Annotated in this window: 45 protein-coding genes (2 of these 45 only partly in view); 33 read left to right on the forward strand and 12 right to left on the reverse strand. The window is 50.4% G+C overall.

All coding sequences use genetic code 11. The features are described from left to right. A protein-coding gene (locus tag BP71_RS16355; RefSeq protein ID WP_496381039.1) for a BTB/POZ domain-containing protein crosses the window boundary here: on the reverse strand, window positions 1-672 show its start. 1,404 nt of this gene lie to the left of the window's left edge; 672 of the gene's 2,076 nt are visible here — the first part of the coding sequence; it begins with the start codon at window positions 670-672; its stop codon lies off the left edge, out of view. Between the two features lie 74 nt (window positions 673-746). After that, entirely contained in the window at window positions 747-1,493 is a 747-nt protein-coding gene (gene fabG, locus BP71_RS16360) for a 3-oxoacyl-[acyl-carrier-protein] reductase (protein WP_496381041.1), read from the reverse strand. Between the two features lie 150 nt (window positions 1,494-1,643). On the opposite strand from fabG, the gene yiaA reads away from it, so the two are divergent. Both yiaA and BP71_RS16370 read left to right on the forward strand, forming a co-directional pair. After that, a complete protein-coding gene (gene yiaA / locus BP71_RS16365) occupies window positions 1,644-2,078 on the forward strand; it encodes an inner membrane protein YiaA (protein ID WP_496381042.1) in 435 nt (144 codons plus the stop codon). Window positions 2,079-2,123: 45 nt separating this feature from the next. After that, a complete protein-coding gene (locus BP71_RS16370) occupies window positions 2,124-2,837 on the forward strand; it encodes an SDR family oxidoreductase (RefSeq protein WP_496381044.1) in 714 nt (237 codons plus the stop codon). 38 nt (window positions 2,838-2,875) lie between these two features. Here the strand turns inward: BP71_RS16370 and BP71_RS16375 are convergent, their stop codons facing one another. From BP71_RS16375 to BP71_RS16385, 3 genes are read right to left on the reverse strand one after another with little or no spacing between them, the layout of a single operon-like run. Next, window positions 2,876-3,946: a hypothetical protein gene (locus tag BP71_RS16375; RefSeq protein ID WP_496381046.1), complete on the reverse strand. Its 1,071-nt coding sequence runs from the start codon at window positions 3,944-3,946 to the stop codon at window positions 2,876-2,878. Continuing rightward, window positions 3,943-4,617 (reverse strand): ABC transporter ATP-binding protein, encoded by a 675-nt coding sequence (locus BP71_RS16380; RefSeq protein WP_496381048.1) that lies wholly within the window; start codon window positions 4,615-4,617, stop codon window positions 3,943-3,945. Before BP71_RS16380 ends, BP71_RS16375 begins: the two co-directional genes overlap by 4 nt. Further along, on the reverse strand, window positions 4,601-5,491 hold the full coding sequence (locus BP71_RS16385) for a hypothetical protein (protein ID WP_496381050.1): 891 nt from the start codon (window positions 5,489-5,491) through the stop codon (window positions 4,601-4,603). The genes BP71_RS16380 and BP71_RS16385 overlap by 17 nt, the downstream gene beginning before the upstream one ends. A gap of 308 nt (window positions 5,492-5,799) precedes the next feature. On the opposite strand from BP71_RS16385, the gene BP71_RS16390 reads away from it, so the two are divergent. The 3 genes from BP71_RS16390 (at window position 5,800) to BP71_RS16400 (ending at window position 10,056) form a co-directional block, all read left to right on the forward strand. Then, window positions 5,800-6,837 (forward strand): isoaspartyl peptidase/L-asparaginase family protein, encoded by a 1,038-nt coding sequence (locus tag BP71_RS16390; RefSeq protein ID WP_496381052.1) that lies wholly within the window; start codon window positions 5,800-5,802, stop codon window positions 6,835-6,837. 51 nt (window positions 6,838-6,888) lie between these two features. Beyond that, a complete protein-coding gene (locus BP71_RS16395) occupies window positions 6,889-8,316 on the forward strand; it encodes an alpha-L-fucosidase (RefSeq protein ID WP_496381054.1) in 1,428 nt (475 codons plus the stop codon). A gap of 276 nt (window positions 8,317-8,592) precedes the next feature. Further along, on the forward strand, window positions 8,593-10,056 hold the full coding sequence (locus tag BP71_RS16400; protein ID WP_496381056.1) for an alpha-L-fucosidase: 1,464 nt from the start codon (window positions 8,593-8,595) through the stop codon (window positions 10,054-10,056). 53 nt (window positions 10,057-10,109) lie between these two features. Here the strand turns inward: BP71_RS16400 and BP71_RS16405 are convergent, their stop codons facing one another. Next, window positions 10,110-11,186, reverse strand: a complete 1,077-nt coding sequence (locus BP71_RS16405) for a glycoside hydrolase family 76 protein (RefSeq protein WP_496381058.1) — start codon at window positions 11,184-11,186, stop codon at window positions 10,110-10,112. Window positions 11,187-11,443: 257 nt separating this feature from the next. Here BP71_RS16405 and BP71_RS16410 point away from each other — a divergent pair, with 257 nt between their 5' ends. Then, window positions 11,444-12,400, forward strand: coding sequence for a sugar phosphate isomerase/epimerase family protein (locus BP71_RS16410; protein WP_496381060.1), 957 nt, complete (start codon window positions 11,444-11,446; stop codon window positions 12,398-12,400). Between the two features lie 104 nt (window positions 12,401-12,504). Here BP71_RS16410 and BP71_RS16415 read toward each other — a convergent pair whose 3' ends face one another. Further along, window positions 12,505-13,674, reverse strand: a complete 1,170-nt coding sequence (locus BP71_RS16415) for a LacI family DNA-binding transcriptional regulator (RefSeq protein ID WP_496381062.1) — start codon at window positions 13,672-13,674, stop codon at window positions 12,505-12,507. Between the two features lie 338 nt (window positions 13,675-14,012). On the opposite strand from BP71_RS16415, the gene BP71_RS16420 reads away from it, so the two are divergent. The 7 genes from BP71_RS16420 to BP71_RS16450 all read left to right on the forward strand — a co-directional run bounded on the left by BP71_RS16420 (window position 14,013) and on the right by BP71_RS16450 (window position 26,916). Then, complete coding sequence (locus BP71_RS16420) at window positions 14,013-17,036, forward strand: SusC/RagA family TonB-linked outer membrane protein (protein WP_496381064.1); 3,024 nt, start codon at window positions 14,013-14,015, stop codon at window positions 17,034-17,036. Window positions 17,037-17,078: 42 nt separating this feature from the next. Further along, window positions 17,079-18,572 (forward strand): RagB/SusD family nutrient uptake outer membrane protein, encoded by a 1,494-nt coding sequence (locus BP71_RS16425; RefSeq protein ID WP_496381066.1) that lies wholly within the window; start codon window positions 17,079-17,081, stop codon window positions 18,570-18,572. Between the two features lie 36 nt (window positions 18,573-18,608). Beyond that, window positions 18,609-19,544 carry a hypothetical protein gene (locus tag BP71_RS16430; protein WP_496381068.1) on the forward strand — a complete coding sequence of 312 codons (936 nt, stop codon included), beginning with the start codon at window positions 18,609-18,611 and terminating at the stop codon, window positions 19,542-19,544. A gap of 140 nt (window positions 19,545-19,684) precedes the next feature. Next, window positions 19,685-21,487, forward strand: coding sequence for an FAD-dependent oxidoreductase (locus BP71_RS16435; protein ID WP_496381851.1), 1,803 nt, complete (start codon window positions 19,685-19,687; stop codon window positions 21,485-21,487). 39 nt (window positions 21,488-21,526) lie between these two features. Continuing rightward, window positions 21,527-22,510 (forward strand): FAD:protein FMN transferase, encoded by a 984-nt coding sequence (locus BP71_RS16440; protein ID WP_496381070.1) that lies wholly within the window; start codon window positions 21,527-21,529, stop codon window positions 22,508-22,510. Further along, entirely contained in the window at window positions 22,507-25,089 is a 2,583-nt protein-coding gene (locus BP71_RS16445; RefSeq protein ID WP_496381072.1) for a glycoside hydrolase family protein, read from the forward strand. Before BP71_RS16440 ends, BP71_RS16445 begins: the two co-directional genes overlap by 4 nt. Before the next feature lie 102 nt (window positions 25,090-25,191). After that, window positions 25,192-26,916 (forward strand): sodium:solute symporter family protein, encoded by a 1,725-nt coding sequence (locus tag BP71_RS16450; RefSeq protein ID WP_496381074.1) that lies wholly within the window; start codon window positions 25,192-25,194, stop codon window positions 26,914-26,916. A gap of 72 nt (window positions 26,917-26,988) precedes the next feature. Here BP71_RS16450 and BP71_RS16455 read toward each other — a convergent pair whose 3' ends face one another. Next, window positions 26,989-27,225 carry a DUF8507 family protein gene (locus BP71_RS16455; RefSeq protein WP_496381076.1) on the reverse strand — a complete coding sequence of 79 codons (237 nt, stop codon included), beginning with the start codon at window positions 27,223-27,225 and terminating at the stop codon, window positions 26,989-26,991. Window positions 27,226-27,303: 78 nt separating this feature from the next. On the opposite strand from BP71_RS16455, the gene BP71_RS16460 reads away from it, so the two are divergent. From BP71_RS16460 to cobA, 9 genes are all read left to right on the forward strand, one after another. After that, window positions 27,304-29,379: a glycoside hydrolase family 2 protein gene (locus BP71_RS16460; protein ID WP_496381078.1), complete on the forward strand. Its 2,076-nt coding sequence runs from the start codon at window positions 27,304-27,306 to the stop codon at window positions 29,377-29,379. Window positions 29,380-29,432: 53 nt separating this feature from the next. Further along, window positions 29,433-31,712: an FAD-dependent oxidoreductase gene (locus tag BP71_RS16465; protein ID WP_496381080.1), complete on the forward strand. Its 2,280-nt coding sequence runs from the start codon at window positions 29,433-29,435 to the stop codon at window positions 31,710-31,712. A gap of 127 nt (window positions 31,713-31,839) precedes the next feature. Next, entirely contained in the window at window positions 31,840-33,018 is a 1,179-nt protein-coding gene (locus tag BP71_RS16470; RefSeq protein WP_496381082.1) for a TSUP family transporter, read from the forward strand. A gap of 80 nt (window positions 33,019-33,098) precedes the next feature. Continuing rightward, the gene (locus BP71_RS16475) at window positions 33,099-34,286 is read left to right on the forward strand and encodes a trans-sulfuration enzyme family protein (protein WP_496381084.1); all 1,188 of its coding nucleotides are present in this window, start codon (window positions 33,099-33,101) and stop codon (window positions 34,284-34,286) included. A 38-nt stretch (window positions 34,287-34,324) separates the two neighbouring features. After that, on the forward strand, window positions 34,325-35,026 hold the full coding sequence (locus BP71_RS16480) for a phosphoadenylyl-sulfate reductase (protein ID WP_496381086.1): 702 nt from the start codon (window positions 34,325-34,327) through the stop codon (window positions 35,024-35,026). A gap of 95 nt (window positions 35,027-35,121) precedes the next feature. Next, window positions 35,122-36,075, forward strand: a complete 954-nt coding sequence (cysD, locus tag BP71_RS16485; protein WP_496381088.1) for a sulfate adenylyltransferase subunit CysD — start codon at window positions 35,122-35,124, stop codon at window positions 36,073-36,075. Between the two features lie 114 nt (window positions 36,076-36,189). Then, on the forward strand, window positions 36,190-37,434 hold the full coding sequence (locus BP71_RS16490) for a sulfate adenylyltransferase subunit 1 (RefSeq protein ID WP_496381090.1): 1,245 nt from the start codon (window positions 36,190-36,192) through the stop codon (window positions 37,432-37,434). Between the two features lie 186 nt (window positions 37,435-37,620). Next, window positions 37,621-39,849: a ferredoxin-like domain-containing protein gene (locus BP71_RS16495; protein ID WP_496381092.1), complete on the forward strand. Its 2,229-nt coding sequence runs from the start codon at window positions 37,621-37,623 to the stop codon at window positions 39,847-39,849. A 115-nt stretch (window positions 39,850-39,964) separates the two neighbouring features. Continuing rightward, window positions 39,965-40,738: a uroporphyrinogen-III C-methyltransferase gene (cobA, locus tag BP71_RS16500; protein ID WP_496381094.1), complete on the forward strand. Its 774-nt coding sequence runs from the start codon at window positions 39,965-39,967 to the stop codon at window positions 40,736-40,738. Here the strand turns inward: cobA and BP71_RS16505 are convergent. After that, window positions 40,735-41,076, reverse strand: a complete 342-nt coding sequence (locus BP71_RS16505) for a hypothetical protein (RefSeq protein WP_496381095.1) — start codon at window positions 41,074-41,076, stop codon at window positions 40,735-40,737. The two genes, cobA and BP71_RS16505, sit on opposite strands and share 4 nt — an antisense overlap. A gap of 209 nt (window positions 41,077-41,285) precedes the next feature. On the opposite strand from BP71_RS16505, the gene BP71_RS16510 reads away from it, so the two are divergent. The 10 genes from BP71_RS16510 to BP71_RS16555 all read left to right on the forward strand — a co-directional run bounded on the left by BP71_RS16510 (window position 41,286) and on the right by BP71_RS16555 (window position 54,640). Beyond that, window positions 41,286-42,200 carry a lysophospholipid acyltransferase family protein gene (locus BP71_RS16510; RefSeq protein ID WP_496381097.1) on the forward strand — a complete coding sequence of 305 codons (915 nt, stop codon included), beginning with the start codon at window positions 41,286-41,288 and terminating at the stop codon, window positions 42,198-42,200. After that, on the forward strand, window positions 42,193-43,182 hold the full coding sequence (locus tag BP71_RS16515) for a glycosyltransferase family 9 protein (protein ID WP_496381099.1): 990 nt from the start codon (window positions 42,193-42,195) through the stop codon (window positions 43,180-43,182). Before BP71_RS16510 ends, BP71_RS16515 begins: the two co-directional genes overlap by 8 nt. A 43-nt stretch (window positions 43,183-43,225) precedes the next feature. Next, window positions 43,226-44,119: a carbon-nitrogen hydrolase gene (locus BP71_RS16520; RefSeq protein WP_496381101.1), complete on the forward strand. Its 894-nt coding sequence runs from the start codon at window positions 43,226-43,228 to the stop codon at window positions 44,117-44,119. Window positions 44,120-44,902: 783 nt separating this feature from the next. Beyond that, complete coding sequence (locus BP71_RS16525) at window positions 44,903-48,058, forward strand: SusC/RagA family TonB-linked outer membrane protein (protein WP_496381103.1); 3,156 nt, start codon at window positions 44,903-44,905, stop codon at window positions 48,056-48,058. A 38-nt stretch (window positions 48,059-48,096) separates the two neighbouring features. Further along, window positions 48,097-49,575, forward strand: coding sequence for a SusD/RagB family nutrient-binding outer membrane lipoprotein (locus BP71_RS16530; protein ID WP_496381105.1), 1,479 nt, complete (start codon window positions 48,097-48,099; stop codon window positions 49,573-49,575). A 29-nt stretch (window positions 49,576-49,604) separates the two neighbouring features. Continuing rightward, complete coding sequence (locus BP71_RS16535; protein WP_496381107.1) at window positions 49,605-50,180, forward strand: hypothetical protein; 576 nt, start codon at window positions 49,605-49,607, stop codon at window positions 50,178-50,180. Window positions 50,181-50,300: 120 nt separating this feature from the next. Then, the gene (locus tag BP71_RS16540) at window positions 50,301-51,488 is read left to right on the forward strand and encodes a pyridoxal phosphate-dependent aminotransferase (RefSeq protein WP_496381109.1); all 1,188 of its coding nucleotides are present in this window, start codon (window positions 50,301-50,303) and stop codon (window positions 51,486-51,488) included. A gap of 237 nt (window positions 51,489-51,725) precedes the next feature. After that, on the forward strand, window positions 51,726-52,826 hold the full coding sequence (locus BP71_RS16545; RefSeq protein ID WP_496381111.1) for an AEC family transporter: 1,101 nt from the start codon (window positions 51,726-51,728) through the stop codon (window positions 52,824-52,826). An 11-nt stretch (window positions 52,827-52,837) separates the two neighbouring features. After that, window positions 52,838-53,428 carry a Hint domain-containing protein gene (locus tag BP71_RS16550; RefSeq protein ID WP_496381113.1) on the forward strand — a complete coding sequence of 197 codons (591 nt, stop codon included), beginning with the start codon at window positions 52,838-52,840 and terminating at the stop codon, window positions 53,426-53,428. Between the two features lie 153 nt (window positions 53,429-53,581). Further along, window positions 53,582-54,640, forward strand: coding sequence for an agmatine deiminase family protein (locus tag BP71_RS16555; protein WP_496381115.1), 1,059 nt, complete (start codon window positions 53,582-53,584; stop codon window positions 54,638-54,640). 91 nt (window positions 54,641-54,731) lie between these two features. Here BP71_RS16555 and BP71_RS16560 read toward each other — a convergent pair whose 3' ends face one another. Together BP71_RS16560 and BP71_RS16565 are read right to left on the reverse strand one after the other, a co-directional pair. Continuing rightward, window positions 54,732-55,154: a hypothetical protein gene (locus BP71_RS16560; protein ID WP_496381117.1), complete on the reverse strand. Its 423-nt coding sequence runs from the start codon at window positions 55,152-55,154 to the stop codon at window positions 54,732-54,734. Window positions 55,155-55,213: 59 nt separating this feature from the next. Next, on the reverse strand, window positions 55,214-56,020 hold the full coding sequence (locus BP71_RS16565; RefSeq protein ID WP_496381119.1) for a glycoside hydrolase family 25 protein: 807 nt from the start codon (window positions 56,018-56,020) through the stop codon (window positions 55,214-55,216). A 169-nt stretch (window positions 56,021-56,189) separates the two neighbouring features. Here BP71_RS16565 and BP71_RS16570 point away from each other — a divergent pair, with 169 nt between their 5' ends. Beyond that, a complete protein-coding gene (locus BP71_RS16570) occupies window positions 56,190-56,558 on the forward strand; it encodes a T9SS type A sorting domain-containing protein (RefSeq protein WP_496381121.1) in 369 nt (122 codons plus the stop codon). A gap of 75 nt (window positions 56,559-56,633) precedes the next feature. Here BP71_RS16570 and leuS read toward each other — a convergent pair whose 3' ends face one another. Next, a protein-coding gene (leuS, locus tag BP71_RS16575; protein ID WP_496381123.1) for a leucine--tRNA ligase crosses the window boundary here: on the reverse strand, window positions 56,634-57,671 show its final stretch. 1,806 nt of this gene lie beyond the right edge of the window; only the last 1,038 of its 2,844 coding nucleotides appear in the window; its start codon lies off the right edge, out of view; the stop codon is at window positions 56,634-56,636.

The following is a 57,671-nucleotide window of genomic DNA, read 5'->3' on the forward strand; positions in this document are numbered from 1 at the left end:
CGTGGTTTTCCCCGCAAGTCCGTTGGCGACGATTTCCGCCCGCACCGGAAATTCATTCCCCAGATAAGCAATGCGGTTATTGACCACATCTTTCACGCGGATATCGAGGTCGGGGACCGAGTCACCGACAGCAAGCGTATTGATCTTGAAAGGATAACGGTTATAGGCAGGTGAAATACCTTGATTGACGATCCCGTCGGATAAAAGGATAACGTCTGTAAGGTTACGCCCTTCGTAGTTGCTGCCCACGCTCTGCAGCATTCCGCTGAGATCGGTTTTACGCCCCTCAAAACGGATAGAGTCGGGGTCGATGCGCCTGGAGTCCTCCAATGTCTCGATGCTCACTTCAAAACCCGATGCGGCGAGGTCCGCTACGGCAACTTTCACTGCACCCATTACATCCCGTCCATACTTACCCACCGATTCCGAGTTATCGATCGCGAAAACGACTTTGGCCTTATCCACCGAAGTTTCAGTTCTCCGGACCAGCGGGTTGAGTAGCAAAAAGCAGATAACCGCAACGGTAATTCCACGAAAAGCGGATAGAAGATAATTCAATCTTTTCCCCCAGGGTGCTTGCGGCTGGTAAAGCAAAAAGGCGTAGGCAGTCCCTGCGAGCAGACAGAAAAGGATGAACCAGGAAGGGGTTTGGAAGATAAGCTCGGACCGCATGTGTTGGGATTCAATAGCTGGCGACGTTACAATATACAACGAAACCGCCAGCTATTTACTAACGAAGAAAGACTCTATGTTAACATACCACCGTCCACCTGGATAACCTGGCCGGTAATATACCGCGACATATCCGAAGCAAGGAACACGCAGGCATCAGCGACTTCCTCAGGTTGCCCGCCCCGCTTCATCGGGATGGATTGCTTCCAGTCGTCTACCGCTTTGGCATCTACGGCATCGGTCATTTCCGTTTCTATGAAGCCGGGAGCTACCGCATTCGAGCGAATGTTTCGGGAGCCTAATTCCAGCGCGATCGATTTCGTAAAGCCGATAATACCGGCCTTGGAAGCAGCGTAGTTGGATTGGCCGGCATTACCACGGATCCCAACTACCGACGTAATATTGATGATAGATCCGCTTTTCGCCCGGATCATGGACTTGGTAGCGGCTTTGGTCAGGTTGAAAACCGATTTCAGGTTAATATTGATCACGGTGTCCCATTGCTCCTCGCTCATGCGCATGAGCAGACCATCCCGCGTTACACCCGCATTATTAATGAGAATATCCAACTTCCCGAAATCAGCTACAACATCGGTAACGAGTTGGTCGGCAGCGTCAAAATTGGATGCGTCGGAGCGATACCCCTTCGCTTTTACTCCAAATGCTTCAAGCTCTCTCGCCAAAGCTTCTCCTTTTTCGACACTGGACAAATATGTAAATGCGACATCAGCACCTTCCTGAGCCAGGCGCAACGCGATCGAACGTCCGATACCGCGCGAGGCTCCTGTTACCAATGCAACTTTATTTGCTACTAACTTCATAAATAGGATTAGAATCTGTCAAAATGTATACCGCCGGCAAAAATAGGATATTGGGCAGAGACCGGCAAATAAACAAAGTATGGTACTTTATCGCAAAATCACGTAATATTCAGGCAAAAAACCTTCTCCACCATTAAACCAACACGAAGCATGAACACTATGAATACTCAGAAAACGTCAGGAGCCTTCATTGCGGCCTCCTGGGTCGCATTAGGCACCGGCATGATCGGGTTTATCATCGGTCTCTGGAGGTCCGAGATGTTGTTGAGTGAAAAAGGATATTATTTTACGGTTCTCATGTACGGTCTCTTCGCAGCAGTCTCCGTTCAGAAAAGTGTCCGCGACCGGCTGGAGGGTATTCCGGTCACAGCCATTTACTATGGAATCAGCTGGTTTTCAACGATCCTGGCTATCGTTCTCCTGGTTGTCGGATTATGGAATGCGACCCTGCTCCCCAGCGAAAAGGGCTTTTACGCGTTTGCTTATCTTCTCGGCATTTTCGGTGCCATCGCAGTTCAGAAAAACACCCGGGATATGCAAATTTTCGACTCCGGAACCAATTTTTCAAAACCTTCTGACCTATGATGCTGTTATCCCTGAAGTGTATTTTTTGTACTAAAGCATCAGGTAATGACAGAAACAGTTAGAACAGCACTGATTACGGGAGGTTCCAAAGGTATTGGCTACGGCATCGCTGAATCATTGATCAGGGACGGGGTCCGCGTCGCAATCACCAGCCGGTCACAGGAAAATGCAGACCAGGCCGCCAGCACTTTGAACCGCATCCGCGAAGGTTACGCACTGGGCATCGCATCGGACGTCAGGAATCTGGCCTCGCAGGAAAAAGCGGTACAGACCGTACTCGGGCAATGGGGACGTCTCGACTATCTGGTTGCAAATGCAGGGGTAGGTCACTTTGCCCCTATCCAGGAGCTGAGCGCAGAACTGTGGCAGGAAACCATCGACATTAACCTTACCGGTGTATTTTTCAGTGCCAAAGCTTCCCTTGCTGCCCTCACGGAATCCAAAGGGTACTTCATCACCATATCCAGCCTGGCAGGGACCAACTTTTTCCCGGCGGGAACTGCTTACAATGCAAGCAAGTTCGGATTGGTGGGGTTCAGCCAAGCCATGATGATGGACGTTCGCAATGCGGGTATCAAGGTTACGACCATCATGCCTGGATCGGTGGCCACGGAGTTCAATAACCACGCACCGTCGGAAAAGGACGCCTGGAAAATCCAACCGGAAGACATCGGCCAGATTGTTTCCGACCTCATCAGAATGCCGGCAAGAACGCTGCCCAGCAAAATAGAAGTACGTCCATCGATGCCACCCAAATAGGCTGCGTTATCCGGGATCCGGAGTGGCCCATGCCCGCCTCAGATCCCGGACCATTTCGGATGCACATATACAGAGATCAGGAGAAGGCACCCCGCGATAAGAAGCAGAGGGATCTTATAAAGAATCAGCAATGTGAGCCCCACAAAACCGAGAAGCAGCACTTGCAGCGCATTCTCCGGCATACCTGCCCTTTTGTAAAAATACAAATGTGAAATAATCAACGCGGCCAGTCCAAGCAGATACAACTGCACGACCTCCCCGAAGCTTAAAGCTCCGTTGCGAATGGCAACAAGTGTTTCCGGTAAAATCAGAATGGCATGTATGACGAGCACCCTGCTCCACCTGGAAAAGACCGGCTGTGGCAAAGATCGCCCCCAAAGCCATATGGATGATTCCCAGAAATATAGCTCATAAGACAATCCCAGGTTCAGCAGATATGCCAGAGACAAACCTACGGCCGGCATCCGGATATCGTACTGACCGGTGCCATAGTAAAGGATGGTCCCCGCAGCAACCAGCATAGCCCCGAGCTTCCCGGCGATCAACGTGATGCCCCGCTCCCGGAACAACCATTCCAGTGACCAGTACAACCACGAAACCGGGCGTTTAAATGGCCATTGTATAATAGACCCTGTCTCGATCGGTACGTAAAGCACAGGGTTTCTGATCCTCCATTCGGCGGCGGCGGCCAGCGCAAGTGTGAATGAGATATAGAAAGGAATAATCGGCCACAAGCGTGCCAACAAACCGTCCTGAACGGCAATGATGGCCAGGTACACGCCGTAATATAAGACTGGCTGCAGAAAGCCGAGACCTTGCAGCACAAAACGCTTCCAGCGGGTCGCGGGCGACCATACCCGCGCATGAAATATAAATGTGTATTCGGGCAGCTTCCAGGTGCGTACCAAAAACTGGCCACACAACAGCGAGTAAGCCAGCCATAGCCCGAAAAGACAGACCATGCCATACCTCCCCGTCAGAAAAAATACCGCAAATGCATGGTGCTCGACGGCACTTAGAAAACCGAAGAGAATGCCCATCAAAACAAAGAACATTCCGGCCCGTTGTCTGAAAAAAGCTGATACTGTGGAAACCAGTAGCATTTTCATGGCAAATCGGCACTGACAAGCGTTTTGTCCTTCAAACGAAAACTTTGTGATACGTGGAGGCCCTCCTGTTCGAAAAGCTGGTGGGATGAAAGCAGGAATGTCACGCCCTTCTTATAGTAATCCCGGATCAGGTGAAAAAGCACTTCCCGCGCCTCCCGGTCAATGGTGATAAGTGGTTCATCGAGAATGATCAGCGATGGCTCTCCGAGAAATGCGAGCAGGAGGGAGACTTTTTTAACCATTCCGCTGGAACAGCTGCCAAAAGGATTCTGAAGATAATGAACACCGAAAGCCTCCGTCAAGCTATCACATTGCTCTTTAGACGCCCGCTGCGCCTCAGCAACAAACGCGATCAGATCGGCGGGTGTCAGGAATGCCGGATAAAGAGGCTCGGCCTCTCCCAGATTCAGCTTTAAACGGTAGTCCACGGGATTTTTCTTCAGGTCGTACCGGCCGTCGAGTTTGACTGTTCCTTCAAAAGGCAGCATCCCCGCCAGAGTCCGGAAAAGCGTCGATTTGCCGGCACCATTCTCTCCCTGAATCCAGTAAATACCGTGATTGATCCGGAATGAAGAAATTGAAAGAATTTCCCGGTTGCCGTAACGCTGACTCAGATGCTCGATTTCCAGTACCATGCTGCGCTGAATACCCGTTTCAGGGATGAAGGTCAAACTCGTCTTTCAGGCATTGCAACGCTACGGACTCTTCATAACGGTAGAGGTCCTTGTCGAACATCGCATTATGCCCTGCATTCTGAAGGCTGATCCAGCTATGGGTGGCGTATGGATCATAATCGAAATGCCGGAAGCTGTGACCAGCATTGTTCATGTCGGCAAACCATTTCACGCCTACATCCAGCCGGTCGTAAGAACCGAACGCAGCACCTTTTCCCTGCGGGCTTGTATCTTTCCGCGTCTTTTCCAGGTCGATCATCGCCACGTACTCATTCAGCCTGCATTCCGGCAACGGCCATGGCGCTGCCCGATCAACCACGCGCCCGTACTCGGCTGTGCGCGCCTGCGGGTAAGCAGCGGCCAGTTTCATCAGCTCCTCATAACCCGGTTTGTATTCCGTATATTTTTCCGGGCCGCATAACCCCGCTTCCAGTGCCGGACAAACCCAGCATTGCCCGATCCTCCCGATTCCCGATGCGGCACCAATCCCATTCACATATTCGCCCACAAGATCTCCTTTGAAATACACATCATTATGAATGACAAGCAGGTATTTCTGATCGGATTTCTCCCAGGCATATTGATAGCGGATCGCATGGCGATACCGCTTGAACTTCAAAAGAAAATTGAATTTTACATTATTGGTCCAAAGCCAGACATTTGGCTTGTAATAGGCGATTTTGTCGCCAAAGTGATCAAAAATGAATTTAAAATTGGGAGGCTCCGGCTGTTTGGCTTCTTCAACGAAGTAAATTTTATTGATCCATTGGTGCGAATGCTTCATCAGCGTCAACAGTGTAATAGCCGTCTGATAAGGCTTGCCATAAGCATTGATAGCCACATCCACACATGCCTTTGGAGAGTTACTCATTGTGTATGTTGTTCGTTCATTCAATAACAGTGGCCAAAGTTGGCCATTTAATCAGAATTCCCGGTTGTTGGCCGCAAAAAATTAGCGAGCGTGAGCGGTTATCCGGCACCCCTTCTTCCCGGCAATCGGAATATAATTGTTTCAAAATAAGACTCTTCCGGCAACCGGCATTATGAAATTTCATATTTTCATTGATCACAAATTTCGGGAGATGTATATTTGAAAAAATTTTAAATAACTCTCGCAAGTATTTTCAAAATTTTACAAATCCATATTCCTACCTGCCCTAACGATCATACCAGACACCTATGAACACCAATCGCCGCTCCTTTCTCCGCCTTTCAGCGTTCGCTTTACCCTTCGCCCGGGTGAACCGGTTGTTCGCGCAAACACCTATTGCCAATAAGCCTCTCGTTATCTCAACCTGGGACAGCGGCCAGATTTCCAATGCTGCCGCATGGCCTGTGCTGGCAAAAGGCGGAAAAGCGATCGATGCGGTAGAACAAGCAGCCATAGCCATTGAAAACGACATCAATTGCTGCGTCGGATTAGGCGGGAACCCCGATCGCGACGGGCACGTGACGCTCGACGCCTGCATTATGGACGAAAAGTCGAACTGCGGGTCCGTGGCATTTCTTGAGCGGATTAAACACCCGATATCGGTAGCCCGGAAGGTCATGGAAACCACGCCTCACGTGTTCCTGGCCGGTGAAGGAGCACAGCAGTTTGCATTGGCGAACGGCTTCAAACTGGAATCAGCAAAACTTTCGCCCGACGCGGCCAAGGAATACAAAAACTGGCTTAAAAAAGCTGAATATAAGCCAGTTATTAACATAGAGCACCAACAATCAAAACCGGAAAAAGGCCATGGCCCATTCGCTCCGGCACGACTCGATGACGGTTCTTTCAACCACGACACGATGGGTACCCTGGCGTTGGATGCCAACGGCGACCTGTCGGGGATGTGCACCACGAGCGGCATGGGCTTCAAAATGCGCGGCCGCGTAGGCGACTCTCCCATTATCGGCGCCGGCTTGTTCGTTGATAATGAAATCGGTGCGGCAACGTCGTCTGGCCAGGGCGAAGAAGTGATCCGCATTTGCGGAACGCACCTGGTGGTGGAATTTATGCGCGCGGGGGCCTCGCCGGAAGAAGCTTGTAAAAAAGCAATCGAACGCATCGTAAAGCGTGATCCGGAGCGGGCAAAGACGTTTCAGGTGGGCTTTCTGGCTGTAAACAAGCAAGGCGAAGTAGGTGCTTTCTCAGTACAGCCCGGTTTTGCTTACACCATTACTACAGGCGACGGCGAGGGGAAAGTGATTCCTTCAAAAAGCCATTTCGACTAAGCAAGAGCAATGCATTGAGCAATACTGAATTCTAACTATCTCTTAACCAACATGAATCTTAAATCGACAGCTTTGCTGCTGACCGGGATGCTTTTTGCCTCCGGTTCGTACGCACAGCAGCATTCGGAGCAAAATCACTCCAAATATGTAGCGCCCACAGACCCACTCGTACAACAGAAATTAAGCAAGTGGCAGGATGTCAAATTCGGATTGCTGATGCACTGGGGTACATATAGCCAATGGGGCATTGTAGAATCCTGGTCGCTCTGTCCCGAGGATGAAGGATGGTGTGAACGCCGCGGACCTCATTCGCATGACTGGTACGAGTACAAAAAGGCTTATGAAGACATCTCCAAAACATTCAATCCGGTCAAATTCAACCCGGAGCGCTGGGCGGTGGCGGCAAAGAATGCAGGAATGAAGTATGTGGTTTTTACAACAAAGCACCACGACGGGTTTTCGATGTTCGATTCGAAGTACACCGACTATAAAATCACCAATACGCCATTCAAGAGTAACCCGAAGGCAAATGTAACCAAGGAGGTCCTGGCCGCATTCCGTAACCAGGGCTTTATGACGGGCACCTATTTCTCCAAACCCGACTGGCATACGGATTCTTACTGGTGGCCTTACTTCCCACCCAAGGACCGGAACGTTTCCTACGATCCCAAAAAGCGCCCGGAACTTTGGAGCAAATTCAAAGACTTCACCTACAACCAGATCGAAGAGCTCATGTCGGATTACGGCTCCGTGGACATCCTCTGGCTCGACGGCGGCTGGGTAAGGCCATTCAGCTCGATCGATACCACCATCAGCTGGCAAAAAACCATTCCATACGACCAGGACATCGACATGGCCCGCATCGCCAAAATGGCACGTTCACATCAGCCGGGCCTATTGGTCGTAGATCGTACCGTGACCGGCGAATTTGAGAACTATGTAACGCCGGAACAGTCGATCCCCGACCATTATATGTCCATCCCCTGGGAATCCTGCATGACAATGGGAGATTCGTGGTCATATATCCCGAAAGAAAATTTCAAATCGACTCAAAAACTCGTGCATACCCTCGTGGACATCGTAGCGAAAGGCGGCAACCTGCTCCTGAATGTGGCGCCCGGCCCCGATGGCGAATGGCATGAAGAAGCGTATCAGCGCCTGGAAGAAATGGGCAAGTGGATGAATGTAAATGGTATAGGTATTTATGAGACCAAGCCTTTGGCACCTTATCGCCAGGGTAAATGGGCCTATACCAAAAAGGGAGACACTATTTACGCATTCTATCTGGCCGACGCCGGCGAAAAACTGCCCGCCAGCCTGAAACCGGAAGGACTGGAAATTCCGGCAAAAACGAAAATTACATTTGCAGGTAGTAAAAAGGTCTTGAAGCTGAAAAATGGTGCCATTGAACTTCCGGCTAAGATTGTCGCGGAAGTGGGAATGCAGCCTGCTTATGTATTCGTGGTTAGCCGGGATTGAGGAAGGAAGGTCTAATCGCTTTTATGACGCCTTGCCATTCCACTTTTCGGGAATCCAATCAGCCTTCCTTTTAAGAGAGTTTCGTTTTCCGACTTAACAATGAATGTTTTTGTTACAGTTTTTAAGTTTCAGTCAATACATTCTGTTGATTTCACCATGAGCCGACAGGAACCTTGGCAAAAAAATTTGTGAACTCTTTTAAAAAAACGATCTTCACTACGGATTTACATTCAACCGTGAAACCCCTATCTGCATCATCAGAAACACCTTTTCAAAATGATTAAACAAATAACTGGCCTCCTCTGCCTGACGGCATCGATCGCATTTGCGCAAACGCCCCCAAAGCCGTATGGAGCGCTGCCTGCACCGCGCCAAATCGCGTGGCACGAAACCGAGGTATACGGTATCATGCATTTTACCCCTACCACTTTCGAAAACAAGGAATGGGGCTACGGCGACGCTGATCCGAAGACGTTTAATCCCACGGATTTCAATGCAGACCAGATCGTCCAGGCTGCCAAAGCCGGTGGATTGCGCGGCATCGTACTCGTAGCCAAACACCACGACGGGTTCTGTCTCTGGCCTACTAAAACAACAGATTACAATATTACCAAAAGCCCCTTCCGCGACGGGAAAGGCGACCTGGTCAAAGAGGTAGCCGACGCCGCCCGCAAACACGGCCTGAAATTCGGCGTTTACTGCTCCCCCTGGGACCGCAACAATGCCCAGTACGGCACCCCCGAATACATTAACATCTATCGTGAGCAGCTGCGCGAACTGTACACCAACTACGGCGACCTGTTCATGTCATGGCACGACGGAGCTAACGGCGGTGACGGTTATTACGGCGGCGCACGCGAGAAGCGTTCCATCGATAATACAACGTACTATCAGTGGGATTCGACGTGGACGAATTATACGCGCAAATTGCAACCTAATGCCAGCATTTTCAGCGATATCGGCTGGGATGTTCGCTGGGCAGGCAACGAGGATGGCAGCGTAAACCCGACTTCGTGGGCAACCCTCACCCCCAAACCATCCGAAGGACAGCATGTAGCCGTGCCGGGCCAGGCTAATGCCACCGAAAACCCGGGCGGTACCCGTGGCGGAAAATTCTGGATCCCTGCCGAATGTGATGTTCCGCTTCGCAAAGGCTGGTTCTATCACTCGACGGAAAAACCTAAAACCCCTGAAAAGCTTTTCGACCTCTATTTGAAAAGCGTGGGCCGCGGAGCTGCGCTCGACCTCGGCCTTGCGCCCGATACACGCGGACAGCTACACAGCGACGATGTTGCGGCACTCAAATCATTCGGCGATCACGTGAAGAATACATTTTCGAACAACCTTGTCTCACGTGCATCTTCCCGGGCTGTTAACGTCCGCGGCTACAACTCCGTGTACAGTGCCAAAAACCTGCTCGACGGCAAAACCGACACTTACTGGGCTACCGACGATGACTTCAAAACGCCGGAAGTAACCGTCGAGATGACCCAACCCATGGTGTTCGATATCATCAGTATTCAGGAATATATCAAGCTTGGTCAGCGTATCGAGGAATTCGCGGTCGATGCCTGGGTTGACAATGACTGGAAGGAAATCTACAAAGGAACAAGCGTTGGCGCCAAGAAGCTTGCCAAGCTCGACGCGCCGGTAACAACCCAGAAAGTTCGCCTCAGAATCACCAAGTCTCCCGTCAGCATCGCCATCAGCGAGTTCGGGCTTTACAAGGACTCGGAATAATCACTAAAAAAAAAGGCGCTGTCCGGTTTTACCAACAGCGCCTTTTTGATTTGTTATTGTTTCGTCAATCTCTCCAACCTCGCATACATTTCCAGCATCGCTCCCTGGTCGATCAGCGTTTTGACCGGCTTCCGGCCCAGCAGGCCTTTTGCATCCCGCTCGTCTTTCCAGATCCGTTCGGCATCGGCGACGAAAATCTGAAAATCGCCGGCTGTCGGATCGATCTTATACAGTTCCTCAAAGCCACGCAGCAGCACTACGTTGAACCAATAGTTATCGGGAAGTTTGTTATTGCGATAAAAATGCTTCTTAGAGGCTTCCGCCAGTATTCTTGCTTCATCCAGATACTCCTGTTTGCCTGTAATTTCGTGCAGCAACACGGCCGATTGCAGCATCGTACCGGTATTGTAACTGTATTTTGCCGAATCGATTTTCAGGGACGGGATCTTGATCGCGTCGTAATAAACACCATCCGGTGAACGCAATTGCTTTTTTGTCCAGTCGTAAAGCTGAACGGCAGTGTTGAGGTATTCCTGGTCTTTCTTAACCTTGTAAAGCTGCAATGCTACCAATATTCCCGGGCCATTGGAACAGGTATTCTTCGTATTCTTTTCGTCCTCTTTCCAATAAAGTCCGCCGCCCGCCTTGGTGTCGTACCCTGTCATCATAAACTTGTAGATCTCTTCGGCCACCACCAGGTAATCCTTTTCACCCGTGCGGTTGTACGCATCCAGGCACGCGATCGCAATCCATTGATTGTCGTCGTAAAACCGTGAGTCTTTTTGCTCGCTGGTTACATATGCCTGGTATCCGGGTGCCGGAGCCTGTGTGTTGTAGTACTGCCGGATTGCTCCCAGCACGGGCTTCATATACTGCTTGCCCGGGCTTACGGATTCCGATTCGGTAGCGGCCTGAAGCAATGCGCAAAGCGGCCAGAGGTAGGAATGCGGCTTTTCATTTTTCCCATTGGTTTCCAGAAAAAGCCCGGTCGACGACTCGTAGAAAACACCTTCAATGTTATACATGATCTGGCCTCTCCGCGCCTTGTAATCGGGAGATTCCTGTGCGGAAGCGGCGTTCCAGCTGCTCAATCCCAGCAACACCAGGACTGAAGGGTAAATGAATTTCATAAAATAGTTTCGTTTTTATTTTTGACTAGAAGTACCGCGTTTAAGGTTCTCTACTTGGTAAGTTATGCCAATCCGCCTTCATGAGGCTTTTCCAACCCATTTCCATCAAGCACAGACCTTTCTGGCCGGAGCTATATCCGGCAAGGCAAAAGTGAATATTCACAGCTCCCCGGGCACAAATTGATATCGCGGGTGCTAGCGTTTTAAAACAAAATCCTTAAAATTGTCAAAATAATAATCCAATTATCCTAAAACAGATGATGGAATACAACGAACAGGCCAAGGCATCTCGCCGGGATTGGCTCAAAACCGTTGCACTCGGCGGTGCAGCTGCCATGACAGGCCACGTAGCTCAGGCTAAAACCCGCGATTCGGCCCCGGTGGCCCGACGGATACCACTGGCGGTGTCTACCTATTCCTATTGGCATTTTCAGGAACAAAAATACCCGGTGGAAAAGGTGATCGAAGATGCGGCCAGGCTCGGGTTCGACGGAGTGGAAATACTCCACCGCCAGATGGACAACGAAACGGTGCCTTACATGAACAAACTGAAAAGGCTCGCATTCGATAACGGACTGGCCTTGCCGTTGCTTTCTATCCATCAGAGCTTTGTACAACCCAAGCCGGAAGACCGCAAAAAGGACATTGAACATACCATAAAATGTATTAACCTTGCGACCCAAATGGGAATTCCGGCCATCAGGATGAACACCGGCAGCTGGCGTACCGTGAAGCGCGATGCCAACTATTATAAGGATGGCAAAGAGCCGCCGGTCCAGGGTTACACGGATAGGGATGCAATCAAATGGTGCATCGATTCCATGGGAGAATGCCTCGTGGCAGCAGAAAAAGCAGGTGTCGTGCTCGCGATCGAAAATCACTGGGGGCTGTCGTCGAACATCGACTATCTGCTGGAAATTTACAAGCCGCTGGCCTCTTCTCCGGCAATGGGTATGAATGTGGACACGGGTAATTTCGTAGGGGATCCCTACCCGCAATTCGAACGCCTGGCACCTTACGCGACGATCGTACAAGCCAAGACCTATTATGGCGGCGGACATTACTATGACCTCGATCTGGATTACAAGCGGATCGCGGCTATTTTGAGAAAGGCTAATTTCAAAGGCTATATATCGCTGGAAATGGAAGGCAAAGAAGATCCCAACATTGCCGTGCCGAAAAGCCTCAAATTATTCAGGGAAGTGTTCAGTTAAGCACTCCCGCAAAGGCAATCATAATTATATTCTGTAGTTAATAAAGTGCGTCTTCTCTGGGGCCGCACTTTTTTTTTACCACTGAAATACTCTCCTGGCAAAAGCTAGTCCCTGCATCGCCTCGAAGACCCCCTCACAACCAGCTCGGTATTCAAAACCCGCTTTTCATTAACAATAATCTCGTCTGCATCCACCAGTTGCAGGATCCATTCCGCAGTGGTACGTCCGATCTGCATAGTAGGCTGGCGAACGGTGGTGAGCCCCGGACCGATGTAAGCAGATTCTGCATTGTCGCTGAAACCGACGACGCCGAGCTCATCGGGAATGGAAATACCTTTTTCCTGCGCCATCAGCATGATTTCTATGGCTGAGGAGTCGTTTACGGCAAAAATCGCGTCGGGCCGGTCGGCCAGGTCGAGGAGGTACTGGCCGTAAATCCGCGCCTTTTGCTGGGTAAGCATTCCCTGGATGATCATATGGTCCTTGATCGGCTTGCCGTACTTTTCCATCGCCGCCCGGTAACCCCGCAGCCGCTCCTGGCTTACCTGCAACGTGAGTGGCCCGCCGAGATGCGCAATGCGTTCGTAGCCATTCAAAATAAGATGTTCTACTGCCTTAAATGACGCCTCGAAGTCGTTTACGACCACTTTAGGTACATCGATCTGGTCGCACACCCGGTTGAACTGGATCAGCGGAATACCCCGCTTCGCAAAAAGGCTGAGGTGATCGAAGTTATTGGTTTCCTGCGTGAGGGAGATCAGCAGGCCATCGATCCGGTTGGCAAGCATCGCACGGACATTCGAAATCTCGACCTGATAGGATTCGTTGCTCTGCATGATCGTCAGGTTATAACCCGCTTCCGTCAACACCTCATGGGCGCCGATGATCACATTGGGAAAGAACGGATTGTGAAACTCAGGGACGATCATGCCAATGGTGTTCGTCCTGCTCTTCGCCAGATTATACGCCAGCTGGTTCGGCTGATAGTCGAGTTGTGCAGCTTTATCCAGTACCGCCTGGCGCGTTTCCGGACTGATATCCGCGTGCCCGTGCAAGGCCCGCGAAACCGTGGAATTCGACACCCCCAGCGATTTGGCGATATCGATAATGGTGGTCTGGTGCCTTCTCCGCTTTACCAGCGATTCGACCGAGTCGTCCTTTTCCGCCTGCGTGAAATAGTAATTACACCATTTGCACAGATAGCGTTGCTTGCCGCGCACATAGCCTGCTTTCATGATACCATCCACCTGTGCACACTTCACGCACTGAATCATATTGATTGTATTTTTTAAATAATTCCCCTATTACCTGCCGGTTTACAGCCACGAAATCCCATCAACTACAAAAATATAAAATTTTCCAATTAAACATCTGCAAAATCATATATCGGGAACGTCTCCGCAAACGTTCCCGATAGTTTTTATTCAAATTCAGGATTTTTCGGGCTTAAAACTGCATTGATCTCGCCTGTCTGCGGAGCTATATTTAGGTAGCAACGGCAATTCGGCATGCAAATCAGGTGCCAGGAACGATTGCAAACAGCACCTGAAAAGCGAAATAAATTGTACTATTTCAATTTTATCCTTTTGATCAAACCCTAATTTTTACCTACATGAAGAAAAAAATACGTGACATGTTCCTGCTCAGCTTGCTCTGCCTGGGCATTACACCGTCGTTACTGGCGCAAAATGCGACAGTGAAAGGCAAGGTAACCGACGAAAAAGGCGAAATAATTCCCGGAGTGAGCATCACTATACAAGGCACACAACAGGGAACACTTACCGATGCCGAAGGCGTATACACCATCCAGGCGTCGGGCAATGCAACACTCGTATTTTCATTTCTGGGATACCTGAAAGAGGAAGTAGCCGTCGCCAACCGCTCCACAGTGGATGTTTCACTGAAAACAGATACCAAAGCACTCGAAGAAGTGGTGGTAGTAGGGTATGGAACACAGCGAAAAGTCGAGACAACCGGCTCCATCGCATCCGTAAAGGCTGCCGATCTGGTCCAAACTCCTGTTGCGAACATCGCACAAGGCCTTCAGGCGCGCGTTGCCGGGGTGCAGATTAACCAGAACTCAGGTTCACCGGGCGGCAACATCAGTGTCAGGATCAGGGGAACCAACTCCATCAACGGATCTTCGGAGCCGCTTTATGTAATCGACGGGATCCAAGTTTCCAACGGTGGCGGTATTACGGACGTGAGTCCGCTTTCGACGATCAACCCGAATGATATCGAATCTGTTGAAGTATTGAAAGATGCCTCCGCATCGGCCATTTACGGTGCCCGTGCGGCCAACGGTGTCATCCTGATCACTACCAAAAGAGGTAAAAACGGTTCGACACGCGTGACCTATGACGGCTATTATGGCACTCAGAAGGTAAACAAGATGCTGGACGTTCTGAATGCATCGGAGTTCGCGCAGGTTGAAAATGAAGTATTCAAAAACAATTACTACCCCGACCCCGCTTCACTCGGCGAGGGTGTCAACTGGCAAAAACTGATCTTCCGCAAAGCGCCGATCCAGAACCACCAGCTTTCGATCAATGGGGGCAGCGAAAAAACCCAGCTGGCGATGTCGCTCAATTACTTCGATCAGGACGGCACATTGATCGGGTCTCAGTTTCAGCGTTATTCTTACCGGCTTAACCTCGATCATCACATCAGCAAGAACGTGAAGGTCGGTACCAGCATCCTGGGTAGCTATTCCATTGCCAACGGTGTCCAGACAGGCGGTACCAACATCGGTGATGGTGGCGCAGTACTCTCCTCCGTATTGGGGGCGGCCATCGGCGCACCTCCTATGCTACAACCCTATCGCCCCGATGGCAGCATTTTCCCATTCGGCGAACAGGCCGGCGGACAGTACCGCGAGGTTGTGAACCCGCTGAACTTCTCGGCAGTGCTAAACAAACGCGCCATCAAACGTACGTTGGCCAACCTGTACGGAGAATTCAATCTTTTCAAAGGCCTCACCTACCGGGCGTCTTTCAACCTCGATCAGAAGGGAGAACTGTTTGACGGTTACTCGCCCCGGTCGATCGTCAACAAAAGCGACCTGAATGACAACTCCGGCTCAGGGACCAAAGCCAATTCCAACTATCTGGCTCTATTGCACGAAAGTATCCTGACTTATAGCACCACATTTGCCAAAATACATTCATTCAAAGCCACGGCGGTGTTCGGTACCCAGCTTGAACAAGGCAATTCCAATATCATGAGCGCCTCCGGCTTCCCCAACGATGCTACCAGAAACGAGGCGATGCAGCTTGCATTGACCCGCACGATCAGCAGTGGCCGGAGCAGCCAGCGCCTCGATTCCTACATGGCACGTGTAAACTACGGCTTCAAAGACAAGTTCTTCATCGACGTTACAGCCCGTGTAGACGGTTCCAGCAAGTTCGGGGCCAACCACAAATATGGTCTGTTTCCCGCAGTGTCTGCCGCCTACCGCCTGATCGAAGAGCCATTCATGAAGGATATCACCTGGCTGTCGGATTTCAAACTGCGCGGAAGTTATGGTATTACGGGTAACGCAGGAGGCATCGATCCCTACCAGTCATTGGCGACTGTGGCTACCGGCAACAGCTATATGATCAACCATACCTACGTCACAGGTATCGAGCCTACCGGCATTGCCAACCCCGACCTGCGCTGGGAGCGGTCTAAACAAACCAATCTCGGTGTGGATATCAGCCTGCTGAACAACCGCGTCAGCATCATTGCGGATGTGTACCAGAAAAAAACAGATGATCTTCTGTATGTCAAGACCTTACCACTCAGTTCAGGTTACGGCAATATCACCGGAAACTTCGCCGCATTGCAAAACAAGGGCCTCGAACTGGCTGTAAATGCACGTATCCTGGATGGCAAACTGAAGTGGGACGTTTCGGCGAATGCAACCATCAACCGCAACAAGGTGCTCGACCTGGACGGCGGTGTTACCAACGAGCGCTTCATGACCACTTACACGATCCTCAAAATCGGACAGCCGCTGGGTATGTTCAAGAGCTATGTCTTCGACGGCGTAAACCAGACCGGTGAAACCATCCTGCCGGGTTATGACGGACGCCTCGGAGGGCACAAAGTAAAAGACATTACCGGTGACGGACAGATTACTGCCGCTGACCAGATGATCGTCGGTAATCCCAACCCGAAATTCATCTATGGTTTTTCAACGAATCTGTCTTACAAAGGTTTCGACCTGGGCGCTTTCATTTCCGGCTCACAGGGTAACGACATTTACAATGCCAGCCGTCTTTCTTTTGAAAATCCGTTGGGACAGCGAAATCTGCTCGCAGGCGTGGCAAACCGCTGGTCACCAACCAACCCGAACAACCAGTATGTAAGCGGGTTTCAGGGTGGCCGTCTGCCGATCAGCAACTATGTGGTAGAAGACGGTTCATACCTGCGCTGCAAAAACCTGACGCTGGGCTACACAGTGCCACGGTTCAAAGGTGTGCAGGGCATTCGCCTGTATGTGAGCGCGAACAACCTGTTTACGATCACGAATTACAGCGGCTACGACCCCGAGGTGAATACGTATGCCGGCTCGAACACGGTCATTGGCGTGGATAACTTCGTGTATCCCCAGTCCAGATCATTCCTGGGCGGTATCCAGGTCACATTCTAAATCGCCCCTAAATCCTCTTTGCAGACCTTGAGTTCAACAGATATGAAAAAGCTACTGAAAATAACCACATTCCTGGGCATGGCCGGAACTGCGCTGATCGCACCATCCTGCCAGCTCGATGAAACAATTTACTCGTCTATCTACACCGAGGCGTTCTACAAAACCGCTGCCGATGCGGAGAAAGGACTGATCTCGGCCTATGGCGCTTTGGGCGGACTGGGCGGTGGCCCCGCGCTGACATTAATCGCCGACCTCAGCGACGATCAGACTTACCCGCGCGGTGTGGTGGGGCGTAATACGCTGACGCTCTTCACCTACGACGTCAACTATACGACGCAGAAAAGCAATGCGCGCACCAGTGAATCGCCGCAACAGATCTGGACTTCGTGTTATAACGGTATCGAAAAAACCAACTGGGTAATCGCCAAAGTACCGGATGCCAACATGGACGAGGCGCGCAAGAAGCAAATCATTGGAGAGGCTTATTTCCTACGGGCATTTTATCACTGGTTTTTAAGCAAAAATTTTGGTGATATCCCTGTCAAAATTACTCCCAGCTACACGGAAGCCGAAGCATTGACCGCCAAAAGCTCCAAAGCAGAGGTGTACAAACAGATTTACGCCGACCTCGATCAGGCACTGGCGGCGGGACTTGTCTCGTATCCGACAGTGGACAAAGGCCGTGTTGCCAAAGAGGTAGTGAGCGCATTGTATGCCAAAGCTGCATTGTACAATGAAGACTGGGCAAAGGCACTGGAAAAAGCCAAAGACGTGATCAACTCGGGTAAATATTCGCTTATGGCCGATGTCCGGGATGTATATAAATATGACAAGGAAGACGCCGCCAGGGTGGAAAATATGTGGGCATACGAAGCGGATCCTGTCTCCCCGGGCCTTGGTCACCAGCTGACCGGCCTTTGCGGCCCTCCGGGAAGTGCCGGCCTCGAATATGCCCGTACGTCTTTCGGCTCGATGTTCGCCTATGAGGCATTCTTCAAATCCTTCGACCCTACGGACAAACGCCGCACATTACTGGACACCAGCTACGTGAACAAAGCCGGTGTAACGGTGCCTCAGAAGAGCATTACACCCATTACCACCAAGGGTGTATTGATCAAAAAATACCAGGACCCGGTATCAACCGTCGGGCTCATCCCCAATATCCCCATTTTCCGCCTGCCGGATATGTACTTGATCGCCGCCGAAGCCGAGGCCCGGCTGAATGGTGCCTCAGCTGCCGCCTATGATTTTATCAACCCGGTCAGAAAACGGGCTGGCTTGCCGGATCTCAAAACCGGTTTATCCAAAGATGCATTTATCGAAGCGGTTTTACAGGAACGCGCCTGGGAGTTCTTCGCCGAAGGTGACCGTTGGTATGACCTTACCCGCACGGGCAAGTTCCTGACCGTTATTCCGAAAGCAGTCAACGACGTATATCCGACCCGCAATGTGACGGCCAAAAACAAATACTTCCCGATCCCGCTCGACGAGATCAATGCGAACCCGAAACTGGAACAGAATCCGGATTGGAAGTAGTGGTAACCGGAAGTAATTGTTGAAAATTTTTATCTGATGGTCAATGTATTTTTCTTCCTGGCAATGCTGACGGCCGCTCCTTTGCAAGACAATCCAAGGGAGCGGGTCAGGGAGTTCACGATAACGGAGAACGACACATTGACCTACACGCTGAAACTCGCGCTCGACGAAAAAGGGCAGCCGCAGTACTTCTTCAGGAACATTTTCACACCGGTTTGCTACACCAATGAATGCAAGCCGGTGTATATCAATTTTTACTGGGACCTGCTGGGCAACTACGAACGTTACGACCTACCCGAAGGGAAAGTGCTCACCAAAGTTGACCACGACGAATTCAAAGAAGCGGATTATGAGAAGCTGCGGGATATCCTCAGTCAGACCAACTCCATTTTCGCAGACCTGGAAATGGAAGACCTGATTACCAAAGGCACAGATAACCTCACCGATTCCGTCGACGCCAAGGCCGGTGCCACTTTGAAGACGATTAAAAATCAGGTCATCGACGGCGCAGTTTATACCTGCTACACCCTGTGGCACATCGCCTACGGAAAGGCTGTACCGGAAATAAAGAAAATCATCGAAAGCTACACCAGCGATGCGCTGCTCCACCGCTTTTTACAAAGCAGCAACCATCATTACCAGTACTGGGCGATGGCGAAAGTAATGAACAGCGACGGCCGGGTCGGGAAAGCATTTGAACAGGATATCCAGGCGATCATCGCTAGTAAAAACACGTTCATAGCCAAATATGCATTGCAGCGCGTAGAGAACGATTTCCTGAAAATGACCGAACGTCAAACCTGGCTTTGGGAAGTTTATCAGAAGACCTCATACAGCATGCAGATCGCGATTCTGAAAAAACTGGGTGCAATCCCACTCTCATCAAAACTGGCAGCCAACCTCCAAACCAACCTGGCTACCGCCAATGAAGAACAATCCCAACTAATCAAAAAACTGCTCCAAAAACCATGATATCTCCCCATACCGCCGGGTCTAAACCCGGCCTCCCCAACCCAGGGTTTCAACCCTGGGCCACCCGGGCCATCCGGGTCAGGACTACCTGGACTACCTGGGCTCCCCAGGCCATCCGACCCATCGGACCCATCCGATGCATGGCCTACTGCATCGTGATGCTCGCGATGTTCCTGGCGGCGGCTACCGCCTCTGCTCAAAACCACATCTTCGTGGAAACTGAATCCTTCGCCGACAAAGGCGGCTGGGTGATCGACCAGCAATCGTTTGTGGTCATGAACTCTTCCTATCTGATGGCACACGGGATGGGACGCCCGGTGAAGGATGCCACAACCACGGTAAAATTTCCTAAAACAGGCAAGTATCATCTGTGGGTGCGTACCAAGGATTGGGCACCGTTCCCGAAAGGCCCGGGCAAATTCCAGGTCATGATCGATGGGAAGTCCGTCGGGCAGACATTCGGTGAAAGTGGCTCTGACGCATGGAAATGGTATGACGGTGGCGTGATCGATATAAAAAACAGCGATACCAGGCTTGCGCTGAAAGACCTTACCGGCTTCAACGGCCGCTGCGACGCCCTTCTTTTTACCGATGACTTGAAATTCACACCGCCCAACGAGTTGGAAACATTAACTGCATTCCGCAAGAAACTGCTGAATATCACCGACAAACCCGCCGACGCGGGCCGGTTTGACCTGGTGGTAGTCGGTGGCGGCATTGCCGGAACCTGCGCGGCCATTTCGGCAGCCAGAATGGGCCTGACGGTCGCGCTGATTCAGGACCGGCCTGTGCTCGGAGGCAACAACAGTTCCGAAGTGCGGGTGCATTTGATGGGCGATGTAGATAAGAACCACTATCCCAAGCTTGGCCGCATTGTTCGCGAAATGGATAACGGCGACCCGGGTAATGGCAATCCCGACGCCAAAGAATATGGCGATGCACGCAAAATTTCTATCGTGAAGGCTGAACCGAATATTTCCCTTTTCCTCAACACACATGTTTACAAAGTGGAAAAGGAAAACGATATCATTACCGCCGTCGTAGGCCGTGACATTGCAACGAATCAGGAGCGGCGCTTTTCCGGATCATTCTTCTCCGATTGCACCGGCGACGGCACCGTGGGCTTCCTGGCCGGTGCCGAATTCCGGATGGGCCGTGAAAGCCAAGCTGAAACCGGCGAGTCGCTGGCGGCCGAAAAGTCCGATGATTTTACATTAGGCACTTCCAATCTGTGGGCTTCCGTGGACCGGGATACCGTTTCATCTTTCCCCGAAACGCCCTGGGCCATGCAGTTTTCCGACGAATACCACATCGACGAACCTAAATCCGACTGGCAATGGGAAACCGGTTTCGGGAATTTCAACACCATTACCCAGGCAGAGCAGATCCGCGACCATAACCTCCGCGCGATTTACGGCAACTGGTCCTATTTAAAAAAGAACAAACCTGCCAAATACGGCAAAAAAGAACTCGCCTGGGTGGCTTACATCGGCGGCAAACGCGAGTCGCGCAGGATTATCGGCGATCATATCCTGAACCAGATGGATATTCAGGAAGGCAAGTTTTATCCCGACGGCTCAGTGACAGCTACCTGGACGATCGACCTGCATTTCCCTGACGCCAAAAACAGCAAATACTTCGAAGGACAGGAGTTTTTTGCAGGAACCAAGCATATTAAAGTGGCGCCATACACTATCCCTTACCGTTGTTTGTATTCCAAGAACATCCAGAATCTCTTCATGGCCGGCCGCAACATCAGCACCACGCACGTGGCGTTCGGGAGCACGCGGGTCATGCGTACGTGCGGAATGATGGGCGAAGTAGTCGGTTTTGCATCCTATCTGGCGACCAAATACAAGACTACGCCCCGTGGAATTTATCAGGAACATTTACCTGAATTGACCGGGATACTCAAAGGTGAAACCCTCGCCCCACAACCCTGACCTGCTTTGAATAGCACTGCGATACATATTGCCGGAGTAATGTCCACCCTCCTTACGATGATGCTGCCGTTGGCGACAATGGCAGCTCGCGTGGGGGATGCTGATATGATCTCCATCGACGGCGAGGCGCAGGGCACAACCTACCATATCCGCTATTTCGACCCGGAAAACCGTAATTTCAAGCATACTATTGACTCCATTCTGACTGATTTTGATAAATGCCTCTCACTCTACCGGCCGGATTCGGAGCTTTCTGCATTTAATGCGAGCGCAAGGCATTCTTTCCGCTCGCCGTGGTTTTATGAAGTTTTGGTTAAATCAAAAGAAATTCATGAAGCGACAGGCGGTGCATTCGACCCTACGATCATGCCGCTTACGGAAGCTTATGGTTTTGGGAATAAAAAGAACATCGATCCGGAGAGTGTGAACGTGGATTCACTGCTGAAATGGGTTGGTTTTAAGCAAATTGAATTTAACAATAAGGAAGTAAGGACCCGCCCGGGCGTAAAGCTGGATTTTAATGGCATTGCGCAGGGTTATTCGGTGGATATCGTCGGAACATTTCTGAAAAGTCAGCATGTCAACCGCTTTATGGTCGAGATCGGCGGGGAAGTGCTTTGCTCGGGGATGAAAAACGGGGGTACCCGCTGGATAACCGGCATTGAAAACCCGCTTAAACCCGCTGCATTGGCAGCCACCGTACACCTTACCGACCGCGCCATGACCACCGCGGGCAATTACCGCAACCACATTACCCGCAACGGTATTACCTATAACCACATTATCGACCCGCGCACGGGCGGGATGGAACAGACACCGCTTCTGAGCGTAACGGTGTTTGCCAAAGACGCGATCACCGCCGACGGCTACGATACCGCATTCTTCGTCATGGGGCTAGAATCGACCAAAACCTTTTTAAAAAACCGGAAAGATATCGACGCGTACCTGCTTTACACCAATGAGGAAGGCCGGTTAATGTCCTTCGCAACCGACGGTATCAAAGACCTTATCCAGGAAAAATGAAACGAATAACCTTGTTACTACCGATTTTACTTAGCATTCTCACCGTTTTGCAAGCCCCGGCCCAGCGAACGTCTGTGAAAGCATTGACCAACAATTCCATTCGCGTCCAATGGCGCGAAACCGATGGTACATTGAAAATCGAGGAAGTTTCCGTGAACCAAAAAGGCCGGTGGACCAAGGTGGCGGCGCCATCCGGCGAGTATACTTTGCTGTATTCCGAAACCAAACCTTCCACCGAATCCGCCGAGACTTTTGAAAAGATCACCGGCGGCAAATTCCCGGAAGATGCCTACCATTACCAGCAAACCCAGTGGAAAGAAAGCACTACCGGCGTGGCATTAAACACCGCCGGCCAGGCCATCCATTTTTTCCCAAAAACGGGTGTTGCAAAAGATAACGGACTGGAATTCCAATCCGAAACCGACATTGCTACCGTCACGGCACATTGGCAGATCGACCCGCGTTTCCCGAATGATATTCAGGTAAAAATGACGCTGAATGCCAAGAAAAAGGGCTTTTTCTCGCTCGCTTCCCCTACCCTTGCCGCTTTGCCGCTGGAACAGATGAGCTGGGTGTCGGTACCGGGGTATTTTCAGGGGAATTTTATGCAAAAAAACTTTGCATTGGCCTATGCCTATGGCCACGGCATTCCCAACCGCCCGGTGGTATATCGCGAGCGTTGTGCCTCTACGCTGAGTCCGCTGGTGAGCAGCAAGGACGGCATTACCCTGTCGGTAGTTCCCGAACCCGGCCTCGCACGCGATCCGTGGGCGAAAGACCAGATCACGCAGATCGACTGGCATCTGGGCCTCTCGCATATGAACCGGAAGGCGCAGCTTTCGCCGACGTTGTATTACCCGGTTTTGGGAGAAGAAAAGTCGGAAATGGAGGCTGGGCAGTCGGTTTCCTACACTTTCCGTTACAGCCTCATCGCCGGCGACTGGTTTGAGGCTACCAAACATGCGGCCGTGGACATTTACAAATTCCGCGAAACCCTGGCGCTCCGGCAAAGTAAGCAGGCACTGACCGATCGCATCGAAAAAATGCACCATTACCTGACCGATCCCAAGACGTCGCTCTGGAATATCGAGGAGTTCAAAGGCAAGCAGATCGGCGCGCAGTCGTACCTCGGCGGCGTAGTCGGTTCCGATAAGGATGCGATGAAAAACTCGGATTACGGTGCCATGTGGATGCTCGCCAATGCCACCAAAGATCCCGAACTGACCCAAAAAGTGCTTCCGCCAGCCGAAAATTTCAAACTCGTGCAGCAGCAAACCGACGAAGGTTTCTTCAAAGGTGCCGTCGAGGGCCAGTATTATTTGGCCAAAAAGAAAAAGTTTGTTGAGGAATGGGGCGAGGTGGTGGAACCCATTGCATTAACCTATTATGTAATGCTCGATGTGGGCAATATGCTGCTTTTTGAACCCGACAATGCGGAATTGAAGGAACGGCTGCGCATCGGTGCGGAAAAGCTACTGAGCTGGCAGCGCGAAGACGGCAGCTTCGCCGTTGCCTACGATCGCAAAACCGAGCAGGAGATTTTTAAGGATATTAAGGATGTAAGACCGACTTTTTACGGTTTGATCGTCGCGCACCGCATTCTCAAAGACGAAAAATACCTGAAAGCCGCCGAAAAAGGGGCCGACTGGTTCCTCAAAAACGCTGTCGAAACAGGCGCCTTCCTGGGCGTATGCGGGGACGCGCGTTACGCACCCGACTTTGCAACCGGCCAGTCGGCGCAGGCATTGCTGGATTTGTTTGATTTAACCCAAAACAAAAAGTACCAGGAGGCTGCGATTGCCTGCGCGAAGATTTATACTTCGTCCATTTACACCCACCCTATTGCCGATCACAAACCCAAGACCGTGAATGGCGTTACCCGTGAGGACTGGGAGATCAGCCAAACCGGCCTCAGTTTCGAGCATGGCGGCATTTTCGGATCTGCCACACGCCACGGACCCATTCAGCTGGCGAGCCATGCGGGCCTGTTCATCCGCATTTACCAGCTTACGGGCGAGCAGCTTTTCGCGGATATGGCCCGTGCGTCGGCCATTGGCCGGGATGCATTCGTCGATAGCAAAACGAGCGTTGCTTCCTACTACTGGAACGCCATGAACCGCGGCGCAGGCCCCTACCCGCACCACGCGTGGTGGCAAGTCGGCTGGATTACCGATTACTTGCTCTCGGAAGCCGCATTGCGCTCGGATGGCAAAGTGCTGTTCCCGCGTGGTTTTGTGACGCCCAAAGTAGGCCCGCATCAGACGTACGGCTTCGCGCCCGGCACCGTTTTCGGCGATAAAGCCAGTTTAGTGATCAAAGAAGGCTTCGTCGCTGCCGACAGCCCGTCCATTGATCCTATCGTGTCAAAATCTGAAACAAAAAACACCTATTACATCACCCTGCTCAACAACAGCCCGCGACCCACGAGCTTCAACCTGAAAATCGACAACAGCAAAGTTTCCGAAAACAATGCGCCCGTAACCATGAAATGGGCCGAAACAAACCAAAAAGCCGCAATCACGAACATCAAGCTCCCCGCATTCGGAAGCAGGACGTTGGCTATAGGCTTTAAGCAATAAGCAATAGGCTTTAAGCTATATGCCGTAGGCCCTACGCATTAGAGAACCATAAACAACAACCATCAAGCTTATAGCCTATTGCTTACAGCTTACAGCCATCTTATGAACAACTCCACCGATACCATTGTCATTCTCGTATTCTCCGCATTCGTGATGGGCATCGGGATGCTTTTTGCCCGGACGGGGCGCAATCTGAAATCCTTTTTCGCGGGCGGCGAAGCGGTGCCGTGGTTCATCGGCGGACTCTCGCTGTTTATGAGCTTTTTCTCTGCCGGCACCTTTGTGGCCTGGGGTTCCATTGCCTACAAACACGGCTGGGTGGCCATTACCATTCAATGGACGATGTGCATCGGCGCGCTGATCACCGCTATTTACCTCGCCCCGCGCTGGAAACGCACCGGCGCGCTCACCGCCGCCGAGTTCATCCGCGAACGCCTCGGACTGCCGGTTCAAAAGACTTATATCTTCATTTTCACGCTGGTTTCGGTGTTTATTAAAGGCTCAGTGCTGTACCCGGTGGCCAAGCTGGTGAGTGCTTCGCTGGACCTGCCGCTGGTGCCCTGCACGATTGGTTTGGGGCTTTTTATGATTGCCTACACGGCGGTGGGTGGCCTTTGGGCGGTGATGGTGACGGACATTCTTCAATTTGTGGTGCTTTCCGCCGCGGTGTTCATCCTGCTTCCGCTTTCGTTCGACAAGGTTGGAGGCTGGGAAGGATTCACCAACAATATCCCCGATGACTTTTTCAATTTGCTCAATGGCGAATACACGCTCGGCTTCGTAGCCGCATTTGTGATTTACCACATTTGCTACATCGGCGGCAACTGGACGATGGTGCAGCGCTACACGAGTGTTGACAGTGAGAAATCGGCCAAAAAAGTGGCATTTCTCTTCGCAGGATTGTACCTGATCAGCCCGGTGATCTGGATGTTCCCGCCGATGATTTACAAGGCCATTAATCCTTCACTGACGGGCCTGGATACCGAGAATGCCTACCTGATGATCTGCAAACTCGTGCTGCCTCCCGGTCTGCTGGGCCTCATGCTGACAGGGATGTATTTTTCAACGTCTGCCAGCGCGAATACCGCTTTGAACGTGGTATCGGCGGTATTTACCAATGACATTTATAAAGGGATGGTGAACCCGGCAGCCTCCGATAAGCAACTGATCCGCGTCGCGCGCGGCTCGTCCTGGTTTTTTGGGCTGGGTATGATCGGCATTGCATTGCTGGTACCGTCTGCGGGAGGCATTGTCGAAGTGGTCCTAAGTATTTCGGCCATCTCTGGTGGCCCGCTTCTGGCTCCTCCGCTATGGGCATTGTTTTCCAAGAGACTCAATGGCCGGACCACACTCTGGATCACGAGCATCGGGTTATGTGTGAATTTGTTTTTCAAAACACTCGCCCCGACCCTGCTGGACTTCAAACTCTCCAGGGGAATGGAAACGATCGTTGGCGTCGGCCTGCCGCTGCTGCTGCTGCTCGCTTACGAACTTTGGGCACGATCCAAAGACATGATCGCCGATGAATACACGATTTATACACTTTCCAGGGACCAGCGGAGGCAGAATGCCGTGGAAATGGACGCGGAAGAAGCATTGGAAATCAAAAAGCAAAACCGTTTCGGATTGCAGGTAATCGCCGCGGCGCTGCTATTCACGGCAGTAATGCTGTTCATTCTGAGCTTTTTAACCACGGAGGGAACGTTGGTGACGGCGGGTGTGGCTGTGGTGGTGTTGATTTCGGCATTAATCCCGTTCAGCGCGGCCCGGAAGGTGAAGTTGACTACTATTGAGAATTCACCATTTGAAGAAACTCGTCTACCCTGATGACAGATAACCTGGGAAAATCAATGTCTTTAAGGATACTAATCAGCAGAACATTTGTATCGAGAACAATCCTCATTTGGAAGATTTGCTACGCATATGTTCCGATTTCCAGGACTCAACGGTTTGTTCGCTCCAATCATTCGCTTCCCACAGCCGATCCATTTCTGAATCAATTTTCCGCGCAAAATAATCAGCCAACATTTTCTGAATATCCCTTAACTGTTCATCAGAAACATTATAGGAATAAAGTTTCAGCAATTCACTTTGCAAGTTGCTCAAACGGGTAGGGACGGTGTGTGAAGTTGCCATATCTGAAATCGCTTTTTACAAAAAAAACAAAATTCAACCGCTAATAAAACAAAACCATAACCGAACGACATCCACATAATGAAACGCTTAGCCCTTTTTATCTTTTCAATATTACTAACACTTCATTGCACGAAGGTCGCAGCCCAGCTGAATGCAGCCCAACGGGATGCCGCCCAACGGGGCGCCGCCCAGTACCATATCCGGCAGCCCAATGCGATTCCGCTGCATGGTGAATGGTGGTTCCTGCTCGACCCGGCTGGGCTGGGTATCGCCAACCAGTGGTACCGCGACGGCATCGCACAGGAAAGTCGCCAGGATAAGGTGACGGTACCGCATTGTTTTTCGACGGACCCGCGCTACGATTTTTACACGGGGACGGCCTGGTACCGCAAGACTTTCGCCTGGAAACCGGTTTCAGGGAAAAGGGTGATCCTGCATTTCGACGGCGCCTATTATAAAACCAACGTATGGCTGAACGGCCAGAAGGTCGGCGAGCATGAGGGTGGTTACACGCCGTTCAGCTTCGATGTGACGGAGCAGTTGAAGGATGGCAACAACCTGCTGGTAGTGGCAGTCAATAACGATACCTGGAAGACAAATACGATCCCCGGCATTAAGGACAAGGGCGATATCAACGACGGATTTGTGGGTTGGGTGAACTATGGCGGCATTGTCAGGCCGGTTTACCTGACCATCGAGCCGGAGGTTTATACCGAGAATGTGAAGATCGAGACATTGCCCGATCTGGGTAAAGGTACTGCTGTGGTGACAGCCAAAGTGAGGGTCCGCAATGCGTCTGCAGGCGCTTCGTCTCCCAAGGTCGATCTGACGGTTTGGCAGGACAAAAAACCACTGACTTTGAAATGGAAAACCAAAACCACAAGCATACCGGCCGGACAAACGGCTATGCTGGAAGCCGAAGCAACGTTGGCGGCTGCACAGGTGAAGCTTTGGGATTTGGATCAACCTAATCTTTACGAACTGAAAACCGTCATCGGAACGGATACGCTTGCTTCGAATTTTGGGATCCGAAAAATTGAGGTGAGCGGAAGTCAGATTCTTTTGAACGGCAAACCGTTGAAAGTCGGGGGTGGCAATCGCGTGATCGACTATCCCGGACTAGGTTCACTGGAGCCTGATTGGTTAATTGAGAAGGACTTCCGTTTGATGAAAGAAGCGGGAATGGAGTTTCAGCGACTTACGCATTACACGCCTTCCGAATACTTCTATGACCTGGCCGACCGCTACGGCATGCTCATCATTACCGAAGCGGGTAACTGGCAGCTCACGCCAAAGCAAATGGATAATGATTCGATGCGCGTTAAGTTTCGAGCGCAGTTCCGTGAAATGGCCGAGCGTGACTGGAACCACCCGAGCGTGATTGCGTACAGCGTCGGGAATGAATATGGGTCTACCACTGCCGCCGGCCAGCGCTGGACGAAAGATATGATCGCCTACGCACGCGAGCTCGATCCCACGCGCCTCTACACATTTGCGAGCATGCTCCTGAATGCGTTCCCTCCCAAACCGGAGGACGAAGCCAGCCAGTATGTCGATTTTGTTTCTACCAATACTTATGGTAACCATGCCAAAGCGCTGGACCATATTCATCAGCTGTATCCGGACAAACCCATTTTCATCAGTGAATGGGGCACCCGTTCCGACGGTAAGGGAGGAGAAGCTTTTCAGGCTCAGCATATCAGCGATGTAATGGCGGAAGTCAGGAAAAGGCCTTATGTGGTGGCTACATCCTGGTGGACCTACAACGATTATCGCAGCAAGCTGTTCGGCACGAACGTCAATGGTTTCCGCCCGTGGGGTATCGTGGGTCCGGAACGTTCACCGAGACCCGCCTACGCAGTCCACCAGAAAGAACTGTCACCGCTGACAGTTGAAAAGGTGAGTTTCAAACCAGGTGAACAAGGCGTGCACCACCTCACGGTAAAGGTAACGGCACGCGGAGACTTCCCGGCACGTGCCCTGAAAAGCTACCTGCTGAAATCCGGCACCGCAACCATCGCATTACCGGACCTCAACCCGGGCGAGCATAAGGAAATCAACATTCCGGTGCGCGGTTTTGAAAAACAATTATCTATAACCATTCTCAAACCCACCGGTTTTGTCACGACCGAAACCGATATCGAACTGAAATAATCAATCGCATGACAGCAAGGTTGTGCAACCTATGACATAAACTATCTGACGAAATGATAATCGGAGAATCAACACACAAAAGAGAACCAAAAACCATTGCGATTGCCGCAGACCTTGTGATCACGGGAGGAGGCTTGACAGGTACCTGCGGGGCCATTACGGCAGCGCGCGCAGGACTGAAGGTCGTGCTGGTACAAGACAGGCCTGTACTGGGCGGCAACTGTTCCAGCGAAGTCAGGTTATGGATACTGGGCGCAACTTCACACATGGGCAACAACAACCGCTGGGCGCGCGAAGGCGGGGTCATTGATGAGATCATGCTTGAAAATGCCTTCCGGAACCCCGATGGCAATCCCCTGATATTTGATACGGTGCTATTGGAAAAGGTGACCCTGGAGGAAAATATCACGCTACTCCTGAACACGGCAGTATATGATCTTGATAAAACACAAAATGAGGGGACCGACCGGATCGAATCCCTGCAGGCATTTTGCAGCCAGAACAGTACCCGGTACAAATTGTCTGCACCGCTGTTCTGCGACGCTTCGGGTGACGGTATCGTGGGCTTCCTGGCCGGCGCCGCATTCCGGATGGGGGCCGAGTCGATGGACGAGTTCGGGGAGAAATTCGCACCAGACAAGTCCTATGGCGAACTACTGGGACATTCCATGTATTTTTATTCCAAAGACATAGGCCGTCCGGTAAAGTTTGTGCCTCCGTCCTTCGCATTGCAGGACATTACTGAAATACCCCGCCATAAAACTTTCAACCCCAAAGATTTTGGTTGCCGGCTCTGGTGGCTCGAATACGGCGGCCGGCTGGATACCGTGCACGATACGGAGCAGATCAAATGGGAACTCTGGAAAGTCGTGTATGGCGCATGGAACTATATCAAAAACTCTGGTGAGTTCCCGGAAGCCGAAAACATGACCCTCGAATGGGTCGGTGCCATTCCGGGGAAGCGTGAGAGCCGGCGGTTCGAAGGGGATTATCTGCTCAGACAGCAAGACGTAGTAGAACAAAAAACCTTTCACGATACCGTTGCATTCGGCGGCTGGAGCCTAGACCTTCACCCTGCCGACGGTGTATACAGCGACCAGGCTGGCTGTAATCAGTGGCACAGTAAAGGCGTTTACAGCATCCCCTACCGATGCTTTTATAGCAAAAACATTGATAACCTCTTTATCGCCGGCCGGATCATCAGCGCAACGCACGTAGCATTTGCATCCACGCGCGTCATGGCCACCAGCGCTACCGGGGGCCAGGCCGTGGCAATCGCCGCGGCGGTAGCTAAAAGGTACAACTGCTCGCCACGGGAAGTGGGTGAAGAGCATTTGGAAGAACTGCAACTGGAATTGTGGCGCTCGGGCCAGTATTTGCCTCAAACTAAGGTTTCTGACCCGGAAAACCTGGTCGCCAGGGCGCAGATCCGGGCCTCATCCGCGTTGGAGTTGAAGGAACTGCCGGGGTCCGACGAATGGAAGGTCATCGCGCATTCAGTTGCTCAAATGCTGCCAGTAAGAGGCAAAATGCCTGCTGTAAGCATTTGGGTAGAGGCTTTACAGGATACGGAACTCGTTTCGGAACTACGAAAAAGCAGCAAGCCATTTAACCACACACCTGACCTGACACTCGAAACCCGGACCGTCCGGCTCGTTGCGGGTAAACATGAGGTCGTGCTGGACTGGAATTCGCACTTCGATGAAGAATGCTATGCATTTGTGTGCTTTCTGAAAAATGAACAGGTGCGCATCCAATACAGCGAACAACGCGTGACCGGGCTGGTTACCGTCTTCAACGCAACCAATCCGGCCGTTTCAAATTACGGAAAGCAGGAGCCATCAGAAGACCTCGGCGTGGATACCTTCGAATTCTGGTGCCCGCAACGCCGTCCTGCGGGACAGAACCTGGCATTTACATTAAGCGAACCCATCCAACTTTTTGGAACCGAAAACCTTCGCAATGGCCTGCACCGCCCTGTTGCCGGGCCGAATGCATGGGTGGCTGATATGAGTGACCGCAATCCGGAACTGGATATTCAATGGGATGATAGTCAAAGCATTTCCAAAATCGATTTCGTATTCGACACCGATTTCGACCACCCGATGGAGAACGTGATTTACGTTCATCCCGAAACTGTAATGCCCTTCTGTGCGCAGGATATTGAAGTGCTGGATGATGCAGGTAACGTCATTGGAACAATAAATGACAACCACCTGACCAAAAAAACACTGGCGTTCCCCAAGCCTTTAACGACGCGCTCGCTGAAAATCAGGCTGCAAAACAGCCATGCGCACGTGCCGGTGTCGCTCATGGAAGTCCGGTGCTATTAAGCCGGCTTCCTTTTTTATTCTTTGAAAACTAACAATTTGATCTTAAATTTGCCGACCTGAAATAGCAAACATTAGTTTGCTATTTTCTTGGAAGTTTACTCTACAATAATAGTATACTACATAGACTTTGAAGGAAGCGGCGGATTTTACACCCTCAACTGAAAACAACGAGAATAATTGGGAATCTCTCCACGTAGCTTATATCGCAAGTGGTGATCCTGAGGAAGATCGGCGTTTGGCTGCGCTTGCGCGGGAGCAGGGACAGCTCGTTTTCCTGCGTGATTTACCGGAAGAATCGGACGCGCCTTTCCAAAATGGAGTGCCGCTGACCGGTGAGTTGAAATCCGTCACTCCGGCTTCCAGAAATAATACAAAAACGCCGCTTACCTGGGAAAGCATCCAGCAAAAGCTCTGGGCTACTACGATACGCAAGCGGAGCCGGACGGAGATCGCCGTCAATATATTCTCCGCGCTGGCGTTGATGATAATTGGTCACCTCCTTTTTACCTTCTTTACCTACGACAGGCTCACCGTCCTCTGGAATGACCTGGAGTTGAATGAAAGCTTCTTTTATTATGTGCTCGGCGGATTTGTTGCCCAGATGATCGACGGCGCCCTGGGAATGGCGTATGGAGTTACAGCTTCCACCTTCCTGCTGACGCTCGGTGTTCCGCCTTCGGCTGTGAGTGCCAGCGTACACACTTCGGAAATCTTTACCAGTGGCGTTTCAGGCTATATGCACCTGAAATTCGGGAATGTGAACAGCAAACTTTTCAAGAAGATCCTGTTTCCCGGCGTGCTTGGCGCGATTGTCGGAGCCTATGCACTCTCTTCCCTCGAACAATATATTTACATTATTAAGCCATTGGTGGCAATATATACGCTGATCCTGGGAATCCTTATTATCCAGAAAGCGTTAAAGAAACGAGTTGAAAAAAAGCCGATCAGGAAGATTGGCTGGCTGGCGATGGCAGGCGGAACGCTGGATTCCATCGGTGGAGGCGGTTGGGGGCCGATCGTGACATCGACATTGATTGCACGCGGAAGGCATCCCAAGTACACCATCGGTTCCGTAAACCTGGCAGAGTTCTTCGTGTCGCTGGCAAGCTCGGTTACATTCATCAGCATTATCGGATTTTCGCACTGGCAGGTGGTGCTTGGCCTTATCCTTGGTGGTATGGTCTCCGCGCCCATCGCCGCCACACTATCCCGCCGCTTACCGATCAAAACCATGATGATCATGGTAGGGACGATCGTCATCATCGTAAGCGTGAGGATTATCTATATGGTTTTAAGCAATTTGTAAAAGTACCGGAGTATTCCGGGTAGTCATCAATTATAGTCAAATGCTGATCGCCGACAGCCGACAGCCGAAGTTTCCACATCATGAAAAAACAAACCAAAGCGATACGCACCCAAACCGGTAAAACCAAGTATCGCGAGCACTCGACTCCCCTTTTCCTGACCAGCAGCTTCACATTTGAAAGCGCGGAGCAGGGAAAAGCGCTTTTTGAAGAAACCGAGGAAGGTAACATTTACAGCCGTTTCTCGAATCCGAGCGTGCAGGAGTTTGTGGATAAGGTTTGTATCCTGGAAGATTGTGAAGACGGCGTAGCCACTGCAACGGGCATGGCGGCCGTGTTTGCGAGTATGGCTGCATTGCTGAAAACCGGGGACCACATTCTGGCCTGCCGCGCATTATTCGGTTCTGCGCACCAGGTAATTACGCAGATTTTGAGCAAATGGGGCATTACACACACTTACCTGGATGCGGACGCCAGCGAAGCCGACTGGGAAGCTGCCGTGCAGCCTAATACCCGGATGATCTATCTCGAAACACCTTCCAATCCTGGTCTGGATCTGGTAGACCTGGCGATGATCGGCCGCATTGCCAAGAAACACAACATTATTTTCAACGTAGATAACTGCTTTGCCTCGCCCGCATTGCAAACGCCGGCCGATTTCGGTGCCGACCTCGTGTTGCATTCCGCCACGAAGTTCATGGACGGTCAAGGCCGCGTTTTGGGTGGAGTAGTTGTAGGTAAAAAAGAATATATCAAGGAGTTACGCTTCTTCTGCCGCCAGACAGGGCCGTCGATGTCGCCATTCAACGCCTGGGTTCTCAGCAAAAGCCTTGAAACTCTGAATTTGAGGATGGAGAAACATTCTTCCAATGCATTGGCGCTGGCAACGGCTTTGGACAAGCACCCGGATGTAAAATCCGTGAAGTACCCCTTCCTGGAATCGCATCCGCAACATCAGCTGGCCAAACAACAAATGAAAGCCGGCGGCGCCATTGTGACGATCGAATTGGAAGGCGGTTTCGAGCGGGTAGCGGCATTCATGGACGCATTAGAGATCGCATCGCTGTCATCGAACCTCGGAGACACCCGCACGATCGTCACCAACCCGAACACGACAACCCACGCGAAATTGAAGCCCGAAGAAAAAGTTGCATTAGGCATTACCGAAGGTTTGATCCGCATTTCAGTAGGTTTGGAAGACATCGAAGACCTCATCGAGGATTTCACGCAAGCGGTGGAAGTGTCGGTGAAAAGTGATATATTGGAGTAAGCATTAAAGTGGGTTGCAGACCAACCCGACAATTCACCATGAACGAAACATTAGCATCTTTAAACGCTGCCATCGAAGGCAAAAGTGAGATTGAGTCGCTGGCGATACTGGCGGATCTGTTTCCCGGCGAAGTCGTTTTTTCAACCAGCCTGGGTTATGAAGACCAGGTGATCAGCGACCTCATTTTAAAGAATAATATCAATATCGGCATCTTCACACTGGATACCGGGCGGCTTTTCGCAGAGACTTATATGACTTTGCAAAAAACCAACAACCGCTACGATACCAAAGTGAAGGTATACTATCCGCAAACGGAAGCCGTGGAGCAAATGGTAAGTACCAAAGGTCCGCTCAGTTTCTACGAATCCATTGAAAACCGTAAAGAATGCTGCTTTATCCGCAAAGTAGAGCCGCTGAACCGTGCATTGAAAGGTGCGAAAATCTGGGTGACCGGTATCCGGGCAGAACAGTCAGGTAATCGTCATGATATGCCGAGGCTGGAATGGGACGAAGGCCATCAGTTGGTGAAATTCCACCCGATACTGGATTGGACTTTTGACGAAGTGAAGCAATATGTAAAATCCAATGGGCTTCCTTATAATCCCTTGCATGACAAAGGCTTTGTGAGCATTGGCTGCGCGCCCTGTACCCGTGCGATCCAGGAAGGGGAAGATTTCCGCGCTGGTCGCTGGTGGTGGGAAGATGAGTCGAAGAAAGAATGTGGGTTGCACGCGAAGTAGCAATATGCTATAAGCTTTAAGCCGTAAGCAATTGACTTTAAGCTTACAGCATATAGCTTAAAACCCATTTAACATTTAAATCAATAACCAAAAATATGTCAATTTCAGTGAAAGAGGCCTCCGAAATCAATCGTGAGATCAATGAACGCAGAGCTCCGGATTATCTGGATCAGCTGGAAGCAGAGGCCATTTACATTATGCGTGAAGTAGCCGGCCAGTTTGAGCGCCCTGCCTTGTTGTTCTCAGGAGGAAAAGACTCTATTACATTGGTTCATTTGGCTAAAAAAGCATTCGCACCAGGCAAGATCCCTTTTCCCCTCGTGCATATCGATACCGGTCACAACTTTATAGAGGCGATTGAATACCGGGATGAGCTGGCTGAAAAAACCAACGCAAAACTGATCGTTCGCTACGTGGAGGATACGATCAAGGCCAAAGGACTGAAAGAACAGACAGGCAAGAATGCAAGCCGTAACTGGTTGCAGACCTTCACCCTGCTGGACACTATTGAAGAATTTGAATTTGATGCTTGTATAGGCGGTGCACGCCGTGACGAAGAAAAGGCACGCGCGAAAGAACGTATCTTCTCATTCCGTGACGAGTTTGGTCAATGGGATCCCAAACGCCAGCGTCCTGAACTCTGGAACCTGTTCAATGGCCGCATTCAGAAAGGCGAGAACGTACGCGTATTCCCGATCTCGAACTGGACGGAGCTGGATGTGTGGGCTTACCTGAAAAGGGAAGGTATCGAACTACCATCCATTTATTTCTCACACGAGCGCGAGCTGATCTTACGCGACGGCAAACTGCTGAACAACACGCCGGTAATCGAACCTGATCCGGAAGATCAGATCGTAACCCGCCAGGTACGTTTCCGGACTGTCGGTGATATGACCTGTACCGCGGCAGTAGAATCCAGCGCAGCAACATTGGACGAGGTTATCGCTGAAATCACCATATCGCGTATCAGCGAACGTGGCGAAACCCGCATCGACGACCAGCAGACAGAAGCGGCAATGGAAGACCGGAAGAAGGGCGGATATTTTTAAGAATGGGAGAAAGGAGGATGGAGGAAAGGGACGAAGGAGCGAAAAACATTCACTCATTCACTCATTGACTCATTCAATCATTGACTCATTCAGTCATTCAAAATTAAAAAAACAGTGGATTTACTAAGATTTATAACGGCAGGCTCAGTTGACGATGGCAAAAGCACATTGATCGGGCGTTTGCTTTACGATACAAAAAATATCCTGGCCGATCAGATGGAAGCCATCGAACGCGCCAGCAAAACCCGCAACGCCGGGGAAATCGACCTTGCATTGCTGACAGACGGACTCCGCTCGGAACGCGAGCAGGGTATTACGATCGACGTGGCTTACAAATATTTCCAAACGCCGAACCGCAAGTTTATCAGCATTGATGCACCGGGCCATATCCAGTATACCCGTAATATGGTGACCGGCGCCTCCAACGCGGACCTGGCGATTATTCTCGTCGATGCGCGTCATGGAGTGGTAGAACAAACCCGCCGCCATTCGCTGATCGCTTCCATGCTGGGCATCCCCCATGTGATCGTAGCGGTCAACAAAATGGATCTCGTTGGAAACTCTGAAGATGCATTTCTGGAAATTGCAAAATCCTACACTGAGCTCGCTGAAAAACTGGCGATCAAAGACCTGACAATCATCCCCGTGAGCGCGCTGAATGGCGACAATATCGTTGAAAGATCGGAAAGCATGTCGTGGTATGCCGGCGAAACATTGCTTTCGGTGTTGGAGAATGTCAATGTCCTCAAGGATCAAAATCTGGACGACGGCCGTTTTGCCGTTCAATACGTGATCCGTCCTCAAACCGACGAGCTTCACGACTACCGTGGCTACGCGGGTCGTGTACAAAGCGGAAGCTTCAAAAAAGGCGATCTGATCCGCGTTTTGCCGTCGGAAAGAGAATCTAAAATTGCTAAAATCGAATTTGGCGGAAACGAAATCGAAGAGGCGTCTGTTCTTGAGTCTGTAACGATATTGTTGGAAGACGATATCGACATCAGCCGCGGGGATACCATAGTTTCTGTAAACAATTCCCCGATCGTGAGCCAGGATATAGAGGCGCTTGTTTGCTGGATGGACGACAGAAAAACACTGAAACCAGGTAATAAATATGTACTTCAGCACGGAACGGCGAGATCCCGCTGCTCTGTCCGCGACATCGAGTACCAGATAGACATCAATTCATACGAAAAACTGGATGAGGTGGAGAGCCTGAAACTGAACGATGTAGCAAGGATCGTTCTTCGGACAGCCCAGCCCATCGCATACGATCCCTATCAGAAAAACCGCGCAAACGGCGCAGCGATCCTGATCGACGAAACGTCAAACGTGACGGTGGGGGCTTGTATGATCGAGTAAGGTACCGGTTGCCGGTGAAAACACCGGCAACACGCCACAATCTTAGGCTATGCGCGGACGTATTGTTGGTGACAACACCAACAACGCTAGAATGTCATCCTGAGCGTAGTCGAAGGATCATCGCACCAACGTCACCGCACTATTGAATAAAAATATACTATCCCGATAGACGATTAGAATATCACCATGAGCGAATTAATCATTTCTGACAAAGTATCCGCGGTTGCCAAACGCGATATCATTGACCTCCAACAAAAAATCGGTGGTTTCTATTCCGGAGAAACACCGGAAGAAGCGTTCCGCAAGTTCCGTCTGACACGCGGTGTGTATGGTCAACGTCAACCTGGTGTGCAGATGATCCGTATTAAATTGCCTTACGGACGCATTACTGCCGACCAACTGGTGCGCATTGCAGATACTTCGGACAAATTTGCAACCGGTAACCTGCACGCCACAACACGCCAGGATATCCAGCTGCACTTTGTAAAACTTTCCGACTCCCCCCAGCTCTGGGCCGACCTGGAAGATGCAGGAATTACATTGAAAGAAGCTTGTGGTAATACGATCCGTAACGTTACGGCGTCGTCCATCGCGGGTATCGATCCGGATGAGCCGTTCGACGTTACGCCGATCACCCATTCGATCTTCTCCTATTTCCTCCGCAACCCAATCAATCAGGATATGGGTCGGAAGTTTAAAATTGCCGTTTCTTCTTCTGAAAAAGACAGCGCACTGGCATTTATCCACGACGTAGGCCTGATCGCGAAAATGGGTCAGAACGAAGCCGGCGAAACTGTTCGCGGGTTCAAAGTACTGATCGGCGGCGGGCTTGGTGCACAGCCATTCTCTGCGCAAACCGCATTTGAATTCCTGGAAGAAGATAAGGTTATACCTTTCATTGAAGCCATGCTCCGCGTGTTCGACCGCTATGGCGAGCGCGTACGCAGGCACAAGGCGCGTATGAAATTCCTGCTGAACGACCTCGGTCTCGAAGGCATGATGGAAAAAGTGGAAGAAGAGCGTAAAGCGGTGCGTAACAAGATATTCCAGATCCCGGAAGACCTTTTTGGCACCAATGAATACGAGGCGATCAATCACGCGCCGCGCCCTTCATTGTCCGAAGCGGAAATCCTGAAAATTGCAGCGGAAAGCATCGACGCCGATAAGCTCGATATCTTCACCAAATGGCTGCGCACCAATACATTTGAACAAAAACAAAAAGGCTGGTATGCCGTGCAGTTGCGCGTGTTGCTGGGCGATATGATCTCCGACACCGCCCGCAGCCTTGCCGACGTAGTCCGTAAATATGCCGCCGACGATATTCGCGTTACCGTTAACCAAGGGTATATCCTTCGTTTTGTAAAAGGAGAAGACCTGGTAGCCATTTACCACGAACTCGCAAAACTGGGGTTGGTTAATCCCGGCTTCGACAGCACGATGGACATTACCACATGCCCCGGAACCGATACCTGTAACCTCGCGATTTCAAGCAGCTATGGTATCACCCGCGTGCTCGAAGACGTAATGCGCGATGAGTATCCGGAAATGATTTATAATCAGGATATTAAAATAAAGATCAGCGGCTGTATGAACGGTTGCGGCCAGCACAATGCGGCCAATATCGGTTTCCATGGCAGCTCGATCAAGAATGGTAAACTGGTACTTCCTGCATTGCAGGTGTTGCTGGGCGGCGGTTTCTCCGGTGATGGCATTGGTCTGATCGGCGATAAGGTCATTAAAGTCCCTACCAAACGCGGACCCGAAGTGTTGCGCCTGCTTTTTAATGATTATGAAGCAAATGCATTCGACGGCGAGTATTTCAACCAATACTACCTGCGCCAGACTAAAAATTACTTCTTCCAGTTGCTGAAACCGCTCGCGGACCTCACAACGGTACAGGACGACGATTACCGCGACTGGGACCACGATGAACTGTTCAAAACAGAAATCGGAGTTGGTGAATGTGCTTCCGTACTGGTTGACCTCGTTGCCACTACGATCATCGAAGGTCAGGAGAAGCTGAACCTGGCGAAAGAATCTTTCCAATCGGGTGTTTGGGCTGATGCGATTTACCATGCCTACAACGTGTTCATCACCGGCGCGAAAGGCTTGTTAATGTCGAAAGACGTGACCACGAATACGCAGTATGGCATTATCAACGATTTTGAAACGCATTTCGGACAGGATTTCAAATATGATGTACCAGCTGAATTTGCAGTAGAAAATCAGGTAGAAACACCGTTCAAAGCATTGGTTTTCAGCATTAATAAATTCGAACCGAGCGAAGCGTTCGCAGAGTATTTCATCAGCAGTTCAGCGCATTTCCTGAACTTCGTCCGGGATACCCGCGAGGCGCAATTAATCGAAACCGGAGAGCCTGCATTGCAGGAGCTTTCTTTCGGAAAAGATAGTTAATAGGGCTTTCGGCTGTCGGTCATCGGCAGTCGGCTTTTTACTTTGGCTGATGTTTTTCAGTACCAATAGCATTCAAGCCGATTGCCGACAGCCGATTGCCGAAGTCGATCTCACCATGAAACTGACACTTATCGGTGCAGGTCCGGGCGATCCCGACCTGATCACCCTCAAAGGGATCAAGGCCCTGCAAAAAGCGCGGGTTGTCCTGTACGATTCCCTTGCCCACCCTTCATTACTGGATTATTGTCCCGAAGACTGCGTTAAAATCCTTGTCGGAAAACGATTTGGTAAAACGAGCTGCGGGCAGGACGAGATCAATGAACTGATCGTCGAGAAAGCGCGTCAATACGGCGAAGTAGTGCGCCTGAAGGGCGGCGACTCGTTCATATTTGGTCGTGGGTATGAAGAAATCGTTTTCGCAGCCGAACACGGCATCGAATCCGAAGTGATCCCAGGCATTTCCAGTAGCTATGCAGTGCCTGCATTGGCCGGTATTCCGCTGACTTCCCGTGGCGTGAGTGAGAGCTTCTGGGTGATCACCGGCACCACCAAAGCGCACGAGCTTTCCAAGGACGTGTACCTTGCTGCCCAATCCACGGCGACAGTCGTAATCTTAATGGGCCTCCATAAATTGCAGGAGATCGTCGCCATTTATTCGGAGCTGGGCCGGTTCGACGAGGCCATCTCTATTATCCAGAACGGGACTTTGGAAAACCAGAAGGTCGTGACGGGCAAGATCGGCAACATTGTACCGCTTTCGCAGGTAAGTGAGATGACGTCGCCTGCCATTATCGTGATTGGAAAAGTGGCTGCATTGCCGGATCTTTCTTACGATAAAGTGCGCGAAATGATGCAGAAGTCACAGTCGGTAAACGGCCTGGCAGATTAAAGCAGGCCCAGTAGCCAGTCGATATTGATGCTGCGTTCGTGGCCCCTGAACTCCACAAAGTAGATAATCCCCGCAAGAATTACATAACTGATAAACAGCCACTTCTTCTTGACTTCGTACTGGTCACGGTGATGGAAATAGTCGTACACCATGGAGGCGCTGAAACCAAAGATCATCAGCGCAAAACACAGTATGCCGCAATCCTGGCGGTAGTGCTTATATGCGTGCAGTGCGGGAGCACCCAGTACCAGATACATCAACCACATCCCGAAGCCTATCCGGTACAGGTAAACGCTTAGTCTGCGATCATTCTTGATATCAAACAATCCTTCAAGCATAGCATTAATTCTACGGTTTGAATCAGTGAATATAAGAAAAATGAAAGTTTAATCCTAAGGCTCGCCCATGGGTGTTCGTATGCAACGACTTAATTTACAATGTATACAACCTCTCAACCGGTACCGATCACCGGATTCTATCAGGTAAAATGCAGTGAAAGTATTACCTTTGCACACTTATTACTGGTTTAGTACAAGATGTTTCCTCCATGAACGCGTTCCTTACCCATTTGTTTTTGATTCTGCTCAATGCGGTTTCAAGGCTGTCGTGGGGAATGCTCTACAAGCTCTCCGACATTTTCCGTTTTCTCATTTTTGATATAGGCCAGTATCGGAAAAAGGTCGTATTGAACAACCTCCGGAACAGTTTCCCCACCTACGACGAGCAGGCCATCCACGCGATTGCAGCCAAATTTTACCGCAATTTCACTGATATCATTTTTGAAACGATCAAACTCAAATCTATTTCCAGGGGAGAGCTGTTAACCCGGATCGATCTCGACGTGTCTATTCTGGACCACTACTACGCGAAAAATCAGAATTTAGTCGTCGTTGCGGGACACCTGGGTAACTGGGAAATGCTGAACCTGTTTGGCTCGGCACGACTGTCACATCAAATGGTCGTAGTGTACCACGAACTTCAAAATGATGCATTTGAAGATTGGTTTAAAAATGTGAGGACGCGGTTCGGGACCGAAATGGTCACCATGAAGGAAGCTATTTCCAAAGCCATGCAACCGCGCGACCGACCTTTTATATTTATACTGATCAACGACCAGTCGCCCGTACCGGAAAAAGCGTTCTGGACGAAATTCCTAAACCAGGATACCGGTGTGTTTCGGGGTGTGGAACTGATCGCGCGGCGACTTAATTCTCCCGTTTTGTATATGGCGGTTTTAAAGAATGAAGTAAAAAGAGGATTCTATAAAGCTCATTTCAAACTGATTACGGAAACACCGAAACAGGCGCCCAACAATAGCATTTTACAGGCGCAGATTGGCTTTCTGGAGCAAGACATTATTCAACAACCGGACAACTGGCTTTGGTCACACAAACGCTGGAAACACAAAAAGCCCGAAAATCTTCCGCAATCACAATTATTACAGGAGCTTCAAAGTGAATAAACCGGTCAAATTCCTCATCCTGCGCTTTTCTTCCATCGGTGACATCGTACTCACGACGCCCGTGGTTCGCTGCCTGAAAAAGCAGATGCCGGAGGCCGAAATTCATTATTTTACCAAAAGCAAGTTTGAATTCCTGCTGCACGACAATCCGTACATTGATAAGGTATGGCTGCTCGAAAAGCATAATACCGGTGAACTTTTGCCAGTACTCAAAAAGGAGAAGTTCGACTATATCATCGATCTCCACCGCAATATCCGTACGTTACGCATCAAATGGACGCTCGGCGCGCCGGCATTCAGCTTCGAAAAGTTGAATGTGCAAAAGTGGCTGATGACGCAGTTTAAGGTCAATTACCTGCCTGATGTTCACATTGTAGATCGCTGTTTGGATACCCTGAAAACATTTAACATCCAAAACGACGGCGAAGGACTCGACTACTTCATTCCCTATAAGGATCAGGTAGAACTCGAATGGCTGCCCGAAACGCACCGGAAAAGCTACGTCGCCTACGCGATCGGCGGGCAACATTTCACGAAGAAAATGCCCGTTCCCAGGATGATCGAACTTTGCCGGAAGATCAACCACCCGGTCATTTTGCTAGGCGGGCCGGAAGATCTGGAAGCCGGCGAGGCGATCCGTGCCGCATTGGGCAATGCGCAAATCCTGAACGCTTGCGGAAAATACAATTTCAACCAATCGGCTTCATTAATACAGAAGGCATTGATCGTATTCTCTCACGACACCGGACTAATGCACGTTGCGGCTGCATTTCACAAAAAAGTGTATTCGATCTGGGGCAATACGATCCCCGAATTCGGCATGTACCCTTATCGCACGGCATTTGAAAAGCTGGAAGTAAAAGGCCTCGATTGCCGGCCGTGCTCGAAGATCGGCCATAAGGAATGCCCGAAAAAGCATTTCAAATGCATGAACGATATTTCGTTCGATTTCCCGATCCCAGAACTCCCGCAGAAAAATTAGTGTTGCATTTCCGACAATCCGTTCATCCACACAAACATCCAAAATGGCAAAAAAAGTAAACATTGGTCTGGTGCAAATGAGCTGCAGTTCGGACATTGATGCTAACTTTCAGAAGGCTACCGAAAAAATCCGCGAAGTTGCGCAAAAAGGCGCGAACATAATCTGTCTGCAAGAGCTTTTCAAATCGCTGTATTTCTGTGACGTTGAAGACCACAGCAATTTCAGCCTGGCCGAGGCGATTCCGGGCCCTTCCACCGACACATTGGGTGCCTTGGCCAAAGAACTGGGCGTGGTGATCATTGCGTCGCTGTTTGAAAAGCGGGCGCACGGATTGTACCATAATACCACCGCCGTACTCGACGCCGACGGCACCTACCTGGGCAAATACCGCAAAATGCACATACCCGATGACCCAGGCTACTACGAAAAATTCTATTTCACCCCCGGGGATGCACCGGTAACAGAGCAGGACACCGATGGTTACCGGGTTTTCGACACGAAGTTTGCCCGGATCGGCGTGCTCATTTGCTGGGACCAGTGGTACCCGGAAGCAGCCCGCATTACGAGCCTTATGGGTGCGGAAATCCTCTTCTACCCTACCGCGATCGGCTGGGATACCAACGAAACCGACCCGATCATCAATGAGGAGCAATACGGCGCATGGCAAACCGTCCAACGCGGGCATGCCGTCGCGAATGGCGTGTACGTGGTTTCGGTGAACCGTGTTGGCCGCGAAGCCGATCAGCAGTTCTGGGGCGGCTCGTTCGTGGCCAATCCCCAGGGAAGATTGCTTTACCTGGCACCGCACGAAGAAGAAGTCACACACGTGGAAGAGCTCGACCTTGCCAAACTCGACTTTTACCGAACCACCTGGCCATTCCTGCGGGATCGCCGCGTGGATTCCTATCGCCCGATCTTAAAGCGGTTCATCGACTAGCTCGATTTTCAAAATATAACTTTTTTAATATCATTAAAAAGAGCGCCTTGCAATGAGGGCGCTCTTTTTAATTGTCCGCCCGGCGAATATGCATGAAGAAGCGAAAAAGAGATTAGTAACCCAATGTTACAATAATTAGTGACTCGAACTTCGGTAAACATCTATATTTTAGACAATTACGGGCACAAAATCCAAGTATTAATCTACAAGATCAGTAGGGAGGGCTAAAAATCGGATTAGTAAAATTATTTATCAAATTATTACAATAACATTTTATATTCATTTTAAATGACCAATTTTTATTGCAAAAAACTTCAATTTTTAAATGCAATCTCTTGCATTATTTGACATTGTCAGTATATTTGAAAAGTCATTAAACGAATGACAGAACTTCTAAACCGAAGATATATTCCAGCCGCACATGAATATATCTGACCGTGTTGAGAGGGGCTTACTGAAAACGAGGCAGGCCAAATCGTGGCTACCTGGTAGGTTGCGCTCCAACACAATATAATTTTTTTAATACAGGTTTCTTGATACCGTGGACAAACACCCATTGTCGACGTTTGGCTTTTCTTTGGCCTTACTGAAACAGTTCACACTGTTTGTCCTCGATTAAAGAGGGTATTGCTTTCCGGAAAAGCAGTGTTGCAAGCTTATGGCTGTGTTGTTCTGTCCACGCGAAAGTGTGTGCGGCGCACGGCAGTGTGGACGCCTCACAGCCATAACTTTTTTTCTCCTCCTACTACTACCGAACACCTAACAATTTAACTCTGATTCCCCATGCGTAAAGTTCTACTCTTATTTATATGGGCTTGTCTGTGTTCTCCGGTCGCTTTCGCACAAGTGCGGCAACTGACCGGCAAGGTTACGGCAGCCGAAGATGGTCTCGGACTTGCAGGAGCTTCAATCATTTACAAAGGCACCAATGTGGGTACAAACGCCGATGCTGACGGTAATTTCAGCTTTTCGGTTCCGGACGACGGCGTGCTCGTCATTTCATATGTGGGTTTCCTGATCAAAGAAATGCCGATCGGAAACCAAACCAAATTCGACATCAAGCTGGACGCCGACACGCGACAGCTGGCCGAGGTAGTAGTAACTGCATTCGGTATCGAGCGTGAGAAAAAGGCGTTGGGATATACAGTACAGGAAGTAAAGGGTAGCGCATTGACCGAGTCGCGTTCAACGAATGTGGCGAATGCACTTTCCGGAAAAATTGCCGGGGTACGCGTGCAGTCGAACGGCGGGCCGGGAAGTGGTTCTACCATCCAGATCCGCGGTTCTTCTTCGGTTTCGGGAAACAACCAGCCATTAATCGTCATCGACGGCGTGCCTATGGAACAAACAGCCAACAAAACGTGGGGTGGCGGTATCTCGGAGATCAACCCCGACAATATCAAGGAAATGTCGGTATTAAAAGGGCCTAATGCGGCTGCATTGTACGGCTCACGCGCTGCCAACGGCGTTATCCTCATTACCACCAAAAACGGCCAGGGCACCAAAGGATTGGGCGTGGATATCAACTCCAACATTACTTTCGAGCGCCCGTGGATCAAACCTGACTTTCAGAACACTTATGGGGGTGGTAATGGCTACCGCACCTGGTATAACGACGGATGGAGCGGCAATATCACCGATCCGAAAGAAATTGCGCAATACCGCGCCGTTTACGACGCAAGATATCCTCTCGCAGGATCAGAAGGGACCGATGAAAGCTGGGGAGCTCCAATGGACGGGCGCCTGGTGAGACAGTGGTGGACTGGTGACGATGTTGCACCACTGACTCCCCAGCCCAACAACTGGGATGAGTACTGGAATACCGGCCGTACCACAACCAACAGCATCGCCCTGAACGGCGGTAACGACAAAGGTTATTTCCGCCTCGGCCTGAGCCGCGTGGACCAGACGGGCATCATGTACTACAATGATTTCCACAGAAACAACTTCCGCATCAACTCGGGCTACAATCTGACCAAAAACCTGAGCATTACGCTTTCAGGCGAGTACATCAAATCCGGTTCGGATAACAAGAGCTACGGCAGCGGGCAAGAGTTCATCTGGTCGCACCGTCACGTTTCCTGGGCGCAGCTGCGCGACTACGAAAGCTACATGGATGTGCACAACCAGCGCGGCAACGACACCGATCCGCCTAACTGGCAGCACACATTCTTCACCAACCCATATTTCTCGCAAAAGAGATTGCCGCAAAGCAACGAGAAGGACCGGTTGCTTGGGAACATTGCATTGAACTACAAAATCCTGCCTTCACTGAGCCTGATGATCCGAAGCGGCACCGATTTCTGGTCCGATACGCGCATTAACGTATCCAACTTCCTGCGTATCCGCAATGGCGTACGCACACCGGGACGCTACTCGGAGGAAGTGCTCCGCAGCCAGGAAACCAACTCCGATTTCATGCTGACCTACAACAAGAACATCAACCCGGATTTTGGATTGAATGTGCAGCTGGGAGGTATCAAGCGCACGAACTATTACAAAAGAAATTATTTCTATGTAGGCGAGCTCGTTGTGGATGGCCTTTACAACGCAGGGAACTCAGTTTCCAGCCAAAACACCATTGAAAGTGAGATCAGGAAGTCCGAAACGCAAAGCTTGTTCGGAACGGCTAACCTTTCATGGAGGGACGCATTGTTCCTCGATCTGACCGCCCGTAACGACTGGTCGAGCACACTGCCTGCTAATGCACGCTCGTACTTTTACCCTTCGGCATCATTGAGTGCAGTATTAACGGAGCTGTTCGATGTAAAGAGCAATGTATTCACATTCGGTAAAGTGCGGGCGAGTTATGCGCAAGTGGGTAACGATGCAACCCCCTACCAACTGGCCCAAACCTACCTGGCAAAAGGCCCGTGGAATGGCTCTGTGCCTAAATTTTCGGAAAACATCGAAATCCCCAACAGCGGCCTGAAACCGGAAATCACCACCGGCCTCGAACTCGGCGCAGACCTCCGGTTTCTGAAAGGTAAGATCGGCCTGGATGTGACCTATTATGAGCAAACTACCAAAGACCAGATCCTGGGCGTAGAAATTTCCAAAGCGAGCGGTTACAACACACGCATTCTGAATGCCGGCAAGATCACCAACAAAGGGGTCGAAATCTCCATCTCGGGAACGCCGGTGAAACTTCCGGGCGGTTTTAGCTGGGATGTGTCGCTCAACTGGGCCCGTAACCGAAACAAAGTGGTGGAACTCGCAGAAGGTCTCACAACCTACACCCTTGCAACGCAGCGCGGTATGTCATCGGAAGCACGCGTAGGACAGCCTTATGGCACTTTTTACGGCGTAGGTTTTCAGAAATACAATGGACAAGTGGTTTATGGGGCAAATGGTCTTCCGCTGACAGCGGCGGGACAAAGACTGGGCAATATCCAGCCCGACTGGATCGGCGGTGTGCAGAACACCCTTAACTACAAAGGTTGGTCGTTGAGCGCACTGGTAGACGTCCGCATGGGCGGCGACATTTATGACGAAGGCACCGGAACTGCCCGCTGGACAGGCCAGTATGCAGAAACTGCATTGGGCCGCGAGGAAGGTGTGATCGGGCAGGGTGTTCGTGAAGTGACAGCTGTGGATGGTTCAAAATCCTATGTTCCAAACGACATTATCGTGACGGCCAACCAGCTTTATGGATACAGCAACCCGCGTAACTACCACGAGTCGGCGATTTTCGATGCGAGCTATGTAAAACTGCGCGAACTGTCGCTGGGCTACACTTTCAGTCCTTCATTATTGAAAAAGGTAAAAATCCAGTCGGCTAAGATATCGCTGGTAGGCCGCAACGTCTGGATGATCTTCAAAAACACCCCGCATATCGATCCGGAGATCGATGCGAAAGGTGGAAATCAGCAAGGATTCGGTTATGGCGAGCTGCCCAGCTCCCGCAGCATCGGTGCAAACCTCTCGCTGTCATTCTGATCCCGTTCAATTATTTGAAGACCTAAAAGCATTTCGAGATGAAAAAAATATCGATACATAGAAACATCTGGATGACAGCCCTGGCCGGCGCATTGAGCATCACCAGCTGCACCAAGGATTTCGACAGCATGAACGTGAGCCCGAACAGCCCTACGGCCATCGGACCACAATATCTGCTCCCTAACGGCATCGAAACATCCGTAGACCGCTACTGGGGTCACCGCGAACGCTTCGAGCGCATTAATATTGATGCTGCCGAATTGTACGTACAGCATCTGACCCGCAACATTTACAGCAACGAAGGCGACGACTACACCGTTTCACCGGCATTGCTTTCCAATAACTGGAAGGGCTTTTTCAACGACGGCCTGCTGAACTTTCAGCGGATCATCAACCAAACAAATGCTGAATCTGCTTCACCTAACGCTAACTACGAGGGAGTCGCGCTGGTTATGCGTACCTGGGTATTCTCCCTGCTCACCGACATGTACGGTTCGATCCCTTACACCGACGCGATCAAAGGCACAGCCAGCGAGCCTATTTACACGCCGAAATACGATTCGATGGAAACCATTTACGCCGGCTTGCTGAATGATCTGAAAATGGCCAACGAAAAACTGACGGTAGGCGGCCCGGCCATTGCGGGTGACATTCTGTATGAAGGCAATATCCTAAAATGGAAGAAGTTTGCCAACTCGCTTCGTCTGCGACTGGCTAACCGGCAGGCAGCGAAGAAACCGGCTGAATCGAAAGCGATATTCGCGGAGATCCTGGGCGACGCAACTAAATTCCCGATTTTCACGAGCAATGCGGATAATGCTTCTCTGAAATGCACAACGGTGCTTCCGAGCAACAACGAATGGAACCAGATCCTGATCCAGGGCGGCCGTACTGACTGGAACATCAGCAAAACGCTGGCCGACAAAATGAATGCGCTGGGCGACACCCGCATTACCGTGTATGCCAATCCCAATAAGGACGGCCTGTACCAGGGGCATGCTAACGGCCTTCCCGACGCCATCGCTACCAACTATCTGGCCACCAGCTCGACGATCGGCAAGGCGTTCACAGATGCCGCTGCGCCGGAAGTGATCATGACCTACGCGGACCTGAACTTCATCCTGGCCGAAGCGGCTGTCGATGGAGATATCACCGCCGATGCTAAAAAGTATTTCGAAGAAGGCATTACCGCCTCATTTGCCCAGTACGGCCTTACGCCGCCAGCGGGCTACATGGCCAAAGCCGGCCCGGTAAGCAAGGAGAAGATTCTGGAACAGAAATGGATCTCGCTCTTCGGGCAAGGCGTCGAAGCGTGGATCGAATGGCGGAGAACCGGCTTCCCGGTATTTCCCGCACCCGACCCCCGCGCGGTGCTGAACAACGGCGGTATCCTCCCTACCCGCTTCAATTATCCGGCATCCGAGTATTCCCTGAATGCCGCTGCCGTGGCCGACGGCGCGAAGCTCAATAGCGGTGCCGACGATATGAAAACGAAGCTGTGGTGGGCTGAGAAATAATGATTTATTCCAACTCCAAGATTTTGAAGATGATGAAAAATATCAAATCGCTTTTCCCTTCTGCGCTGGTACTGCTGGCATCGACGTTCGGCTTTGTATCCTGTAAAGAAGAAGATCCGTTCCTCGACAGCGCCGTAGCACCGGTACTGGTCGACATCGTTGGCGCGCCTTTCGGGGCCCCCATTGCCAGCACACCATCCGTTGCCTACGACAGCTCCATGCAAGAGCTTGTGCTGACTTCCCGATTGTTTGAATTAGATAAAACCAATATTCTCGACCACACAAAAGGCATCGATTCAATCCCGGTACCGAATCTGGCGATCAAAATTGCGTATGACCTCACAAAAAGTGTGAAGCCGGGTACATTAAAATTCAATGGGCAGACTTTCACATTCACCGCCGAGACTTACAAATCCTCAGGTGTGCTGGGAGAAGTGAAGTCGGATGCGAATGGCGTTATCACGATCAAAACCACCTATGCAGCGTTAGGCCTCACCGGCAATCGGATTCAGCGAAAGGACGACATTATCAAACTCACATGGACCGGCTCTCATAAAGGCATTGCGTTCACGCGCACGTCGCAAATGTCCATAACAAAGAATTAACTGCATAATATTCATAAAGCAGAATTTTACGACTATCAAAATCGCATTTCACAGAAATAGACCTTTGAATTTTATTAAATTACAGTATAGATCGTCACGTACTTACTAAACAATTGAGCAATGAATCAAAAAATTGACCGTCGCAATCTGTTAAAATCCGGTCTAATGGCATTAGGCGGCATGGCCGTAGCCCCACACCTGAGCGCTGGCGCATTTGCCGGCACACCATTGTCACTGGATCCCGAAAACCGTATTTACCGCAGCCCAATGGTAAGAGAGCATTTCTTGCCAGCTGATTTCAAAGCGCCAAAGATCGTTGCCAGACTAAGTGCTAACGAAAACCCATACGGACCACCGATGTCCGCACAGAAAGCAGTGGCAGAATCCGTGAAAAACGGTAACCGTTACGCATGGAAAGAAATGTATGACCTGATCGACAAGATCGCCAAAAAAGAAGGCGTAACTGCCGACCATATCATGATGGGCCCGGGCTCTTCCGACCTGCTTGAAAAAGTAGCTTTGGTTACATTCATGAAAGGCGGGAATATCGTATCGGCCGACCCTTGCTACATGTCTCTGGTGAGCGTTGCCAAATCCGTCGGTGCCACCTGGAAGCCCGTTCCCTGTACCGCCGATTGGTCACACGACCTCAAAGCTATGGAAGCCGCGATCGACAAGGACACCAAGCTGGTATATGTTTGTAACCCAAATAACCCGACCGGAGCCATTACCAAAGGCCAGGACCTGCTTGATTTCTGCTCACGCGTTTCCGAAAAAGTGCCTGTTTTCGTAGACGAAGCGTACATCGAACTGGCAGTGGGCGCGGATACTCAGAGCATGGTATCGCTGCTCGCTCAGAAGAAAAACGTGATCGTCGCCCGCACTTTCTCCAAAATTATGGGCATGGCAGGTATCCGGGTAGGTTACATCGCAGCACAGCCGGAATTTCTGGAGAGTATCAATAAAATCACCCGTGGCGGAATGGGTATTTCCTATACTTCCATCTTCGCCGCATCCGCCAGTCTCGACGACAAAGACTTCCAGGGCAACACCCGCAAACTGAATCACGAGGCAAAAACATATCTGTACGAAAACCTCGACAAGATGGGTTACAAGTACATTCCTTCGTACACTAACTTCGTGCTCTTCCCGATCAGCATCACAGGCAAGGAGTTATTAACCAAAATGACTGCAAAAGGCATTGCAGTGCGCTCCTTCGATATTCAGAGCAAACCATGGTGCCGCGTTAGCATCGGTACAATGGACGAAATGAAAGCCTTCGTTGGCGCACTGAGCGCGTTGAGCTAAAAAATGTCACACTGAGCGGAGTCGAAGTGCACGCGCTATCGCCACTGTCCTTCGACTTCGCTCGGGATGACATTCACGCATTGTCACACTGAGCGCACCGGGCCGCCGGGCGGTCGAAGTGCATGCGACAACTGTAAAATTTTCACTCCTGTTACTACCTTTTTACAATACTCCGCGAAAGCGACACCCTCTTTAATCATCGATAACTCCTATTGACTCATTCAAATATTCTGAATTATGAGTGATGCATTACAAAAAACCATTACACTCTTACTGCTGATTGCTTTGGGGTTATTGCTCAAAAGCAAATTCAAGAATAAAGACCAGACCAACGGTATCAAGGAGATCATCCTGTCGGTCGCATTGCCATCGACGATATTCATTTCGCTGATGAAGATCGATATAGACTCTTCGATGTTCATCATACCGCTGGTGACGCTGGTATTCAACTTTTTAATGTTCTTCTCTGCGCCGCTTGCTTTCGCATTGTTTGGCATAGAAAAAAACAGCCCTACCGGCCGCACACTGATGATGCTGATCCCGTCACTGGCACCCGGACTTTCGTGTTTTCCTTTCATTGCGGAATTTCTGGGAGAAAAAAGTCTGGCCATCGCGGCCCTTGCGGATGTGGGAAACAAATTCTTTGTTTTGATCTCCCTCTATATCCTGGCAATGAATATGTTCCTGAAAAACAGCGACGACAAGGAGACCAAAATGGGCGGTAAGCTGAAAAGTCTTTTTGCGAGCATGTTCCAGGAACCCATTAATCTGCTCATTTTCATTGCAATTATCCTGCTGAGCCTGGGTATCAATTACAGCACATTACCTCCATTGGTCGTGGACATTTTTGATAAAACCAGCGCTATGATGACCCCGCTTGTGTTGCTGTTCATTGGGCTGGCCGTGCAACTAAAGGAAGGGAAGAAGCGTATCGTTGCATGTATCCTGTTCTTCCGCGCGGGCATTACGATGCTCATCAGCGCGGGGATGATCTATGTCCTGCATATTACTGATCAGAATATGGTGTTACTGGCGATCGTGATCCCGTTAAGTGCGGCGAGCTTCTGGCCACTCGCACACATCTCGGCATTCAACCTGCGGGAGGATGCCAAATCCATGCCCAAGGAAAAAAGAACATTTGATCTGGAACTGGCCGTGTTGTTACTTGCATTCTCATTACCATTCTCAACGATATTAATTCTTTCCATTTTGTCATCGGGCTCGTTTTTTGCGCATACCTCCACGCTGATTACAGCGGGGCTGGTGCTGATTTGCCTGGGGGCCGTCCCCAATGTAGTCAGTAAAGTATTTGTAAAAATGTCCAAGGCATCGTCCTAACTGAAAGTTGTATGCATAAAACCCTGGTTACGTTTTCCTTTTCACTCCTGTCGTTAAGCGTATTTGCCCAAACCGAAATCACCGCCGTCAGCAGCATTCAATCGCAGGCGACGATCAGGATTTCGAAAAGTAAAAAGCACTGCAAGTACTTTTCCGCCAATGCACCCGTCACCATGGCGGACGGAAGTCTGAAATCGATCGCGGAGGTACGTGTAGGCGAGCATGTGAAAACCTGCCGCGATGGCAAGAGCACGACGACGCAGGTCAGACAGATCGATGTGTACAACCAGCCTAATTCCGCGCTGACCGCAGTGTATCTGCGTCCCGCCGAAGAAGTAAGATCGTCAGATTCGCCGATCGTGCCTGCGTTGCTTCTAGAGGCCACGCCCGACCATCGGGTACAGACCAATCGCGGTAAAAAACGCATGAAAAAGCTTTCAAAAAACGACATTTTGTATCACTATGAGCCGTCGACAGGAATCGTGTCCTCCTGGAAAGTAGGGGCTGTGCAACGCAATGCCCGCCGGGTAAGCAGAGCCTACAACCTGGAAACGGTGGATGGCACTTACCTGATCGACAATGTCATGGTAGCTAACAACTAAGCGCATTACTTTACTCGACTTCCCTGAAAGAGCCCTGTTCGCAGGGCTTTTTTCGTGGGTTATCCGGTATTATTCTTCCGATATTCGCGGTCTTCGAAACCTTTTGCGACCTTTGCACTTTCTTTTCTGAGTACTAACGAACACATTACCGCCGTGCCTGCAAATCCCGCTTCATTGACTCCCCGCGAACTTGGTTTTACATTTCCTGCCGAATGGGCACCCCACCGCGCTACCTGGCTCACCTTCCCGCATAACGACGCGTCGTGGCAAGGCAACAAGCTGGCTAAGATGCGCCCCCAATACCTGGCGTTCATCAAGGCGATCAGTCAGGGAGAAAATGTGGGGATTATTGCCAATGACGAAGCATTGAAACAGTTTATCATCGGCGAACTGGACAGAACGGGTGTAGATCTCTCCAAAATTGAATTTATTGTGAAGCCTACCAACGATGCCTGGTGCCGCGATCACGGCCCTTCATTCTTGGTCAATCCGGCTAGTGGTCAGAAAATGATCGTCGATTGGGGCCATAATGCCTGGGGAGGTAAATATCCACCGTATGACGACGATAACAGGACGCCATTGGCTGTGGCCGGGTATTTAAACCTGCCGGTGGTGAACCCCGGTATCATTATGGAGGGCGGCTCGGTCGAATTTAATGGCGCAGGTAGTCTGCTTACCAGCAAATCGTGCCTGCTAAACCCCAACCGCAACCCACACCTGAACCAGCAGGAGATCGAGCAGATCCTTTGCGATTACTACGACATAGAGCAGGTGCTATGGGTTGAAGACGGCATCGTAGGCGACGATACCGATGGCCATATCGACGATACCACGCGATTTGTGAATGAAGACACCATTGTTGCCTGCGTTGAAACCGACCGCACGGATGAAAATTTCGAAGTTTTGAATACCAACCTGCAAATGCTGAGGCAAATGCGACTGGTAAATGGTAAGCCGCTCAATATCATCGAACTGCCCATGCCGAAGGCGGTCATCATCGACGGTTTCCGGACGCCAGGCTCCTATGCGAACTTTCTGATCTGCAATGCAGGCGTCATCGTCCCGGTTTTCAATAATCCGCACGATCAGGTGGCCGTCGATATTCTTGAAAAAGCATTCGCAGGACGGAAGATCATTCCGTTAGAAGCTACCGAAATCATTTGGGGACAAGGCAGTTTCCACTGCCTGAGCCAGCAGGAGCCAGCCATTTAATAGGGTATGCCGGAAAGTTTCATGATTAGCACTTTCCGGTATACTTGTAGCGATGACACCGCCCCTTACACCAGAAAGGCAGGTCCTGGAATCACTGCTTGATAAATGCAATACCATCCTTTCCGAAGCCGGTGTCGACCTTGTAAAAATCACTGTCTACGAAAAGTTTGCCCTGATAAAGCGTTCCATTAACTTCCACACGGTTATCCATATCTTTTTGAAAAGAGAAACCAAGCGAATGCGTACTGGTTATTTTAACACCCGATACAGAATCCCGTGAAACCTGAGTGGCTGCCTGATGCAAAGGAGTATCGACACGAGTCATTCGCACCTTCACACTCTCCTCCGATTCTTTCTCCACAATCCATTCATATTTTCTTTCATCACCCAAATTCGTAAGATACTGCAGGCGGTAGGTCCCCACAAGGAATCGGGTCATATCCGGATCTACGGGTTCTGTCTTATTGCAACCGATCAATGCAGAAAGTGCGATCAATGTAAAAATCCGTTTCATAAGCTTATGATATTTACAACATCAATAAAGTAGGGAATAAGTAAGTAACTGAATTTCAACTATTCAATGTCACCTAAATTTTCCCAAACGCTGCGTTCGTGCAGAAATACATTATAATCCACAAATCCGCGGATGCCATCTGCCCAACCTTTTTCACTATGCTGCCAGAACAGTACATGCGCATCCGAAGCGAGATCGTTCAGATGCGTGCGGGAGTAGCCTGCGAGCCAAAGCGGGTATTCGTCAAAATTGCCGGCAATGTACTTTTTATAATAATGTTCATTGACGTAGATAATTGGCTTTACTCCATAATGTGATTCAATCAGAGTGAGCCAGTTCTTTACCCCTTTGATAATGATATCGTCCGGTTTACCACCGTTCACTTCGAGGTCGAGCACGGGAGGCAAGTCTCCCGCTTCCATTCTAACCTGCCCGATGAAATTGTCGACCTGCCGGTCGGACATTACACGCGGATTATAAAAGTGGTAGGCGCCCCGCTTCATTCCGACTCTTTTGGCTTCGGCCCAGTTGCGCTTAAACTGCCGGTCGAGATGGGTAGCACCCTCTGTCGCTTTGATATAAACAAAGTCGATGCCGACATTTTCTGACCGGGCGCTTTTCAGTTTGTCCCAGTTGATCTTCGCATTGTGGTGGGATACATCAATCCCGTGGACCGCATAACGCAGGGGAAGCTTGATCCCGAACTTACTCATGAACTCCCACTGATTTTCGTCGTTACGGTCCGACCACCAGATCAACGCTCCTATTATCACCACAATAGCAGCAATAATAGCCCAACCTTTCGCCGGAAGCGGTTTCAGATACTTTATTTTACCTACGGAGGGGCGGGTCTTCTTTTTTGCCATACGCTACAAAATTAGTAAAGATCACTATTCCCGGCATACCGCCATTCATTTTCCATAGCTACCACTCATGTACTTTGTAATACATAGTACCTATCATAGCATATATCTTTGAATCAACAAAACGGAAATATTAGCCAACTTTAAAAAGAACATAGCCATGAAACCTTCAATGAAAACAATCGCAATGACAATGGTATTCGCTGCCGCTTTCGCCTTTAATTCTTTTGCTGACGACAAGGAGAGCAAAAAAGTAACTGCATTCGGAACGGGTATTTTTGTTTCCAACAGTGGAAAAATCCATGTTAATGTAGACAAGTACACCAACGAAAAAGCCACTGTACTGATGACGAATCAGAAGGGTGAAGCGATGTACCGCGAGACCATCAGCAAAGGGACCGACAAGTTCAGAAAAGCGCTGAACGTCAAAGAGCTGCCGGCAGGAGATTACACCATCGAAGTTTCCTCAGACGGACAAAAAACCGTAAAGCATTTCGAGGTCTCCGAAGTAAGCACCCAACGCCAGATCTCGGTGAAGTAACTTACACACACCCAAACGAAACGTCCAGATCGGGAATCCGATCTGGACGTTTCGTTTATATGCGGATGGAACGGATCAGATCACCACGTTCACAATGCGTTTCGGAACAACGATTACCTTTTTCGCAGGCTTTCCTTCCATCCATTTCAGCACCGCCTCGTCAGCCAGCACGCTTTGCTCTATTTCAGCGGCGGGGGTTTCCAGCGGGAATGACAACGACGCCCGCACCTTTCCGTTGATCTGGATCGGGTATTCAAATACAGAATCCACCACATACTGTTGCTCCCACTGCGGAAATGCCGCTTTGGAAACCATTCCTTTTTCGTTACCCAATGCGTCCCAAAGTTCTTCGGAAATGTGCGGGGCATAAGGCGAGAGCAATACCACGAGCTCCTGCAATACAGATTTACTCTGGCACTTCGACGCACCCAGCTCATTCACACACACCATGAACGCACTTACTGCCGTATTGAAAGAGAAATTTTCGATGTCTTCGCCGATCTTCTTGATCGTTTTATGCAAAATCTTCAACTCTTCCGGTTTCGCAGGTACATCTTTCACCTGCCATTGCCCGGTCTCGCTGTAAAATAACCGCCACAATTTGCGAATAAAGCGGTAGGTACCGTCGATTCCGTTGGTATTCCAGGGTTTTGCCTGTTCCAAAGGCCCGAGGAACATTTCGTACAAACGGAGAGTGTCTGCCCCGTATCGCTCTACAATATCATCCGGGTTCACCACATTGAACTTGGATTTAGACATTTTCTCAACCTCGACGCCGCAAACATATTTACCGTCTTCCAGAATGAACCCGGCATTTTCACCGGCAATATCCGGCCGTGAAGCTTTGAATTTCTCCACGTCGAGCACATCGTTCTCTACAATATTTACATCGACATGCAATGCAGAAACTTCGTATTGCGATTTCAGCCCGGCACTCACGAAAACAGGTTTACTATAATCGTCTCCCTTAACGCGGTACACAAAATTACTCCGCCCCTGGATCATCCCCTGGTTGATCAGCTTCTTGAAAGGCTCTTCCTCAGGCACATAACCCCGGTCTTTCATAAACTTGTTCCAAAAACGGCTGTACAGCAAATGTCCCGTCGCGTGTTC

It is taken from the genome of Dyadobacter ginsengisoli DSM 21015 (assembly GCF_059568735.1).

Bases quoted from the DNA above. Each gene is read 5' to 3' on its own strand.
- BP71_RS16455 (WP_496381076.1), bottom strand. From the start codon at position 27,225: ATGGCAACTTCACACACCGTCCCTACCCGTTTGAGCAACTTGCAAAGT.
- cysD (WP_496381088.1), top strand. From the start codon at position 35,122: ATGTCAATTTCAGTGAAAGAGGCCTCCGAAATCAATCGTGAGATCAAT.
- BP71_RS16565 (WP_496381119.1), bottom strand. From the start codon at position 56,020: ATGGCAAAAAAGAAGACCCGCCCCTCCGTAGGTAAAATAAAGTATCTG.
- BP71_RS16375 (WP_496381046.1), bottom strand. From the start codon at position 3,946: ATGAAAATGCTACTGGTTTCCACAGTATCAGCTTTTTTCAGACAACGG.
- BP71_RS16505 (WP_496381095.1), bottom strand. From the start codon at position 41,076: ATGCTTGAAGGATTGTTTGATATCAAGAATGATCGCAGACTAAGCGTT.
- BP71_RS16415 (WP_496381062.1), bottom strand. From the start codon at position 13,674: ATGATTCAGTGCGTGAAGTGTGCACAGGTGGATGGTATCATGAAAGCA.
- BP71_RS16420 (WP_496381064.1), top strand. From the start codon at position 14,013: ATGAAGAAAAAAATACGTGACATGTTCCTGCTCAGCTTGCTCTGCCTG.
- BP71_RS16450 (WP_496381074.1), top strand. From the start codon at position 25,192: ATGAACAACTCCACCGATACCATTGTCATTCTCGTATTCTCCGCATTC.
- BP71_RS16390 (WP_496381052.1), top strand. From the start codon at position 5,800: ATGAACACCAATCGCCGCTCCTTTCTCCGCCTTTCAGCGTTCGCTTTA.
- BP71_RS16475 (WP_496381084.1), top strand. From the start codon at position 33,099: ATGAAAAAACAAACCAAAGCGATACGCACCCAAACCGGTAAAACCAAG.
- BP71_RS16535 (WP_496381107.1), top strand. From the start codon at position 49,605: ATGATGAAAAATATCAAATCGCTTTTCCCTTCTGCGCTGGTACTGCTG.
- BP71_RS16520 (WP_496381101.1), top strand. From the start codon at position 43,226: ATGGCAAAAAAAGTAAACATTGGTCTGGTGCAAATGAGCTGCAGTTCG.
- BP71_RS16465 (WP_496381080.1), top strand. From the start codon at position 29,433: ATGATAATCGGAGAATCAACACACAAAAGAGAACCAAAAACCATTGCG.
- BP71_RS16430 (WP_496381068.1), top strand. From the start codon at position 18,609: ATGGTCAATGTATTTTTCTTCCTGGCAATGCTGACGGCCGCTCCTTTG.
- BP71_RS16560 (WP_496381117.1), bottom strand. From the start codon at position 55,154: ATGAAACGGATTTTTACATTGATCGCACTTTCTGCATTGATCGGTTGC.
- cobA (WP_496381094.1), top strand. From the start codon at position 39,965: ATGAAACTGACACTTATCGGTGCAGGTCCGGGCGATCCCGACCTGATC.
- BP71_RS16425 (WP_496381066.1), top strand. From the start codon at position 17,079: ATGAAAAAGCTACTGAAAATAACCACATTCCTGGGCATGGCCGGAACT.
- BP71_RS16435 (WP_496381851.1), top strand. From the start codon at position 19,685: ATGGCCTACTGCATCGTGATGCTCGCGATGTTCCTGGCGGCGGCTACC.
- BP71_RS16530 (WP_496381105.1), top strand. From the start codon at position 48,097: ATGAAAAAAATATCGATACATAGAAACATCTGGATGACAGCCCTGGCC.
- BP71_RS16550 (WP_496381113.1), top strand. From the start codon at position 52,838: ATGCATAAAACCCTGGTTACGTTTTCCTTTTCACTCCTGTCGTTAAGC.
- BP71_RS16400 (WP_496381056.1), top strand. From the start codon at position 8,593: ATGATTAAACAAATAACTGGCCTCCTCTGCCTGACGGCATCGATCGCA.
- BP71_RS16545 (WP_496381111.1), top strand. From the start codon at position 51,726: ATGAGTGATGCATTACAAAAAACCATTACACTCTTACTGCTGATTGCT.
- BP71_RS16410 (WP_496381060.1), top strand. From the start codon at position 11,444: ATGATGGAATACAACGAACAGGCCAAGGCATCTCGCCGGGATTGGCTC.
- BP71_RS16395 (WP_496381054.1), top strand. From the start codon at position 6,889: ATGAATCTTAAATCGACAGCTTTGCTGCTGACCGGGATGCTTTTTGCC.
- BP71_RS16445 (WP_496381072.1), top strand. From the start codon at position 22,507: ATGAAACGAATAACCTTGTTACTACCGATTTTACTTAGCATTCTCACC.
- BP71_RS16385 (WP_496381050.1), bottom strand. From the start codon at position 5,491: ATGAGTAACTCTCCAAAGGCATGTGTGGATGTGGCTATCAATGCTTAT.
- BP71_RS16480 (WP_496381086.1), top strand. From the start codon at position 34,325: ATGAACGAAACATTAGCATCTTTAAACGCTGCCATCGAAGGCAAAAGT.
- fabG (WP_496381041.1), bottom strand. From the start codon at position 1,493: ATGAAGTTAGTAGCAAATAAAGTTGCATTGGTAACAGGAGCCTCGCGC.
- BP71_RS16440 (WP_496381070.1), top strand. From the start codon at position 21,527: ATGTCCACCCTCCTTACGATGATGCTGCCGTTGGCGACAATGGCAGCT.
- BP71_RS16510 (WP_496381097.1), top strand. From the start codon at position 41,286: ATGAACGCGTTCCTTACCCATTTGTTTTTGATTCTGCTCAATGCGGTT.
- BP71_RS16405 (WP_496381058.1), bottom strand. From the start codon at position 11,186: ATGAAATTCATTTACCCTTCAGTCCTGGTGTTGCTGGGATTGAGCAGC.
- BP71_RS16370 (WP_496381044.1), top strand. From the start codon at position 2,124: ATGACAGAAACAGTTAGAACAGCACTGATTACGGGAGGTTCCAAAGGT.
- BP71_RS16540 (WP_496381109.1), top strand. From the start codon at position 50,301: ATGAATCAAAAAATTGACCGTCGCAATCTGTTAAAATCCGGTCTAATG.
- BP71_RS16570 (WP_496381121.1), top strand. From the start codon at position 56,190: ATGAAAACAATCGCAATGACAATGGTATTCGCTGCCGCTTTCGCCTTT.
- BP71_RS16495 (WP_496381092.1), top strand. From the start codon at position 37,621: ATGAGCGAATTAATCATTTCTGACAAAGTATCCGCGGTTGCCAAACGC.
- BP71_RS16460 (WP_496381078.1), top strand. From the start codon at position 27,304: ATGAAACGCTTAGCCCTTTTTATCTTTTCAATATTACTAACACTTCAT.
- yiaA (WP_496381042.1), top strand. From the start codon at position 1,644: ATGAACACTATGAATACTCAGAAAACGTCAGGAGCCTTCATTGCGGCC.
- BP71_RS16525 (WP_496381103.1), top strand. From the start codon at position 44,903: ATGCGTAAAGTTCTACTCTTATTTATATGGGCTTGTCTGTGTTCTCCG.